Source organism: Cupriavidus sp. GW822-FHT03E04, assembly GCF_058801495.1.
In genome coordinates this window covers 227,406-269,139 of the sequence record NZ_JBXANI010000014.1, presented here as the reverse complement: position 1 = coordinate 269,139, position 41,734 = coordinate 227,406, and the positions used below count along the sequence as shown (strand labels likewise).

Below are 41,734 nucleotides of genomic sequence, written 5' to 3'. Positions count from 1 at the left end.
AAAGTAGGTAATCGCCAGGCTCTCCCTTGAAACCCCCCAGTACGAAAGTACTGGGGGGTTTTGCTTTTGCGGCTGCGGATTCAGAAGGGCTTCAGAACGGTTTCTTCACCGCCACATCGCCCTGGCCGACAAACAGCTTCATCGTCAGGCGCTGCGCCAGATTGCCGTAGGGCGGATAGAACAGCCCGATGGGAAAGAACCGGTGCCGTTTGAACACGGTGCGTGCATGCGAAAGTTCGCGAAACCCCTCTTCGCCGTGATAGTTGCCCATGCCTGAGTTACCCACGCCGCCAAAGGGTGCGTCGTGGTTGACCACGTGCCAGGCCCAGTCGTTGATGGTGACGCCGCCAGAATGCGTGCGTGCAAGCAGCTTCTTGCGCTCGGCCGCATCGTGGCTGAAGCAGTACAGGGCGAGCGGACGCGAGCGTTGCTGCACCATGGCGATGGCCTGCTCGTGCGTGTCGTACGGCAGCACTGGCAGGATGGGGCCAAAGATCTCCTCGCGCATCAGCAGCATGTCGGGCGTGCAGTTCGTCACGACGTGCAATGGCAAGCGGCGGCCGGGGCCGACCTCGCCGCAGGCCATCACCGTCGCGCCCTTGGCGCGCGCGTCGTCCAGCATGGCCTGGATGCGTGCAGCGTGGCGATCGGTGGCCAGCGCCGTGTAATCGGGGTTGTGCCCGGTCCGCTCGCTGAACAGTTCGCCGAAACCTTCGATCACCGCCTTGACGAATTCGTCCACGCGTTCGCGCGGCACCAGCGCGTAATCGGGCGCCACGCAAACCTGCCCGCAGTTGATGCCCTTGCCATGCGCGATGCGCCGGGCGGCCTCGCCAACGGGATAGTCGCGCAACACGATGGCAGGCGACTTGCCGCCAAGCTCGAGCGTGACCGGCGTGAGATTGCGCGCCGCCTGGCCCATGACGATACGGCCTACCGCCGGCGAGCCGGTGAAAACGAGATGGTTGAAGGGCAGGTCGCTAAAGACGCCAGGGTTTTGCAACTCGCCGCCGATCAATGCAACGTGATCTTCGGCGAAGATCTCGCCAAGCATGGCCTTGAGCGTGGCGTTGGTGGCTGGCGTTGTCTCTGGCATCTTGATCATGACGCGGTTGCCGGCGGCCAGTGCGGCCACTAGCGGGCCCAGTGACAGATAGACCGGGAAATTCCAGGTCGCGATGACACCGACGACGCCCTTGGGCTGGTAGGTAACGTGCAGGCTGTTGCTGACGAACAGCAGTTCGGGCCGGCGACGGCTCGCCCGCATCCAGCGGCGCACATGCGAGATGGCATGACGGATCTCCAGCGTGGTCGGCAGCACTTCCAGCATCTTGGTCTCGGCCAGAGAGCGTCCGCCGAAATCCTGGGAAATCGCTTCGGCAAGCACGTCCTGGTAACGCAGCAGTTGGTGCTTGAGAGCGCGCAAGTGTTCACGCCGCTGCCCGGCATCGGGCAAGGTGTGGCGCAGGAAGGCTTGCTGTTGCGCGGCGAACATGGCCTGAACGCGGGCGCTCAGGATGTCTTGCCTGGCCAGTTCTTCTGTCAGAGCGCGAGCATTCATGTGGACCTCTGCTGTTTATCGACCTGCAGTGCTGTATCGGAATGGGTGTCGGTCTCCGCATAAGCCCGTCCGCCAAAGCGCAGCGCGGAGTGTGCCCGGCGCGACTGGAACAGCGGGTAGAACATCTGGGTGAACCAGCGCTCCTGCCCGAACAGCACGTCGTCCTGCAAGCCAATCTTGGCGGGATACTTGCGCGTGATGTGTGCCGAGCCAAACAGGATGTCCCAGAAGAACAGCAAATTGCCGAAGTTGCCCTTGTAGTGGCCGATGCCGTCCTCATTCGTCATTGCGTGGTGCGCCCAGTGGGTGGCGGGCGTGGAGATCGTGCGTTCCAGCATCCACATCAGCGGACGCAGTGCACGGATTCGGTACAAGGGCTCGTCCCACCGCCATGCGCTGTGCGCGCCAAGGATCACAGTCAGCTTGATGACTAGGTACGCACCGTAGACTTTAGCGAAACCCAGATACAGCAGCACACCTGCAATCCACAGGCCCGGCATCATCAGGTAATAGAAAAAATTGTTCCGGTACGTGATGCGGATGCTCATGTACTGCGCGGTGTGGTGCGCGCGATGCAAAGGCCACAACAACGGCGAATGCGACACGCGATGCCACCAGTATTGCGTCATGTCGTCGCAAATCAGCAGGATCGCGGCCATTGCCCACCATGGCAGGTGCGCCCACGCACCTTGTTGTTCCGGCATCAGCCAGGCGCAAAGCTTGCCGGCCCCCAGCAAGGCCAGGGGCTGGGTGATCGCGAGCAGGCTCACGAACATCGCCAGTTCCAGCTTGGTATCGTCCAGGGTAGGGTTGACGCTGTTCTTGTAGCGCCGCGTGACCCACTCCATGCAGGCAAAGCCAAGCATGGCGATCACGATCAAGATGTTCTGAAGGTGCGGACTCATTGGGGCTTGTCTCCGATCTCGCTTTTTGGCCTGAAAGGCTTTAAGTCCGGCTGACTGTAGGCTTGCTCGGTCAATGCGTCCAATGCATACTATGCAATGTTCCAATGCGTACGGAGCAACGCATCATGATGGACCTTCGCCGCCTGAGCCACGTTCTGGCGCTTGCCGATGTCCTGCATTTCGCGCGGGCTGCCGAGCGGGTGCACCTCAGCCAGCCTGCGTTCAGCCGCAGCATCCAGGCCATCGAGGCGGACCTCGGCATCCGCCTGTTCGATCGCGACGTGGGCGACGTGCGGCCGACCCCGGCCGGCGAGTTCGTGATCGGGCGTGCCCGCAGGCTGCTCTTCGATGCGCGGTGCCTGCAGCGCGATGTCGATCTCTTTCGAGACAGCCAGTTGGGCGACACCGCCTTCGGCGCCGGGCCATTCCCGGCAGCGACCCTGATGCCGCGTGCGTTGTCCGAACTGCGGCGCCTCTATCCCAAAGTGGCCTTGCGCGTGGAAGAGAGCAACTGGCAGCAGTTGCTGGAACGCCTGCGCGCCGAAGACATCGAGTTTTTCGTCGCGGACGTGCGCGACCTGCCGCAAGACCCTGCACTGGAAATCCGTCCACTGGGGACGCAACCCGGTTTCTTCTACGTACGCACCGCGCACCCGCTTGCCGGACGTCAATGCACGGTGGCAGATGCCTGGCAGTACGGTGTCGCGGCGACGAAGTTGCCAAGCGTCCTGAGTACCGAGCTGGCCAGGGTGCTCGGCTTGCCGGCGGGCGAGGAAGCTGTGCTTGCGCTCGAGTGCGATGACATTGCTATCCTGCGGGCCGTGGCGCTGTCCACCGACACGGTTCTCGCCGCCACGCAGACATCGGTGCAAGCTGATCTCGATGCCGGCGCGCTGCTGCCGCTGCGCATCAAGGGGCTGCCGTCGCTGTTCTCCGAGATGGGCGTTGTCAGCCTGCGCAACCGGACGCCGTCACCGATGGCGCAAAATGCCATCGCGTGCATCGCGCGGGTCGCTGGCGAGGTGAACGCCAGGCTCTCCTGATCATTACGCCTACGAACGGCGCCAGCGCGGCAATCAACGCGCGGTTGCTGATCGGGATCACCCCCGGGCAGGTCTCGCCGGGCAGCGTGCGATCGCAATGCAGGCGGCAGGGCAAGGGTAGGAAGGCCGCATAATGCGGCATTGCTTGCGCTTATCGATTATTTGTATTCCATGCCTATTCGCCGAAAATCCTCGACGCCAGCCAGCGCGCCCGCTCGCCAGGACGCCCCCGTGCGGCGAGCCGCAAAGGGACCCGTCGCAATCACCGTCACCCCGCCAGCCATGCGCCCCCCACGCCAGCCGCGCAGCGAGCAGAACCTGGTCAACATGATCAAGGCGGGGCGTGCGCTGGCAGAGCAACGCGGCGACCTGGATGACATTTCCCTGAATGACGTCGTGAAGGCCGCCGAGACGTCGATTGGCGCCTTCTATGCCCGCTTCAAGGACAAGGAGGCGTTCCTTCAGTTCATGCTTGAGGCCGCGCTGGACGAGGCCGAAGCACTCACGAAAAAATCGATCGCCAGAGATCCGGTCTGGCAAGCCGGCTCGGCTACGGCCATCGTGGAGCGCATCGTGCGCGTCTACGTAGGCCAGTTTCGCCAGAATCGTGGCCTGTTCAAAGGCTTCCTGCGGCATTACTCCGCGACCGGGGGCGGCGACAATCCCATGCGGCAGGCCAACCGCCGCATCCAGGATTTGCTTGTGCCATTGCTGGCCAGGCAACTCGATTCCCCACGCGCTGGCACCGCGGACTTCGAGGTGCGCGTCGCCATTCAGTTCCTGGTGGGCACGCTGGCCAATCTGTTGCTCAACGATCCGGGCCCGCTGCACCTGGAGCAACGCAAGCTGGAAACCCACCTGATCCGCATGATGTGCCGCTATCTGATGCTGCCAGAGGCGTAGGCAAGACGTCGCCCGCCGCTGGCAAGGCGAGGTAGCGGTGCAGCATCTCGGTGAGCCGTTGCTCCTGCCGTGGATCGTACAGATCCAGGGCGCTGGGCGTATGCAGCACGATGTTGGTCAATGCACTGATGACAAGCTGGACCGCGATGCGGGTCTCATCATCCGGCCCGCTGAAGCGCCCGGCGGCAACGCGGCTGGCCAGGCGCGGCACCATGGCATCCAGGATCTGCCGGTTGGCCTCGCGAATGGGTTGCCACAAGGGGTTCTGCGCGGGGCTATGCCGCATATACGCGGCAAACAGGCCACGGTGCTTGCGGAACAGGCCGATATAGAAGCCGACGATGCGCGTGCAGATCGCGTGGGCCGGCCCTGCGTTCCAGGCGGGGTCCGTGGCCAGCGAATAGTCCAGCTCGGCGCGCAGCTCCGCCAGAGTGTCTTCCAGCACCAGCGCGCAGAAGGTCTCCTTGTCCGGAAAGCGCGCATAGAACGCGCCAACGGACGTGGACGCGGCCCGCACGAGATCGGCGAGCGAGAAGCCGGTCAGGCTGCCGGCCTCGTTGATCAGCGCTCTCCCGGCGGCAAGCAGCGCCTTCAGCGTGGCCTCGCTTCTCTCCTGGCGGGGCTGTTTCAGCCCCGCGCGCAGTGTTGGCGCCGCGGCATCAGCGGGGGCCGTGGTTTCGGGTGTCATACGTCGAAGGTGATGGCGACCGGCCGCTCCTGGCGTGGGCGCGCCTGGCAGGTCAGGATCCAGCCGGCGGCAAGTTCGTCAGCACTGAAAACATCGTTGCGTGCATGGACGACCGCGCCATCCACGCACTTGGCCGCGCACGAGCCGCAATAGCCTTCCTCGCAGGCATAGGGCGCATCCACGCCGCAGGCCAGCGCGGCCTGCAGCAGGGACTGGCCGCTGGCAACCCGCACCACATGCAGGGCGCCGCCGAGGGTTACCGTGGCGTCGCAAGCCGGCGCGGGCACTGGCGCCGCGCTTGCCACCTCGGCCTCCTGCGCAGCCGCGTCAAACCGCTCCAGATGCACGCGCCCCGGCGCCATGCCGGCCACTTCAGCGGCCCCCAGCACGGTCTGCATGAACGGCCCGGGGCCGCACAGATAGAGCTGGCCGTGTGGCACCGCCGAGAGCAAGGCGGCAATCTTGCCACGTTCGGGAAAACCATCAGTATCGTCGTGGTGCAGATGCACGGCCAGCCGATCGGAATTGTCGCGGGACAGCCTGGCGATCTCCGCCGCGAAGATCGTGCTGCCGGCATCCCGATTGGCGTAGTAGAGCGTCATCGCGCAGCTGCTGGATGCCAGCGCCGAACGGATCATCGACAGCACCGGCGTAATGCCGCTGCCCGCCGCGCAGAAGAAGAGCGGGGCGTCCATGTTCTCGCACACGAACCGGCCGGTCGGCGCGCTTACCTCCAGTTGCGTGCCAGCGCCGACATGCGCATGGAACCAGCCCGACGCGCGGCCCCCCGGGATGCGCTTGACGGTGACGACCGGAAGGCCGCCTGCCTCGGGCGAGCTGGAAAGCGAATAGCTGCGTAGCAGTGTTTTCCCGTCCACGTTTACCCGGAAGGTGAGGTGCTGGCCGGCGCGATAGACGAAGGATTGCTGCAGCGCATCGGGGACCAAGAGCGCGTAGGAACGGGCGTCTTCGGTCTCCTGAGTGATCTGCGCGACAGTCAGATTGTGGAACTGCATCAATGTCTCCTGGTTTCTGCGGGCCCTGTGCCGGACCCTTGAAATAACAAGAAAGAGAATTATGATTCTGTTTATAGCCGGAAGCAAAAGCAAATTCAAGACCGATCCCACCACCGGCTAGGGTAAGCAAAACAGGCGGGGAGAACGGTCAAAACCCATGAGCGCCAAAGGAGATTGCATGTCATCCCTTCATCGTTACACGCTGCCGGTGGTCCAGACAGGCTGGTCGATCGGCAGCCAGGTTTCCACCGAGTTCAACTGGGAGTACGACAACGAGAATTCCAAGCTGCTGCAGCTCTACGAGACCAGCAAGAAGCAGCAATGGAACGCCACCGACCGGATCGACTGGTCGCAGGAGCTCGACCCCGAGAACCCGCAGGAGCTCGATGACCGGATGATCCCGATCTACGGCACGCCGCTGTGGGAAAAGATGGGCAAGCACGACCGCATCGACGTGCGCCGCCACCAGCAGGCGCATTCGCTGTCGCAGTTCCTGCATGGCGAACAGGGCGCGCTGATGGTGTCTGCGCGCATCGTGCAGATGGTGCCGGAGATGGACGCCAAGTTCTATGCCGCCACGCAGACCATGGACGAAGCGCGGCACGTGGAAGCCTATTCGCGCCTGCTGCATGAAAAGGTTGGGATCATCTACCCGATCACGTCCGGGTTGAAATCGCTGCTTGAAACCATCCTGACCGACTCGCGCTGGGACTTCTGCTACCTCGGCATGCAGGTGCTGGTGGAAGGCCTGGCGCTGGCCGCGTTCCAGCGCATTCGCGACTTCTCCAAGAATCCACTGGCGGCATCGATCAACGCCTACGTGATGCAGGACGAAGCGCGCCACGTTGCCTTCGGCCGCACTGCGCTGCGCGGCTATTATCCACAGCTGACGGAGGCCGAGCGCAAGGAGCGCGAGGACTTCGTGATCGAGGCCTGCTACCTGATGCGCGATCGCTTCGACCAGAAGGAAGTCTGGGGCCGCCTCGGCTTGCCGGAAGAAGAGTGCGCCAAGGCCGTGCGGGAGTCCGAGACCATGCGGCAGTTCCGCCAGCGGCTGTTCAGCCGGATCGTGCCGACCGTCAAGGATATCGGCCTGTGGAGCCCGCGTGTGCAGGCGGCGTTTGCCGACATGGGCGCGATCGAGTTCGCCAATGTCGACGTTGAGGCGCAGTTTGCGCAGGACCAGAAGATCGCGGAGGAGTTTGACGCGCGCCGCGTGGTGATGGAGTCGATTGAGGCCGCGCAGGCCGAAGCCAGGCACTGAAGCGGTCTTGGTTGCGGGCCCGGCCTGTCTGGCCGGGCCCGCGCGCATTACGCGGCGAGCCGGCGTGCTTTTACGCCTGGAGCGCCTGCAAGCCCTTTGCGAGGCGCTCGCGCATTCGTTGCCTCAGTTCGGTAGACAGGTGGGCGTTCACCGTAGGGAACGTATCGGCAATGCGCGCCAACAATTGATTCAGATGCGTTGCGGCTGCGTTCTTGTCATCAAACCCGAAGTGCACCGCATCCGCCAGCACGGCGTCGCGCGCGATATCGAAGCGGCCCTCGGACAGTTGCATGGTGAGCGTCCTGGGTTGCTCGTCGGGATTGGGAACGACGTCGAACGCCGGCGAGAGTCGCCAGCGCTGCTCCCGCGCGTGGTAAATAGTCGCATGATTGCGTGGATGGTCGTCATCATTGCCGACGATGGCGTTGAACACCATGCGTTCGAACAGCTCGATCCGGTCTTCGAGCGGCGCGCCTATCCGTTTCAGTTCCTGTGCCAGGCGCGGATAGCTCCACGAGGCTGACAGTCCGCCGGGATACTCGACGCTCAGCAAAGAGGCGCCACTGAGTGTCATGGTTCGTTGTTGGCCGTGGCGATCGAAGCGGCAAATGCGCACTACGCTCAGCCCGTCTTTGACCTGGTGATGCACCGATCGCGCGAAATGCATGCCTGCGGTAGCGCCCCACTGCAAGGTGAAGTGTTCCAGGCTGGGAATGTCTGCCGTGTCGCTGGGCAGAATCGGCTTGACCAGCCAGTAGTCCTCGCCGTCTTGCAGCGTGCCCTTGGGCCGGGCGCCGCCCAGGCTGGGCGTGGCCATGAGCATCCTGCGCAGCCTCGCATCGACGGGTGGGCGCCTTTCGTACATGGCAAGCAGTTCTTCGGCCAACCCTTCAAGTTGCAGCAGCTTGGGGCTTGTGATGACATCCACGGAAGGCTTGCGCGAGACGCCGACGGCCAGTGCCCCCCAGCGATCGCCATTCCTGGCCAGTCTCAGATAAGTGCTGTCGTGCGCATCGTCGGCAAGATTATGTTCGCGCTGTAAAAGCATCCGTCCCCACGAATCCGGGCAGGCATCACGCAACACGTCGTGCAGGCCGCGATACCGATGGGCGAGATGGTCGATGCCTGCAATGAGCGGCAGGTTGACCGGATCGATGGACCACGGCATGGCCGCATCCATGTAGCTCGGGGCATATCGGAACAGGCCGGTACGTCCGTCCGCGTGTTGGGCATAACGACCGACGGTTACCCAATCGCCCGTGTCCGGGCGTTGCAGGTAGATGAACAGCGGCTTAGAAGTAGTCATCATCCCTCTCGGAAGCAGGCGGGCGAGCCCTGGCATGCGGGCTGGTGGCCCAATAACGCGGGTCCGGCGGCGGCGCAGCCATATCCAGCAACCCGAGTATCAGCAGAGCGGTGAGATAGGTTGCGGCGCCCGCGCCTGGATCGCCCCGTTCGACTCGGCGCAAGGTCGCATCTGAGATTCCCATGCGCGCGCACAGGTCGGCGGCGGGAAGGTGTTGTGCGACGCGTTGTGTGCGTATGCAGCGGCCCCAGGTTCGCAGGCGTTCCGCTACCAGCGATGGTACGGCTTCGGCATGCAGCAGCTTCTTCGGCACAAGAACCTCCAGTTATAGATATCAGTTTAAGTGAAGTAAAACGATTTCTATGAGGTCGGTTTGCTAACGGAAATCCAGGCGGAGAAGCAATGAGCTGTTGATTTGTTTATAGATATCGTTTTATTTAGTGTAACACGATATCTATGATAGGACTTGTGTAGTCCAGTTCCGTGTGGGCATGGCGTGCTTGGAGAGGGCAACCAGGGGCATTGGCGACTAGCTTCCACCGGTTCGCCGAGCCGATTGCCTTGGGGCCGGGCGCCATGCCGTCAGTCATCACCACTGCGCGCCGAGCGCAGCGCCAGCCGGAAGGCATGCGGCGTCTGCCCATGCCAACGCCGGAACGCATTGATGAAACTAGTCGCCTCGGCATAGCCCAGACGCGCGGCAATCTGTTCAATCGACTGGTGCGGGCCACTCAGGAACGCCTCGGCCAGCGTCTGCCGCACTTCATCGCGTAGTTCCGCGTAGGTCGTGCCTTCGTCCAGCAACCGTCGCCGTAGGGTTCGCGCCGTCATGTGGAGCTTGTCGGCCGCTGCCGTCATACCCGGCATTTCGGCACAGTGGGCTGCCAGCAGGTCGCGCACGCGGCCTGCCAGGCCGAGGCGCGCGCGCCGGGCATCCAGCAACTTGCGGCACTGATCGCGCGCGGCGGACTGCGCCAGCACATTGGCCTGGGGCAGCCGTTCGGCGAGCCGCTTGCTGTCCAGCAGGATGGCGTTGTGTGGCATGCCAAATGCGGGTTCGACGCCGAAGACGCGCCGGTAGGGCTCGGTGCAGTCCGGCCGGGCGAAGCGCAGGTGCACGGTTTCCTGGATCGGCACCGCATCGAACAGATCCCGCAGCACGGTGAGGAAGGCGGCCATGTCGCGCTCCACATTGAACTGCCGCAGGCCTTCCGGCACGTCCGAGTCATCCACGACGAGCCACGTTTGCTGCCCAGCCTCTTCGACTCGAAACGACGTGAAGGCAAAGGTCAGGTCGAAATACTGCAGCGCTACCTCGAGCGCAGCACTCAGCGTCTGGCTGCTGAAGATGGCCAGGCCAAGTACGCCGAATGCGGTGAAGTGATAGCGTTGGCCGACCTCGATGCCAAGCCCCCGTGCATCGCCTAGCGCGTCGACCATATTGCGGATCAAGCGGAGCTCCTGCTCGCCACGCACGAGCAGGTTGGGGTTCGTCAGTTGAGCCTCGGTAACGCCAGTACCCGCCAGCACGGCGGGCACAGTCAGGCCATGCATGACCGCAAAATCGGCCATCAAGCACATGCTGGTCACGTTGCGCTCGAAACTCCATCTTGGCATGGCGGGGCTTTCCACTCTCTGATCTGGTGTCCCCGATTATCGATTTTTTGTCCGGCTTTGTCATTACCGCACTGCCTGGCCGCGCGTACCCTTCGCACACTCAAAACAAAACCGATGCAGGCAGGAGACAGGATGGCGATGTCACAGAAGGAAAGCCCCGATGGGGCCAGCGCCGAGATGGCGAGCGCAAACACGACCATGATCGCGATCATCGGGTCCGGATTTGGCGGCCTGTGCATGGCCATCCAGCTCAAGCAGGCCGGCATCGACGCGTTCGTCATCCTGGAGAAGGCAGGTGGCGTCGGCGGCACCTGGCGCGACAATCACTATCCGGGCGCGGCTTGCGATGTGCAATCGCACCTGTACTCCTATTCCTTTGCGCCCAAGGCCGACTGGTCGCGCAAGTTCGGCCGGCAGCCCGAGATCCTTTCCTACATGCAGGGCTGCGTGGAGCGATACGGCCTGGCCAACCACCTGCGGTTCGGCAAGGAAGTCACCTCGGCGGATTTCGACAAGGAAGCCGGCCACTGGGTCATCACCAGCAGCGACGGCGCCGTGTTGCGCGCGCGCGTGCTTGTGACCGCCTGCGGCCAGCTCAATCGCCCGGCCGTGCCAGCAGTTCCCGGGATTGATGCATTCCAGGGCAAGGTATCTCACTCCGCGCGCTGGGACCACGGCTACGACCTGGCGGGCAAGACCGTCGCGGTGATCGGCACCGGCGCCAGCGCGATCCAGTTCGTGCCGCAGATCGTCCCCAAGGTGAAGGCGCTGAAGCTGTTCCAGCGTTCCGCTGCGTGGGTCGTGCCCAAGCCGGACAGGCCGTTTACCGCACTGGAACAATGGCTGTTCAAGCATGCACCGGTGGCAGAGCGCCTGTATCGCACCATGATCTACTGGAAAAACGAGAGCCGCGCGCTGGGCTTTACGCGCTTTGGCTGGCTGCTGGAAGTGGTCGCGCTGCAGGCACGCCGGGAGGCCAGGCGCCAGGTGCGGAATCCGGAGAAGCGCCGCAAGCTCATTCCCGAGTACAAGATCGGCTGCAAGCGCGTGCTGATCTCGAACGACTGGTACCAGGCCGTGGATCAGGATCATGTGGACCTGATCACGCAAGGCATCTTACGCGTGGAAGCCGACGCCATCCTGACGCGCGATGGGCAGTGCCATCCGGTGGACGCCATCATCTACGGCACGGGCTTCCACGCTACCGACTTCCTGGCGCCGATGCGGGTGACCGGGCTGAGTGGCATCGACCTCAATCAGGCCTGGCGCGATGGCGCGCAAGCCTACAAGGGCATCAGCGTTTCCGGCTTCCCGAACCTGTTCATGCTCTATGGCCCTAACACCAACCTCGCGCACAGCTCGATCGTCTTCATGCTGGAGTCGCAGGTCCGCTACGTCATGCAGTGCGTCGCCAGCCTGCAGGCGCCCGGCCTGCACTTCATGAACGTGAAGGCTTCACGCCAGAAGGCATTCTCCGACATGGTGCAAAGGCAGTTGAAGCACAGCGTCTGGGAAGCGGGCTGCACCTCCTGGTACAAGACCGCCACGGGCAAGAACACCATCAACTGGCCAGGCTTCACGTTTACGTACCGCCGCATGGCTAGCAAGCTGGACCTGCGGGATTACGAACTGCATCCCGCGCCCGGCCGTCCAGCGGCCTGAACCACAGGGCAAGTCATGAAGAGAACCCTGCTTTCCTGGTTTGTGCGCGGGTGCGTCAAGCCGGTGCTCTCGCCAAGCTTCTCCGCGCGAGCCCAGCGGCGCTGGGGCCGCTTTATTGGGCGGTTCCTGCTCGGCACGCGAGGCACGGCGCGGAGCCGGCACAGGATAGCTGGCGTGCCCGCTATCCTGTTTTCGCCTACAGCGCAGCGACCGGCGAGCACCGTGCTGTACCTGCACGGCGGCGGCTATGTGATGGGCGGGGAGGGCAGCCACGGCAAGCTGATGGCGCGCTTTGCCAAAGCCGCGCAGGCGCAGGTGTGGCTGCCGGATTATCGCCTGGCGCCGGAGCACCCCTTTCCGGCCGCGCTGCGCGACGCGCTGGCGGTCTACGCGGCCCTGCTGGAACAGGGGCACGCGCCGTCGCAGATCGCGCTGGCTGGGGATTCCGCCGGCGGTGGCCTGGCAGTGGCCACCGCCGTGGCCATCCGCGACAGCGGCCTGCCGCTGCCGGCATCGCTGGTGCTGCTCTCGCCGTGGGTAGACCTCAGTCTCGCCGGTGCCAGCTTGCAGACCCATGTCGAGCGCGATTGCCTGGTCCATCCGCAATGGCTGCAAGCTTGTGCCACTGCCTATCGCGGCGCCAGGCCTGCGAACGATCCGGGCTGCTCGCCACTATTCGCCGACCTGCGCGGCCTGCCGCCCATGCTGATCCAGGTGGGCTCGGAAGAAGTGCTCCTGTCGGACGCCGAGCGCCTTGCCGATACGGCCACTGCCGCCGGCGTGCAGGTGCAACTCCAGCAATTCGATGGCCTCTGGCACGTATTCCAGCTGCACGCTGGCGTGCTGCGGGAGTCCGATGCCGCGATCGCGCAGATCGGGCATTTCATCAGACAGACCACCGGGCCAACGTCCGGATGGATCGCGCCAGATGCGATGGAGACAGCGGTGCCAGTCTAGTGTGACGTTGCCACGGCCGCATGAACGCTATGGTGCCGCCGGACACGGTATCGGATCTGAAGCCATTGGCGACTTACCGATCGGCCCGACCAGCAGGGCGACATGAATATGCAACCAGTTGCATCGAGTCGGCGTTGCGAAATAGAATGCCCAATCAACGATCACGGGTTACCGAGCGGAGACAAAGAGGCATGACCATAAACAATCGCGTCACGACGATGCTTGGCGTCCAGCATCCTATCGTCCAGGCCCCAATGGGATGGATCGCCCGGGCCCAGCTTGCTGCGGCGGTCTCCAATGCAGGCGGCATGGGCATTATCGAGACCTCATCTGGCGAACTGGACACCATCCGTGGTGAGATCCGCAAGATGCGCGAACTGACCGACAAGCCGTTCGGCGTCAACATTGCCCTGACTTATGTGCGCGACCCAGCCATCGTGCAATTCGTCGTCGATGAGGGAATCCGCTTCGTCACCACATCCGCCGGCGACCCGACGCGCTATTGTGCCGAACTGAAGGCCGCCGGCCTGACGGTTTTCCATGTGGTGCCTACGCTGGCCGGCGCACTCAAGGCGGTCGCCGCCGGCGTGGATGGCCTGATCGTGGAAGGCAGCGAGGGCGGCGGCTTCAAGAATCAGCGTGACGTCGCCTCAATGGTGTTGCTGCCGCTGGTCTGCTCGAAGGTCGATATCCCGGTCATCGCCGCCGGCGGCTTCTGCGACGGTGCCACCATGGCGGCGGCGTTCGCCATGGGTGCCGAGGGGATCCAGATGGGCACGCGCATGTTGTCGTCGGTCGAGTCGCCCGTTCATGACAACTGGAAGAACGCCATTGTCGATGCCCGCGAAACGGACACCGTTTTTCTCAATCGCGGCGGCAATGGCCCGGCGCTACGGGCCCTGCGCACGGCACGCACGTCCAGGATTGAAGAGCAGGTACCGGAGAGCATCAAAAGCGAATTCGCCGGCGTGCAGCAACTCTATTTCGGCGGCGACATGGAGGCGGCCGTTCCGCTGACCGGTCAGGTTTGCGGGCGTATTGATTCCGTAAAAACGGTACGGCAAATCATTGAAGAAACGATTCGGGATTTCAGCCAGGCTGTGGACGGACTGGCTGCGCGTTACGGCTCAATGAAAGCCTGATCGAACGCCCACGATGCGTTACGTCTTCCGCTCACCTGGCAGTTTGAGCGCGCAAATCTGGCGCGTGAGGATTCCTCGAACAATCGCTTCAGTTCGATTGTGAGCGCCTAGCTTATCGCGCGCGAGATCCACATAGTAGTCCACGGTACGCGCTGAAATCCCAAGCTCTTGAGCGATCTCCTTGCTCGACAGTCCGAGTGCTGCATACGCCAGTACATTCTTCTCCCTGTCGTTTAATCGAGCAGGACTGCTCGATGTTTCAGTGATCGTTGAATACGCATTGTCATAGGCAGCGTGGAGTCTCGCGTGAGCAGCGAGGATTGAGCCGACGTCGGGAGGAGGGTCGCTCTGGATGAGAAGCCGCGACGCTGATCCGTCCGGCCCATAGAAGGCGCTCTCAATGAGATCAGCGGAAAGCAACTGTGGCAGGGCGGGGCCGCGCCATCGAAATGGAGATGCTACGGGAGGAAAGTCTATCCCGACGTCTCCAAACTCCTGCACGACCAGCGGGATTGCAATCCCAGGCGCGTAGGACACGCGGCCCGCTGATGCAGAAAGACTTGCGCAGGCCGCATAAAGGAACTGCAAAATCCCAGGCTCAAATGCTGTCACAGCTTCGCCTCTGCAAGGTGGAAGCCTGATGCTGGCATAGTCAGTGCAACGTGCAGTCCGTCCGCCGAATTCCCCTCACGATTCTCGCCTTCAAAAATCAGAATTTCAAAATGAAAGTTAATCGGCAGGTTATTTTTTATTTTCATACCGCGATAATCTTATAAGTTCACTTCGCAAAAACAAATTCCATGAATTCAAAATATTTTTATCATCTCACTCTCGCAGGTGTATTTATAAAAATGTAAAGACATAGGCGAACAATCCCGCCCGCAAGGTAAAGAGAGGAATTCGCACCTCATGGAGCAATGCATCTAACGCTCTCCATGCTCCCTGCAGATCATCCTTGGCACGGAAATCACGACTTGCCGCAAGGTCAAGGTCGGATATGTCTACAAGAGATATCTGAACATACAGGTTCTCCATGCCTGTGTGGTTTGTCTATCCATCACGTTTCCAGGTGGTTTTCGCAGATGGTCCTCAATGGCGAACCTAGCAGAATGATCGAGATGATGGAATCGGACTAGTCCTATTTTTTGTGAGAAAAGTCGGATTTTTATGTTCAGACAACACTTGTAATTTTACGAATAGGCAGGCGGCTACGTTAGCCGCGAGAATTCACGCGCTGTATAGAAGTCGGCCCAAGATCCTACCTGGTTCGTCGTTTTCAAATCGCCGTAGCAACTCACGCGGACACCGCTTCCTACCTGGCGCTCTGTTTTCGGAGGTTGCGAAAATTGGAGGAAGAATGTGAAGAAGAAATGGTTGGTTGGTGTTTGCGCAGCGCTGTTGCTCGCTGGGGCGGCCCAGGCCGGCGAACAGGTGGCCGTCAAGTTCGACGGCGCTTCCAATGCGGAGGCCGTCATCCAGACCTTCCGCAGCGCCACCGGGGCGGACCTCAAAATGGTTCGCCTGATGTCCGGGAACGCCTGGGTGATTTCGCTGCCGGACAACATCAATGACCAGGAGCGCGCTCGCATCCTGGATGCCCTGCGGACGATCCGCGGCGTGGATTGGGTTGAAGCGGAAACCCACCATCGGACGAACACGCTGAACGGCGGCTGGATTCCGAACGATCCAAACCTGGCCCCTAACCAATGGAACCTGCATGACCCGGCGATCCCGGGCAATGCCAAGGGTGCGATCAACGCGGTGAATGCCTGGTCGAGCAGCAAGGGCGATGGCATCGTGATCGCTATTGTCGACAACGGCGTGAGCGCAATCCATCCCGACTTACAGGGCAAGATGCTCCCAGGCTACAGCTTCATCACGCGTACTGGCCGTGGCACCGATACGCAGCCGCCGGTCTTTGGAGCGAAATGCGCCAACGCTGCCCAGCAGAACGGCAGCGCGCCAGCGATGGTCTATCACGGTACCAACATGGCAGGCATTGCTGCGGCAGCAACCAACAACGGATTGGGCATCGCGGGGGTCGCCCCGAATGCGTCGATTCTGCCGGTAAAGGTCATGGATGAATGCCAGGCGAGCAGCTTCGACGTCGCAGACGCTATTCGATGGGCCGCGGGTTCCAGCGTACCTGGTGTTCCTGCCAACCCGAACCCAGCTCGGGTCATCAGCATGAGTCTTGGCGCTGCTGGGGTCTCGAAGTGCGACGCGGTAACGCAGGCGGCCATTGCAGATGCAAGCGCCAAGGGAGCCGTGGTGGTGGTGGCAGCTGGTAACGAAAGTGGCCCGGTAACGACGCCCGCTACTTGTCATGGCGCGATTGCCGTTGCGGGATTGACGTACACCGGCGCTCTCGGTTCGTATAGCAATTTTGGCCCGGCAATTGCGGTTGCTGCACCGGGAGGTGGCGGCTTGGTAGCGCAGCCTGATCCAGTCTATGGCTGGTCGTTGAGGGCCATCGGCGCCACGTCCTATGATAACGATGACTTTCCCGCTTATAACTCGGTTGGGATCGGCACGAGCAACGCCGTTCCACAGGTTGCTGGCGTTGCGGCATTGATGCTTGCGCTGCGGCCGGCACTGACGTCAACCGCAGTACGCCAACTGCTGCGCAAGAGTGCCCAGCCCTTCGTAGACTCAAGCTGCAACACGTGGATTTGCGGTGCCGGCATGCTCGACGCATTCGGGGCCGTTACCCTGGCAGCGCAGGCCATTGTTCCCAACGCGTCGGCGATTGCGCCGAAGTCGGTGAGTACTGGCACGACGGTGGCGCTTGATGGCAGCCAGTCCAGCAGCGCCAACGTCTCGTATGCCTGGACCCAGCTTAGCGGCCCGAGGGTTACGTTGCTGAATGCCAACGCGGCGATCGCCTCGTTCACCCCCACGGTGGCTGGCGACTACCAGTTCGGCCTGACCGTGACTGACAACGCTTCAGGACTGTCGGCCGGCACCAGTGTGCTGCTGTCGGCAGCGGTACCTGCCAACACAAGTAGTGGTAGCAACTCAAGTGGGGAAGGGGGCGGCGGTGGCGCGTTTAGTCTCTTCGAGGCGGCGCTACTCCTTGCTGGCGGCTTGATCGCCCTCGTAGGTCGCCGCCGCATCCACTGATTCAGACCAGACCGGCGGAGGACGCGCAGAGACCCGGTAAGAAATGGAAGACGCCCGGACCCGGTGTTAGCGCACCAGGCCCGTGCTGACCATATCCAATCCCTGCAGGGCATGCCAAGGCGCATCGCCCATGACCGGAGCGGGCGGCGCCAGGGTGTCCTGAGAGGATGACCTATGACGCGGTCTCGAGGGAATGCACCTTGAGTACTTCCAAATTATCCCAATTGTTTCCCCAGCGCGCGAGCTGCACGAGCGAGCGCGGCCTCGTCGTAGCCCGCGTACCCGAACAACCAACCGCGGCGTTTTGCCTCGATGCAATAGCTCGAAATCGGCGCGAGTTGCACGCCGGCTTCTTGCGCTCGTCGGACCAAATCAGTGTCCCGGATTTGTCCGCCTACTTCGAGAGCGAGATGCATGCCTTGTAAGCTAGGTTCAAGCGCAATCACGCCGTTGGTGGCACGCGTGAGGTGGTAAATCATCGCGGCCTGACGCCCCAGGTACAACTCTCGCATGCGCCGTAGGTGGCGTAGCAGATGACCCTCGGCGATGAATCGCGCGAGTACATCCTGCACAGCGCCGGGCGAATGGCGATCACTCAACGCCCGCGCGCGCGTGAACGCATCGACTAGCTCATCGGGCAGTACGATGAACCCTAATCGAAGCCCCGCACCCAGTGACTTCGAAAACGTGCCTACATGCAGTACGCGCGCGTCGTGCGCCATGCTGCAGAGCGCGGGAATCCGCTGGGCGCCGTACTGGAATTCGCCGTCATAGTCATCCTCAACAATCCATGCTCGATTCGCTTGGGCCCACTCGATCAGGGTACTGCGGCGAGCTAGGCTCATGGGTACGCCGAGGGGGAATTGATGCGTTGGCGTTACAACGGCAAGCTTTGCCCTCGGATGAAGCGCGGCGCCCTGCGCGATGCACAGTCCTTGCGCATCGACTGGAACTGGCCGCACCAGCGCCCCATGCGCGATTAAGTTGGCGCGGATACCTGGATAGCCCGGATCTTCGACCAGCACTTCGTCGCCAACGTCGAGCAGCAGTCGCGCAACTAGGTCCAATGCCTGCTGCGAGCCGGCGGTGATCAGCACTTGCCCTGCATCGCAGCGGATGCCGCGGGACACCAATAGCCATTGCGCGATCGCGGCGCGCAATAGTGGATGGCCGCCAGCCTCGGCATAACCGGCGCCAACGACGCGAGTGGCGATCGATGTTTTTCGCTCCAATCGATGCCATAGGGCGAACGGAAACTCTTCTAGCGCTGGGCGACCAAGACGAAAGGGCAATGCCTCGCCCGTGGCGGGGTTCCAGCGCGAACCGGTCTCGGCAATCAAGCGACCGCGCTGCGACAACAACTGGTGCGCGACAACCTTCGGCCCGCGCGACGTGCTACGAACCGGAGGACTATGCTTTGCCACATAGGTGCCATCGCCAACCCGAGCGACCAAGTAGCCCTCCGACTGCAGGCGCTCTACTGCCCAGAGCACCGTGTTGCGTGACACTCCCAATACACGTGCATGCTCGCGCGAGGGTGGCAGGCGGGCGCCAGCCGCGAAGACTCCAGTCTCGATGCCGTCACGCAGGCGTAGATAGACCTGCTGGCGCAATTGACCCTGAACGGCTCCTCGCATCGCCATGAAATGGTTCCTTATTGTGAATGGCGCGATCTTAGAATAGGGAACCATTTTACGAAAGGGCGTCCCATGTACCTACCTGCTCACTTTGAAGAAACCCGCCCCGAGTTGTTGCACGATCTGATCAGCATGCATTCCCTGGGCCTGCTGGTCACGCAGGACCCGGCTGGCGAGATGGTCGCAAATACCATCCCGTTTTTGCTCGAAGCAGACCCGGAGGGCGGCCCGGGCATCCTTCGCGCGCATGTTGCGCGCTCAAATCCGTTGTGGAGAGAATCGCGCACCGATGTGGACTCGCTCGTTGTGTTCCAAGGCCCGCAAACTTATATCTCGCCATCAATGTACCCGAGCAAGGCAGCCACCGGCAAAGTCGTACCGACCTGGAACTACATCATGGTGCAGGGGCGCGGCAGGCTACGCGCTGTCGCGGATGCGCACTGGTTGCGCGCCTTCGTCACACGTCTTAGCGAGCGCCATGAGGCTGCGCGCCCGGTACCATGGGCGGTGAGCGATGCTCCTGGAGATTTCATTGACGCGACCCTGCGCGCGATCGTCGGTATCGAGATCAAGCTGAGTTCACTACGCGGAAAGTGGAAGGTGAGTCAGAATCGCACACAGGCCGATCGAGACGGTGTCGTGTACGGACTTCGGAGCCTGGGCGGCACTGAGGCTGAAGCGATGGCCAATGCGGTCGCTGACCGCATTGGGCCGGCGGTGCAAGGAAGGGCCAGCTGATGTCTTCGATCGATGCCGAACTCGGCAAGCTGGATGCCAACGCATGGCGGTGGTCATAGGCAGAGCCATGGCCTGCCCAGCCATTTTGCCACTTGGCGACTGGGTGCCAGTCAGCGCAACAGAAATCCGGCCAGCAGCAACAGCAGCACATCCAGCCCCAGCAGGCTGCGTGGTCGCATCTTCCCTTGCAGCAGGGCGCCCAGACCGGCCAGACCGGCAATCAGCAACAGTGCCAGCCCCCACAGCAGGCCGCTCCCCAGCTCAGCGCTTTGCCACAGATAGCCGGCACCTGCCATCATCAGCAGCGCGAACTGCAGCAGGGCCACGGGCGCGGCACCGGCCGCCAGCGGCGGATCGAAGCGCTGGCGTGCACGCTGCAGGTCAAAGGGCGCATTATCATCGCTCACGCCGGGTGGCAGCCAGCCCGGCGCCTTGAACCACACCTTGAGCTTGTCCTGCCAGCGTGGCGCACGGCGCGCCAGCTGCCACAGCGGCATATAGCCGGAAGCCACCGCCCATAGCGGACTCCAGCTGTTGAGCGGGTTGCGAGTACCATACACCGGCTTCTCATCCTCCTCGGCAAAAGTGCCGAACAGCCGATCCCAGATGATGAGCATCCCGCCGTAGTTCTTGTCCAGGTACTGGTCGTTTACCGCATGATGCACACGATGGTTGGACGGCGAGGAAAACACCCGGTCAAACCAGCCCAGCTTGCCGATGTGCTCGGTGTGGATCCAGAACTGGTAGAGCAGCACAATGAGGCCGGCCAGCGCAAACTGCTGAGGGGCAACGCCAGCCAGCGCCATCGGCAAGTAAAACGGCCATCCCAAGAAGGCAACGGTACTCTCCTGCCGCAGCGCGGTGGACAGATTGAAATCCTGGCTCTGGTGATGCACGGCATGGGCGGCCCAGAACACCGCACTTTCATGCCCGACCCGATGTAGCCAGTAGTCGCAGAAATCGAACATCACGATCGCCAGCAGCCAGCCCCAGACACTGCCCCACAGGCCGGCATGGGGAAACAGTGCCACCCGGCGCCACGTCAAGATATACAGGCCGATCTGAAAGAGCTGGCTGACACTGGCCACCAGCTGGCTTAACAAGCCCTGACTCAGGTTGCTGAGGGCATCACTTAGGCGATAGGTATTGCGGCCGACGACCAGGCCGTAACCCAGCTCCGCCAGCATCAAGAGCAGGAATACCGGGAACGCGTAGACGGTGATTTGTTCTTCCATGAACCATTCACAAAAAGTGCCTTACGGCTGACAGACAATTGACGGGCTCCTTGCTGGAACTGGTCAGAAACGGTCGTTATTATGGCAAAGAATGCCATTTTTGATGGTGTGTGTTCTGAAAATGTGGCAATTTTCTAGTGCAGTGCAACGCGAGCTTTCCTGCGGCAGAAAAGCAATCAGATCGCCAAGGGCTTGTGCCAGGATATGCCCAGCAGCGACGCGGTCGCTCATACGTAAGTTGCTGATTTTTTGAGGTTTTCTTGGCCGGCCATCGTCAAAGCAAACGTCGATCTCACATCGTTACAGCTTGGGAAAATTGCCCTCCGCATCCGGCACAATTTGGCATCGGCGAAATCCCCACGGTGAACTGTCTAGACACCAGATTCAGCGCGGGAATCTACGGTTTCGCCGACATATGCACTGCTGCGTGAGATATCCGAGCTAGTGTCTCGCCAGACCGAGCGTTCTCGACGGAAACTCCCCGGACCGCTGGCGATGCCTCGCCGCAAACAAGCCGAGATTTGCAAATCCCCATGTTTCGACAATCGACCGGACTGTGGCACGCCTGGCAGCGACCAGCAACTCGGCCCAGACTCCCTGCAAGCGCTGTTCCATCAGTGCCAGCATCGGGGTGCAGTCCCGGTATTCGCGAAATGCAGCGCTATCGGGTCGTCACCACCAAGCCGGCGCACGCCGGCAGCCCCCTCGTAGAAGTTCGCATTGCGGTCGGTGGCCATGGCCACCACGCCGGGAACGCCGCCAGGGCGGCTCACCGTTTGCTGAAGCACGCCAGGTCGTACATTTCATGTGGCCCGTCTCCCCTAAATTGAGGGCGCTTGGATCGCCTCCGCCTGTGCGGATGACCATGCAAGCGATAACCATAATCCAGAGGAGACATCGATGACCGATCCAAAGCTCACAACTGCCCTGAATGGCATCTGCCTGTTCCGAATGCCTTGTCAGACGAACCGGGCACCATGCGGAACGCCACGTTCAGCCGGTTCCGGTTGTTGATCGCGCCCACGAGGAACGTGAGATCCGACAGCGCCTTCTCGGAGTACTGGGTACTCACGGCCTAGAGATCCCGAATACGGAGACCGCGTCAAAGCGGGGGTCGACTAGGGCGCCCGCGGCAGGGCGGCAGGCCGCCCCTGGTCTTCGCCATGCGGAGCCAGCTGATGCTGCACCGGCGTATCGAGGCGGAATCCACCGAGACGCTCGACCGGCTGAAAGCGTGGCTAGGGCGGGGCGCCTGCGTCAGGCACAAAGCGACCCCGATTCCCGTCATAGTTCACTGGCCGCACGCGCCGCTCGCGCTTGCATCGCCCCGAAATCCGCACTAAGTTGGAACGGGCGGCCGGGCTCCCGGCCGCGTGTACCGCGCCAGCATCACAAGCGGATTCGAGGCTGGCGCCGTGAAAATGTGACGCATCGATGGCGGAGCACGATGCTGTGCCATATGTTTTTCTTTCGCTGCTGCTGACGTGGACCTGTGTATTCGCACCGGCACTTCATGCTCAGACGAGGACAGTCATGCCCCTCACCCTGACCTCCACGGCGTTCACCCATGGCGGCGAGATTCCCGGTAAGCTGACCTGCGAAGGCGCCGATATGTCGCCGCCGCTGGCATGGACAGGCATGCCGCCCGGCACGCGCAGCCTGGCCCTAGTCGTCGACGATCCCGACGCGCCTGATCCGGCCGCGCCGAGCATGACGTGGGTGCACTGGGTGCTGTACAACCTTCCGCCCGAGCCGGGGGCGCTGGCCGAAGGCGTGGCGCCGGCCGGCCTGCCGGCGGGCACCCGCGAGGGCCACAACGACTGGCATCGCACTGGCTACGGCGGGCCCTGCCCGCCAATTGGCCGTCATCGCTACTTCCACAAGCTCTATGCGCTCGATGTGGTGCTGCCGGACCTGGGCAAGCCCAGCAAGGCGGCGCTGGAGCGGGCCATGCACGGGCATGTGCTGGCACAGGCGGAACTGGTCGGCACCTACAAGAAGTTGAGGCGCTAGTGAGACCGCCGCCGGATGCACACCCCGGCCAGGGAGACGAAAGTGAAATACGCGCGCAATACGCAACTCGTTGAATCCGCCCGGATGACCGATGTGCCGCCGACGCCATCCCCCAAGCTGGCCCGTGCGCGCGAGATCGCGCTTGCGCAAGGAGGATGCTAAGGGCAGCTGCCCCCGTAAATTGCGGTGAAATCAAAAAGGATCTCTTTTCCCCCACACTTTTCCTCACGCAACGCAACACGACCCTCGGGGCGCTTTGCCGTTCGCGCGTCACCGTCCTACAACTGAGAGGTGGGCCGGAAGGCGCCGGACTGCACTTGTCGAGGAGGAGCATAATGTGCCGCTGGCTGGCCTACTCGGGCAAATCCGTTCCGCTGGAAACCGTGCTGTTCCAGCAGGAACACTCGCTGATCGACCAGAGCTTGAATTCGCGGCTGGGTCATACCACCACCAACGGCGACGGGTTCGGCGTCGGCTGGTATGGACGTCACTCGGAAGTGCCGTTCCGCTACCGCTGCTTGCACCCGGCGTGGAGCGACACGAACCTGCGCGAAACGGCACGGGCGGTGCGGGCGCCGCTGTTCGTCGCCCACGTGCGGGCGGCCACCGGCACGCCGACGCAGGAGACCAACTGCCATCCGTTCCGCTTCGGCCGCTGGCTGTTCGTCCATAACGGCCTGATCCGCGAATACCCCGTCGTGCGGCGCGACCTGATGATGGCCGTGGCGCCGCACCTGTTCCGCTGGATCGAGGGATCGACCGATTCCGAAGTGATGTTCTTCCTGGCCCTGACTTTCGGCCTAGAGCGCGATCCGCGCAGCGCGCTGGAGCAGATGGCGGGGCTGATCGAGGACGTCGGCCACTGCCACAACGTGCAGTTTCCGCTCAACATGACCGTCTGCGTGACCGATGGCCAGCAGATCGTGGCGGCGCGCTATTCGAGCGAGGCGGACTCGCGCTCGCTCTTCCACAGCACCTCGTTCAGGCAGTTACGCGCGCTCTACCCGGACGACCCGCGCATCATCGCCGCCGGCGACGATGCATTCCTGGTGCTGTCCGAGCCACTGATCGACGTGCAAGGAGTGTGGGAGGAGATTCCCGAGGCGACCATCTTGGTTGCCCGGGGAGGCGAAATCAAGCACGACCGCTTCTTGCCGCGGCTCCCGGACCAGTCGACATAATAGGGCCGCTATTTCATATCCACCGGATGTCGGGCGTGCAAGATCTTGCGCAGCGGCGCTATAGGTAAAGCAGCAAGCCGCTGCCTGCAAGCCTGCCTGTCTGCAAATTTAGTAACGACGATGCCGGCCTCCTTGCCGATTTCGTCCGTCGCTGCAGCGGCCTTATCAAAGACGGCTTCCTTGTCAACATCCCCGCTATATGCATACTCTAGGCACTATGCCGCCAACTGGTGCGCAGCCCAGGACTTCACCCACGCTGCGCATCAATCGATGATCGGCTTGGTTTGTGACACAGCAAAATGAAGGAGCTGGCGATCCGGAGAAATGCTCCTCGACCAGATGAATTGACCCGATATGTGTCCCATCTAGAGCCTCTACCCACTCGCTGGAGACATGGTCGGCCGGATGCCACCAGGTGTACTGCTGCGTATTTGGGCGACAGCGGAACCACCATTCAAACATTTCCCCCGTACAGCCGCGTAGTTCCGTGCGGCAGGCCACGTGCAAGACGCCGTTTGCGAGACGTTCATAGCCGGTCTCCAGGGCAAGCGGGGCCGGATCGAGCAAGGCGTGCGCTTCAGATAAATCCATCTATTGCGGTTCAGGCAAATAGGTCTCGAATACGTGGAGTTCCAAGGGGTTGGCGATCGGCAAATAGGCGACACTTCGCTCACGCTCCGTCACTCAATGCAAGACTGCCGCACAAGATCCTCACGCTAATCTCCCCCCCGAGCGCGCCTTGCGCCCCGGCGGCGCTTCCGCCTGCGGCTGCGTATAAGCAATCTCCAGCCGATACGCCAGTGCCATGAATAGCGATTGCGCTAGGCAAAGCGTACTAGTCAGCGACCGGAACCCGAATGTAGCCCCATCCTGCACCGGCAGCAAAACCCGCGCATGATCCGCCAAAGGACTAAGCGGACTATCGCTAATGGCAAGGACACGCGCTCCGCGTCCGGCCGCTTCCTGCACAGCCAGCAACGTCTCCTGCGCATACGGCTCGAACGACACGGCGATCATCACGTCATCCGGTTTGAGCGCCCGTAGTTGCCCCTGCTGCATTTGCCCCAGCCCGTTTAGCCACTGGATCGGTTTGCCCGTGTGTTGCAGGGCGTAAGCGAGGTAGGCCCCCACCGGGAAGGCGCGGCGCGACGCCGCCAGCCAGATCGAGGGGGCTTGCACCAGGAGTTCCACGGCCTCGTCGAACAGGGTGTCGGCTACCCCGCGCTGCAGGGCTTCCAGGCTTTCTATGCTTCCGGCGATGACCTCCTGCGCGATGCCGGTGGCGGAGAGCGGCCCTTCACTGGCCCGTATCAGGTCCCGAACCCGATCCTGATAGTCCCGGTTAGGTGCGAGCTGCCGGGCCGCACTGTCGCGGAACAGCGCCTGCATCTGCGAGAACCCCGAGAAACCGAAATGCTTGGCGAAGCGGATGATCGCCGACGGTTGCACGCCGCAATGGCGGGCTACGTCGTGCACGCCATCGAGGACGAGGCGCTCGCGGTTTTTCTCGACGTATTGGGCGATGGTTTTCAGTTGCTTGCTCAGGCTCGGGAAGCCGGCCTGCATGGAGGCCAGGAACTGGTCGGCGGTGGCGTAGGGGAGGTTCGTGGTCATGCTGGGGCGTGTGGGGTAGCGGGCACGGCGGCGCCCTTCGCGCCGGGGCGAGGGGAGGGATGTATTGGAAAATATTTTCTCATAAATATAAAAAAGGAACAAAAATTCTATTCCTGGGCTATCATTCCATCCAAGCCGAGGGGGTGGCCACGAAACCTTTCCCTCGACGTTCCCTCGATCCCTGTCGCGCAGCGGCAGTCCATGACCAGATGACGGACACGAATGCGTTCTCTTTCCTTTCCCGCCAACCGGGACATCGATGTCGCTTGCCTGGGGCGGCTGGCGGTCGACCTCTATGCCCAACAGATCGGCTGCGGCCTGGAGTCGGCGAGCACCTTCGCCAAATACCTCGGCGGTTCCTCGGCCAATATCGCTTTCGGCACGGCCCGGCTGGGCCTGCGCTCGGCGATGATCTCGCGCGTCGGCAATGAGCAGAACGGACGTTTCCTCCTAGATACGCTTGGCCGGGAAGGCTGCGACGTCAGCCAAGTGCAGATTGACGACGAGCGCCTGACCGGGATGGTACTCCTGGGTATCAAGGATCAGGACACTTTCCCCCTGCTGTTCGCCCGCGAAAACTGCGCCGACATGGCGCTGGATGCCGAGGCGATCGATGCCGGCTTCCTGGCCCGCTGCCGCAGCCTGGTAATCACGGGCACGCACCTGAGCACGCCGGGCGTGCTGGCGGCGTCGCGGCGCGCGCTGGATATCGCCGGGCGCCATGGCGTGGTGCGGGTACTGGATATCGACTACCGGCCGGTGCTGTGGGGCCTGACAGGCAAGGGCGATGGAGAGACGCGCTATATCGGCAACGCTGAGGTCAGCCGGCATTTGCAGGCGCAGTTAGGCGCTTTCGAGCTGATCATTGGCACGGAGGAAGAATGGCTGATCGCTGGCGGCGAAGCCGACCTGATGGCCAGCCTGCACCGCGTGCGCGCGTGCGCGCGTGCACCGATGCCACGTTGGTGGTCAAGCGGGGCCCGTTGGGATGCTCTATCGTGCAGGGCAAGATTCCCGCTGCCATCGACGACGCACTGACCGTGTACGGCGAGCGCGTGGAGGTGCTGAACGTGCTGGGGGCGGGCGATGCCTTTGCGTCCGGCTTGCTGAGCGGCTTGCTGCGCGGCAAGGACTGGAGCGAGGCTGCCGCCATCGCCAACGCCTGTGGCGCTATCGTGGTGTCCCGGCACGGCTGCGCGCCGGCCATGCCAACGCCAGCGGAACTGGCGCACTGGTTCTCGGGCCAGCGGCAACCGCGTCCGGACCAGGATGCGCAGCTTGCGCACCTGCATCGCGTATCGGTCAAGCGGCCGCAATGGCCGGAGCTGTATGTCCTGGCCTACGATCATCGCGCGCAGTTCGAGGATATGGCGCGCGCCGTGGGCGCCGACGCCAGCGCCGTGCCGGCGCTCAAGCGCCTGATTACGGAAGTGGTGGCCGAGGTGGAGACCGAAGCCGGCTGCCGCGGCAAGATTGGCGTGCTGATCGATGGCCGCCTAGGCGAGTCCGCCCTGCACGACGCCACTGGCCGCGGCTGGTGGCTAGGCCGGCCGATCGAGTTGCCGGGCTCCCGCCCACTGCGCTTCGACGGCGCGCGCTCGCTGGCCTCGGATCTCGCGCACTGGCCGCGCGAGCAGGTGGTGAAGTGCCTCGTTTTCTATCATCCGGACGATCCGGTGGCGCTGCGTGCGGAGCAGGACGAGCAATTGCAGGTGGTGTGGGAAGCCACGCGGCACAGCGGCCACGAACTGCTGCTCGAAGTGATTCCGCCCAAGGCCAGCCTGGCGCCCGACGACGAGGGCGAGGCCGCGGTGGGCGCGATCCGGCATTTCTACGACATCGGGTTGAAGCCGGAATGGTGGAAGGTGGGCGCGATGGCCAACCGCCAGTGGCAGGCGCTGGAAGCCCTGGTGAAGGAGCGCGATCCGTGGTGCCGTGGCGCCGTGATCCTTGGCCTGAACCAGCCGCTTGAGCAACTGGTGGAGAGCTTCGCACAAGCGACCTCGCCGCTGGTCAAGGGTTTCATGATCGGCCGCACGGTCTGGGCCGATGCCAGCCTGGCCTGGCTTGGCAAAGAGATTGACGACGCCGCGTTCCGGGCACAGGTGGGTGCCAATTTCCGCCGCCTGATCGCCGGCTGGCGAGCCAGCCGCCAGACGGCGCAGGCAGCGGCGGTTGCCATTGCGCAGGAGGGCAAATGACCCAGACCCACGCCAAAGTACTCCCGAATGGCGCCAGCGGGGCGAACCAGGCGCAAGCGGGCCGCAGCATGCTCGTCAAAGCGCAACCCGGCCGCGTGATCGCGGACATTACGCCCCGGTCGGCGGGCTGGCAGCACGTAGGCTTCAAGGCGCTGCGATTGGACGCGGGCGAGGCCGAGGCGTTTGCCACCGGCGCGCGCGAGTTGTGCATTACGGTGTTGTCCGGCCAGGTCGACGTGCTGGTCGGGAGCCAGCGCTATTCCGCGCTGGGCAGCCGCCAGTCGGTGTTCGAGGATCAGTCTCCCTGTGCGGTCTACGTGCCCCCGGGCCGCGACGTATGCATCGACGCGCGCACCGGGGCCGAGGTGGCGCTCAGCACCGCGCCGGCGCAGGGCCGCTTGCCGGCGCGCGTGATCGAGCCTGGCCAGATGCGGCGCAGTGTACGGGGGGAGGGTGCCAATACGCGCTATGTCTGTGACATCCTGCCCGAGAGCGAACCGGCCGAAGGGCTGCTGGTGGTGGAGGTGATCACGCCTTCCGGCCATTCGTCCAGCTACCCGCCGCACAAGCACGACAGCGCGGGCACGGGCGAGACAGCGCTGGAGGAAACGTACTACCACCATCTCAATCCGCCACAGGGATTTGCCTTCCAGCGCGTGTACACCGACGACCGCAGCCTGGACGAGGCGATGGCCGTGGAGCACCGCGACACCGTGATGGTGCCGCGCGGCTACCACCCTTGCGCCGTGCCTTACGGCTACGACCTTTATTACCTCAACACGATGGCCGGCCCCGAGCGGCGCTGGGCGTTCAAGAACGATCCCGCGCATGAGTGGATGCTCGTGCCACGCTGAACGCCTGCTGCTCACCCGCGGCCAGATTCGAAAAGACAAGGGAACACCGCAGTTCCCGGCACAACTGGAGACATCGACATGAAGAGCAAACTCGCCCGTATTCTGACGAGCGCCGCACTGGCGTTTGGCTGCGCCAGCGGCGCGCACGCGCAGGCCTACCCCACCCAGCCGGTCAAGTGGATCGTGCCCTACGCGCCCGGTGGCACCACGGACGTAATCGCGCGCGGCCTTGCCGTGAAGATGGGACAGGACCTGGGCCAGCCGGTGGTGGTGGAAAACCGCCCAGGCGCCGCCAGCATCATCGGCGCCACCGCGATCGCGCGCGCCGCGCCTGACGGCTACACCATCGGCACCGCGGATTCGGGCACGCTGGCTTTCAACCCGGCCATGTATGCCACCCTGAGCTACGACGCTGACAAGGACTTTACCTTTATCGGCGGGCTGGGGCGCATGCCGCTGGTGCTGGCCGTGCATCCGGCTTTCCCGGCGCGCGACCTGAAGGAATTCCTGGCGCTGGCGCGCAAGACACCCGGCAAGGTTTCCTCCGCATCGTCGGGGCCGGGCTCGCCACTGCATGTTGCGTTGGAACTGTTCAAGCAGCGCACCAAGACCGATATCCTGCATGTCCCCTATAAGGGTTCTTCGCCCGCGCTGCAGGACCTGATGGCGGGGCAGGTACAGTCGATGTTCGTCGACCTGCCGCCCAGCCTGTCCTTGATCCGCAGCGGCAAGATTCGCGTGCTGGCTGTGGCTACGCCGCAGCGGCTGGCCATCCTGCCCGATGTGCCGACCATGGCCGAAGCGGGGCTGCCCGGCTTTGAGGCCTACGCCTGGCAAGGCTTCGTCGGCCCGGCGCGGCTGCCGGCGCCGGTGGTGACGCGCCTGAGCAAAGAACTGGTCGCAGCGCTGCAGCATCCGGAGACTCGCGCCAAGCTGGAGGAACTCGGCATCCAGCCGATGCCGATGTCCCCCCAGGAATTCAATCAGTTCACGCGCAGCGAGCAGAAGCTGTGGTCCGGCGTGATCAAGGCGGCCGGCATCCGGCTGGATTGAGCGTTATTTCCAGCAAAGTTCATCGAAGAGACGCCCATCATGACCTCATCGCTACTTCAACGCCGCGCCGTGCTGCGCGCCATGGCAGCCGTGTCCGCCGTGGCGGCTTGCCCGGTCTTTGCCCAGGGCGGGGCGTATCCCACCCATCCGATCGAACTGATCGTGCCGTTTGCCGCGGGCGGTGGCACCGACGTACTGGCGCGTGCCTTTGCCGAGGCGGCGCGCAGATATTTGCCGCAGAGCTTCGTGGTCCTGAACAAGTCCGGCGCCAGCGGCGCGGTGGGTTGGGCCGACCTGGTCAGCGCCAAGCCGGACGGCTACCGGCTCGCCATCATCACCGTCGAGCTGACGATGATTCCGCATATGGGGCTAGCCAAGTTCACCGCGGACGACATGATCCCGCTGGCTCGCCTGAATGCCGACCCCGCCACCATTGCCGTGCGCGCCGATTCGCCGTACCAGACGATCGAAGAATTCCTAGCCGCCGCCCGCAAGCAGCCGGGCATGCTCCGCGTGGGCAATGCCGGGCCCGGTTCCCTCGGGCACCTGTCAGCGGCCGCACTGGAAGACAAGGCCAGGATTCAGCTCAACCACGTGCCGTTCCGCGGCGCCAATCCCGCGGTGCTGGACTTGCTGGGCGGCCATATTGAGGCCGTGGCGGTCACACCGGTGGAGGTGGCTACCTATGTCGCGACCGGCAAGATCCGCCCGCTCGCGGTGATGTCGGAGCAGCGCATCAAGGCGGGCTGGGAGAAGGTGCCCACGCTCAAGGAGCGCAACGTGGACCTGGTCATCAACGGCTGGCGCGGCATAGCGGCGCCCAAGGGCACGCCGCCGGAAGTGGTGGCCGTGCTGCGCGCCATCATCGAGAAGACCATGCAGGAGTCTGCTTTGCGCGAGACCATGGCCAAGCAGAACATGGGTGAAGGCTATCTCGACGAAGGCGCTTTCAAACACGTGATCGCGCGCGACAACGCCACCTTCAAACAGCTGATCACCAAGCTCGACATCAAAACCTGACTACCAGGATCCGAGGCTGCTTCGGTCAGCCGCCATTGCCCACGGCGTAAAGCGCCGTGGCGCGCCATTTTTTCCTTTACCCGAATCCCATTCACTCAACGCAACACCTCAAGGATTCCGCCGATCTCAGCCAAAGCGCTTCAGGCGCGGATTTATGATATTTTAGATTTAACATAAGAAGCATTATCGGTGAGTTTGACTGTAAAGGCCAAATCAGAATGTCCGCTTCCAGCCACATCAGAATGTCCTCTGGATAGACCTATACTGGTAGCGCCTGGGTTGGACGGGAGCGCGCCGTGAAGGATCGAGGGTTGATCACCATGAGTCTGCGTGAAGTTGACCGCTTCAAGGTGATTCAGGCCGTCGTTGAGCACGGTCTGATGGTTTGGCGCGCGGCCGATGTTGCGCGCCTAGGCCCCGCTCGGCGCGCTACCCGTCCGTTGCGGCGCCGGCCAGGCGCCGATCCTCTGCTATATCGTTCTCAATCCCATCCCACCTCATTTACCACTATCGGCGGGACGGGAAAGGCCGGCACGCCGCTCGTGCTCAGCCCCGCCACCAGCGCCCGGCTGAGCCCGTTCGGGCGGGCGCTGCCCCGCCCGCTCCTGTGCGGGGGCACGGCGCATGGGGTAGTGGCGAGCCATCGCCAGTCGTGAAGCCTTCCTGCGGCTAGAGCGCTAGCGGCAGGCACGGCTTGCCCGCTGGAGTCATGAACTGCCCACCCGGGTCAAGGAGCCGACTTGTCCAGGGCGAGTTTTGAAATCGCGCCGGACTGCACGTCGTTCAAGCAGGCATTGCCCATGCTCAACTGGGGGCCCTTCGATTCCCGCGCGGTTGACCGGGGGGCCGTGATCGGCGATATCCGCCGCCAACTGGCGGAGTTTGTCCGACGCCGGTCACGCAAGAGCGGTCGACAGGGCCCTTGAAGCGTTGCAGTCGCTGCCGCTCCACGCGCCGCAAATCAGCGATCCGATCGCACCGGCTGCGCAACGTCTTGCTTCGGTGCCACGCATGCGCTAAGTTGATCTGTATCAACTTTTCCCGGCTGGGCAAGCGCATCATTGGGCATTGCCGCACGCGCGGCGCCTGGTGTAGGCGGCATGGTGAAAACGGCAGCAAGTCACGGGCGGCTTGAGGATGATCACATGACCGGAGCAAGGACAGCGGCAGTGGCGCATCGCCGGACAGCCATGCGGGTACGGTTAGAGGCCAGGTGCCCGCATGGACCGGTTCCGCGCGCACATGGGGGCTGCCGGTGAGCGCGAGCCCGGGCGTGGTTGCCGCGGTGCGCGGCAGCGTCGTCGACGTGCGCTTCGACGCAGGACTGCCGCCGATTCGCACCTTGCTGCGTACCGGCATGGATGGCCGGATCGCCGTCGAAGTCCTGGCGCAGCGCGATGCGCGGCATGTGCGCTGCATTGCGCTGACGTCCACCCAGGGGCTGGCGCGAGGCATGGCGGTGCAGGACACCGGTGGACCGTTGCAGGCGCCGGTGGGCGCCAGCATCCTGTCGCGCATGTTCGATGTGTTCGGCCAGCCCATCGACCGGTTGCCGGCGCCGCAGCATATCCAGTGGCGTTCGGTGCACCGGGTGCCGCCACCCCTGTCCCAGCGCTCCACGCAGTCGATGGTGTTCGAGACCGGCATCAAGGCGATCGACGTGCTGCTACCGCTCGAAACCGGGGGCAAGGCAGGCCTGTTTGGCGGCGCGGGCGTGGGCAAGACGGTGTTGCTCACCGAGCTGATCCACAACATGGTTGGGCAGCACCGGGGCGTGAGCATTTTCTGCGGCATCGGCGAGCGCTGCCGCGAGGGCGAGGAGCTTTACCACGACATGCGCGAGGCCGGCGTCCTGCAGGACATGGTCATGGTCTTCGGCCAGATGAACGAGCCCCCGGGAGCGCGCTTCCGGGTTGGCCATGCGGCGCTGACGATGGCCGAGTACTTCCGGGACGATGAGCACCGCGACGTCCTGCTGCTGATCGACAATATCTTCCGCTTTATCCAGGCCGGATCGGAGGTGTCTGGCCTGATGGGGCAGATGCCGTCGCGGCTGGGCTACCAGCCGACCATGGGCACCGAACTGTCCGGGCTGGAGGAGCGCATTGCCAACACCGACACCGGCGCCATCACCTCGATCCAGGCGGTCTACGTGCCTGCGGACGATTTCACCGACCCGGCGGCGGTGCATACCTTCTCGCACCTGTCGGCGTCCATCGTGCTGTCGCGCAAGCGCGCGAGCGAGGGCCTCTACCCTGCCGTCGACCCGCTGCAATCGAATTCCAGGATGGCCACGCCCGGCATCGTCGGCGCGCGCCACTATCGCCTGGCGCAGGATATCCGGCGCACGCTGGCGCAGTATGCGGAACTCAAGGACATCATCGCCATGCTGGGGCTGGAACAGCTCTCCCCCGCCGACCGCGGCGTCGTCGCCCGCGCCCGCCGCCTGGAGCGATTCCTGACCCAGCCGTTCTTCACCACGGAGCAGTTCACCGGCATCAAGGGCAGGACAGTCAGCCTGGCGGATTCGCTCGATGGGTGCGAGCGCATCCTGCGCGATGAGTTCAAGGACTACCCCGAAAGCGCGCTCTACATGATCGGGCCGATCGCCGAAGCGAGGGGCAAGCCCGCGCCCGCGGCGCCAGAACCAGCAAAGGAGAGCCATGCCGCCGGATCGCATGCTGCTTGAGATACTGCTGCCCTTCCGGGTCTTCCTGCGCAAGCGCGATGTGTCGCGCATCGTGGCGGAGACCGCCGGGGGGGCGTTCGGCATGCTGCCGCATCGCCTCGATTGCGTCGCGGCGCTCGCACCCGGCATCCTGACCTTCGAAACGCCGGCCGATGGCGAAGTGTTTATCGCGGTCGATGACGGCGTGCTGGTCAAGACCGGACTCGATGTGCGCGTGTCGGTGCGCCGCGCCATGGCGGGCGCCGACCTGGCCACGCTGCGCGACACCGTGGAGCGCGAGTTCCTGGCCCAGGACGAGCAGGCGCGCAGCCTGCGCACGGTCATGGCCAAGCTGGAGACGGGCTTTCTTGCGCGCTTCGCCAAGCTTCACAAGCCGTCGCCATGACCGAGCCACCGCCCGGCGGGCCGCCCAAGCCCGCGCCCACGCTGGCAGGCAAAGTGGGCGCTAAGGCGCAGCGCAAGCTCAGGGCGCGGCGCCAGGGCGTGCCGGGGGTCTGGTTCGGGCTGGGCATGATGGGGTTGGTCGGCTGGTCGGTGGTAGTGCCGACGCTGCTCGGCGCGGCGCTGGGCATCTGGCTGGACAAGCACTATCCCGGCCGGCACGCATGGACGCTGGCGCTGCTGGTGGCTGGCCTGGTGCTCGGCTGCTTCAATGCGTGGCACTGGGTCGCCAAGGAGGACCGCGCCATGCGGCGAGACCAAGGCCAGGACCAGGAGGAGAAAGACGATGCGGATACATGACGTGGCGGCATTGCTGCTTGCGGCCCTCGCGGGTGGCGCACTCGGGGGCTTTTTTTTCGGCGGCCTGTGGTGGACGGTCCGCCGGACGCTTTCATCCGGTCAGTCGGCCCTATGGCTGCTGGGCAGCCTGCTGCTGCGCATGGGCGTCACGCTGCTCGGCTTCTACGCCGTCGGCGCGGGGCAATGGGAGCGGATGGCTGCCTGCCTGGCTGGTTTCGCGGTGGCGCGCGTGGCGGTGACATGGATGACGGGGCGATGGGCGGACCACCGCCGCGCCCCGGCGCCTCGGGAGACGGGCCATGCGCCTCAGCCCTGACCAGTGGATCTTCTGGCAGCACGGCTTCGTCAAGCTCAACGGCACGATCCTTTTCACCTGGGTGCTGATGGGGGTGCTGACCCTGGGCTCCTGGCTGGTCACGCGCCGGCTCTCGTTGGGCCACCGCCGCTCGCGCTGGCAGAACCTGCTTGAAATCATCGTGACCGGGATCGCGCAGCAAATCGCGGAAGTCGGCCTGCGCCAGCCGCGCAAGTATCTCGGTTTCCTGGGCACCCTGTTCCTGTTCGTCGCCGCGGCCAGCCTGTTTACCATCGTTCCCGGCTACGAGCCGCCCACCGGATCGCTGTCGACCACGCTGGCGCTGGCGTTGTGCGTGTTCGTGGCGGTGCCGCTGTACGGCATCCGCGACCAGGGGCTGCGCGGCTACCTGAAGTCCTACCTCGAGCCGACCTTGATGATGCTGCCGTTCAACATCATCAGCGAACTGTCGCGCACGCTGGCGCTGGCTGTTCGCCTGTTCGGCAACATGATGAGCGGAGCCATGATCATCGCCATCCTGGTGACGATCACGCCGTTCCTGTTTCCCATCGTGATGACCGCGCTCGGCCTGCTTACCGGCATGGTGCAGGCTTATATCTTCAGCATCCTGGCCGCGGTCTATCTCGCGGCGGCCACGCATGACGGCAAGGCGGAGCCAGGCCTGCCGATCGAAAAGACACCCTGAACCCGACCAAGGAACCATCCCATGGACAGCCTGACAATCATCGCGGTGGCATCGATCGCCATGGCCGGCCTTTGCACCGGCTTCGGCTGCATGGGGCCCGCGCTCGCGGAAGGCCGGGCGGTAGCGACGGCGCTGACGTCGCTGGCGCAGCAGCCCGATGCATCGGCCACGATCACGCGCACGCTCTTCGTCGGCCTGGCGATGATCGAGTCGACGGCGATCTACTGCTTCGTCGTCTCGATGATCCTGATCTTTGCCAACCCCTTCTGGAACGCCGCCATCGCCCGCGCGGTGGCCAGGTAAGCCATGCTGATCGACTGGTTCACCGTGGGCGCGCAGGCGCTCAACTTCGTCATCCTCGTCTGGCTGCTGAAGCGCTTTCTTTACCAGCCAGTGCTTGACGCCATCGACGCCCGCGAAGGCAGGATCGCCAGGCAGATCGCCGACGCCAGCGCCAGGGAGGCCGAGGCGTGCAAGCAAGGCGAGGCGTTCCAGCAGAAGACCGATGCGTTCGAGCGCGAGCGCGCTGCGCTGCTGGCACAGGCGGCTGGCGATGCCGAGACGCAGCGCCGGCAGTGGCTGGAAGCCGCGCGCCAGGCTGCGGACGCGCTTGCCGCAAAACGGCAGGACGCGCTGCGCAGCGAAGCCGGGCAACTGACGCAGGCGCTTGGCGACCTGGCGCGGCGCGAGGTGTTTGCCATCGCGCGCCGGGCGCTCGCGGACCTGGCCTCGGCGAGCCTGGAAGAACGCGTGGCCGACGTCTTCATCCGCCGTCTGCGTGCGCTCGACGAGCCGGCGAGAGCCAGTCTTGCGGCCGCGTTCGGGCAGCCGGCGGCGCACGCGGTGGTGCGCGGTGCGTTCGCGCTGCCTGCCGCACAGCGCGCCGCCATCCAGGCGGCGGTGGATGACATCCTGGGCACTGCCATCCCCTTGCAGTTCGACACGGCTCCGGAACTGGTGAGCGGCATCGAACTCATCGTCGGCGGCCAGAAGCTGGCGTGGAGCATCGATGGCTATCTCGGCTCGCTGGAGCATGCCGTGAGCGAGCTGCTGAGCCCGGAGAACGCGGCGATGCATGCCGGGCCCGAGCCGGAATCCGTGCCGCAGCCCGCGCCGAAGCCAGTGCCAAAGCCCGAGGCCAGCCAGCCATGACCGTCGCGCTTACCCCGCCGCAAACCGCCATCGAACGGGCGTTCGCCGCCATGGGCGAGGCGCGCAGCCGGTTCGTGCCGGCACTGGCGGCGCAGGAGGTGGGTACGATCGTCAGCGTGGCCACGGGCGTCGCGCAAGTCCGCGGCCTGCCTGGCATCGGCTATGACGAGCTGGTGCGCTTTCCCGGCGACGTGTACGGCATTGCGTTCAATGTCGATGAAGACGAGGTCGGCGTGGTGCTGCTCGACGACTACTGGCGGCTGCGGGCCGGCGACCAGGTCGAGCGCACGGGCCGCGTGATGGACGTGGCCGTGGGCAAGACGCTGCTCGGGCGCGTGATCGATCCGCTCGGCCGCCCGCTCGATGGCCTCGGGCCGCTCGCGGCCAGCGCGCGGTTGCCGATCGAGCGCCCGGCCGCGCCTATCATGGAGCGCGCGGCGGTCACGGTGCCGCTGCAGACCGGCGTGAAAGTCATCGATGCGCTGATTCCCATCGGGCGAGGCCAGCGCGAGCTGATCCTGGGGGACCGCCAGACCGGCAAGACCGCCATTGCCATCGATACCATCCTGAACCAGCGCGGCCAGGACGTCGTGTGCGTGTATTGCGCCATCGGCCAGCGCGCCTCGGCCGTCGCCAAGGCGGTGGCGACCCTGCGCGCCAAGGGAGCGATGGACTATACCGTCGTGGTCGTCACCGAAGGCAACCAGCCACCGGGGCTGGCCTATATCGCACCGTATGCCGCCACCAGCATCGCCGAGCACTTCATGGAGGCCGGGCGGGACGTGCTGATCGTCTACGACGACCTCACCCAGCACGCCCGCGCCTACCGCGAGCTTTCGCTGCTGCTGCGCCGCCCGCCCGGCCGCGAGGCTTTCCCGGGGGACATCTTTTATATCCATTCGCGGCTGCTGGAGCGGGCCACGCACCTCGCCGCCGAGCGCGGTGGCGGCTCCATTACCGCGCTGCCGATCATCGAGACCGAGGCGCAAGACATGTCGGCTTACATCCCGACCAACCTGATCTCGATCACCGACGGCCAGGTCTATCTGTCGCCTACGCTGTTCGCGCTTGGCGTGCTGCCCGCGGTGGATGTCGGCAAGTCGGTGTCGCGCGTGGGCGGCAAGGCGCAGCGGGGCAGCTTTCGCGCGGTGGCCGGCGATCTCAAGCTCGCCTACGCGCAGTTCGAGGAACTCGAGACGTTTTCTCGTTTCGGCGCCAGGCTCGATGATGACAGCCGCCAGTCCATCGCGCACGGCCAGCGCATTCGCGCCTGCCTGATGCAGCCCGAATCGGACCCGGTCCCGGTGCCTACGCAGATCGCCATCCTGAGCGCGCTGACCGCGCGGCTGTTCGATGCCGTGCCGCTGGACCGGATGCAGGACGCGCAGCTAGCAGTGCGCGCCGCGGCGGCGAGCATCCCACCGGCGATAACCGCCCGCTTCGAGGCCGCGGGCAAGCCGGACGAGGCGGATGGCCAGGCAGTGACCGCGCTCGTCCGCGCCGCCCTTGCGCAGTTCCAGGCCGGTGCCGATACCGGTACCAATAGCGGGGCCGGGCTCGAAGCGCAGGCACGCTCTCCGGCAGAGGGGTGGAGGCAATGAGCGACTCGGCCGCCACGCTGCGGCACCAGATCGGCAGCGCCACGGATCTGCAAGCCGTTGTTCGCACCATGCGCGCGCTGGCCGCCTCCAGCATCAGCCAGTACGAACAGTCCGTGCTGGCGCTGGGCGACTACCGCCGCGCGGTGAGCCTTGGTCTTTGGGCATGCCTGCGCACGCTGGCGCCCGCCGGTCTAACGCCGGGGCAAAGCAAGCCTGCCTCAACGGGAGCGGTCGGCGCCATCGTGTTCGGCTCCGACCAGGGGCTGGTGGGCCAGTTCAACGAGGTGATCGTCGACCATGCGCTCAAAACGCTCCTGGCCATGCCCGGAAAGCGAGAGGTCTGGGCCGTCGGCGAGCGGGTGCGGGCTCGCCTGGCCAGCGCCGGCGTGAGCGTGGCCGGCACCTATGCGGTGCCCGGCTCGGTCGAGGCCATTGCCCCGCTGGTCGACCGGCTGCAGCTCGATACGGAAACACACCCGAGCCAGGCCGCGCAGCCTCGGATCTACGTCTTCTACAATCAGCCAAGGCCGGGCGCCCTCTTCCAGCCCGTGGAGCAGCGCCTGTTGCCGCTTGACGCGCAATGGCTGGCCGGGTTGCTGGCACAGCGCTGGCCAACGCCGAATCCGCCGGAAGTGATCGGGGGCGGCACTGCCACGATGCGCGCGCTGATCCGCGAGCACCTTTTTATCTCGCTGTTCAGCGCCTGCGCCGAATCGCTGGCGAGCGAGAACGCCAGCCGCCTGGCTGCGATGGAGCGGGCCGACAAGAACATCGACGAACTGCTCGCCAGCCTTCGCGGCCGGTTTCACAGCGAGCGGCAAAGCGCGATCGACGAGGAACTGTTCGATGTGGTGGCTGGCTACGAGGCGCTGTCGGAGGCTGACATTGGCTGAATGGCGCCATCACGAAACGGTAGTCCTGAGCGCCTGCCCTGCCTGGACACTAGGCGCTGGCGTCCCAGCCCCCGCCCAGCGCCAGGAACAAGGCCACGGTGTCCTGCAGCCGCTGGGTCCTGGCTTGCAGGTAGCCGATATCGGCTTGGTGAAACTGTGCATCCGCCACCAGCACCTGCAAGTAGCCGGCGGTGCCGGCCTGGAAGTTGGCCTGGACCTCCTGCAAGGCCTCATGGGTGAGATCCCGCGCATGCCGCGTGGCCTCGACCAGCTCACCATCGTGGTCCAGGGCGCGCAATGCGTCTGCCACCTGTCCAAATGCAGCCAGCACCACCTGACGGTAGCCGGCCTGCGCCGCGTCCATCTGCGCCAGGGCGGCTTGCTGCCGGTAGTACAGTTCGCCGCCATGGAACAGCGGCGCTGTGAGGCCCGCCCCCAGGCTCCAGACTGCGCTGCCGCCGCCAAACAGCGTCCCGGTCTGCAAGCTCTCGCGGCCATAGCCAGCACTCAGGGTAATGGCGGGAAACATGGCGGCGGTGGCCACGCCCACCTCGGCGCTGGCGACGTGGAGCTGCGCTTCGGCCAGCAGCACATCGGGACGGCGCCGGACCAGTTCCGCCGGCAGCAGCCGGGGAATGTCCGCCGGCAAGCGCAGGGTCTCCAGCGTCACGGCAACCGGTTCGCCCTCGGCAGGGTAATGGCCAGACAGGGTCGCCTCCAGATGATCGGCCTGCTCCAGCTTTTGCCGCAACGGCGGCAGCGTCGCCTCCAGCGCGGCAAGCTGCACCGCCAGGCTCAGTTCGCTGGCGTGTGCTGTCGTGCCGGCCCGCACCTGCGCGCGCGTGATCTCCACCTGCTCGCGCACCAGGGCCGCCAGCTCGGTGGTGGACTGGATCTGTGCTCTCCCCGCTCGATGCCCTTGAGCTTGCCATCTTCCATATCGAGGATGCGGGTGGCCATGTCGAAGATGCGGGCATCGTGGGTGACGATCACGATGCAGCGCTTGTCGTTGAGGATATGCACCTTGACGAACTCCATGATGGCGTGGCCGGTGTCGCCGTCCAGCGAGGCCGTGGGCTCGTCGAGAATCAGGATGTCGGGCTGGCTGACAATGGCACGGGCGATGGCGACGCGCTGCTGCTCGCCGCCGCTGAGCTTGATCGGCGGCAACTGGGCGCGGTTGGCAAGCCCGACGATCTCCAGGTAGCGCTTGGCTTCGTTCAGCGCATCGTTCCAGTCGCGGCCTTTGAGAATCAGCGGGATCGCCACGTTTTCCAGCGTGGTCAGGCGCCCAAACAGGTGGAAGTCCTGGAACACGAAGCCGATCCTGGCGAGGCGGAAAGCCGCCAGCGCATCGTTGTCCATCTGCCAGATACTGGTGCCGTCGATCACCACCTCGCCACCGTCCGGGCGCAGGATGCCGGAGATCACGCTCAGCAGCGTGGTCTTGCCACTGCCGGATGGGCCTACGATAAACAGGATCTCGCCGAAGTACGCCTCGAAGGTGACCTGCCTGAGCGCATTGGTCCGGGCCTCGCCTTCGCCAAACCATTTGTCCAGCGCCTTTGCGGCAATGGCAACGCGCGGCATGCTTACCCCCGGAAGATATCGAAGGGTTCGATGCGCAGCACCTTGCGCACTCCGATATAACCGGACACCGCAGCGATCACGATCACCATCACCAGCGCGAGGCCCAGGTTATAGAACGTGATCATGGCGGCGTAGTCGGGGATACGCAGCCGCGCCAGGCTGATCAGGATGGCGCACAGCCCAATGCCCAGGCCGTACGCGGTGAAAGCCGCCTGGAACACGATCATCGCCACCAGTTCGTGCCCCTTGGCGCCGATGGCCTTGAGTGCGCCGAACTTCTCCAGGTTCTCGAGGATAAAGGTGTAGAACGTCTGCCCGGAGATCGACAGCCCGACGATAAAGCTGATCACGGTCATCAGCAGGATGTGATCCCGACCAGCAATCCGGTGAACTTGGCCCGGTCGTTGACCAGCAGCTTGTACGCGAGTTTGAGGATACCGGGCACCATGTTCTTGCTTTCTTGGCCGTGTGCTGCGCAGGGGCATCAAGGCACGCTGGTGCCGTGTACTCAGTCTAGTGTCGGGCGCCTGGTGGCCTTTGACGCAGATCAATCTCGCCTGCGGCGCGGCCGGTGACACCGGAGTTGCGTGCAATCCAGCACTAGTACTAGTACGCGTCAAAGTTGCCATAGATCAAGGCCACCGGCAGCCATCCGGCTATATTGGGCTCGTGCAGCCGCCGGATCGCGAAACGAACCCGGCAACGCCGCACCTGCATTTAACGGGCTATCGAAAGGAGGACGCTGTGCAAACCAATATCGGTGCGGTTGACCGCACGCTCAGGATCGTTGTCGGCCTGGCCCTGATCGGCCTTGCCGTCACCGGCACGATCGGCGTGTGGGGATGGATCGGCGTGATCCCGGTCCTGACAGGGCTCGTCCGCATCTGTCCCCTCTACAGCCTGCTCGGCGTCAAGACCTGCCCGGCCTCAGGCGGAAACCCCGACTGATCCTGCCGGCCTGCGCCGGTGGCCCCTGTCGGCAGGCTTGGGGCGCCCGGAAGTGGTCGCGGCGCCGGTTACCTTCCTGTGCTCCGATGACGCAGCACTTGTCACCGGCGCCAATATCGCCATCCATGGCGGGCAGCACATGCAATGAACGCACCAATGCCAACCCGTGAACCTGCCGCTGCACCCGAGGCGGAATGCGGCTGCGCTCCCATCGAGGCTGTACCGGACCAGCTCGACGAGCAAGTGCGCTCTACGCTGGCCTGCGCGACGCAAGGCATGTCGCTTGCCTCGTTCTGGCTTGCCGGACTGGACTGGGCGTTGCACCTGGCCATCTCCCCTGGCAAGGTCGATACATCCCTGGGAGCGTGGATGAGCGCAATGATTGC

The 41,734-nt window shown here is 64.1% G+C and carries 40 protein-coding genes and 5 pseudogenes (1 of these 45 running past the window's edge); 26 read left to right on the top strand and 19 right to left on the bottom strand.

Annotation, left to right across the window (positions count from 1 at the left end; genetic code table 11):
- Window positions 1-91: 91 nt before the first annotated feature.
- Entirely contained in the window at window positions 92-1,561 is a 1,470-nt protein-coding gene (locus AC1RQC_RS22165) for a coniferyl aldehyde dehydrogenase (RefSeq protein WP_492884661.1), read from the bottom strand.
- Window positions 1,558-2,466, bottom strand: a complete 909-nt coding sequence (locus AC1RQC_RS22160; protein WP_492376048.1) for a sterol desaturase family protein — start codon at window positions 2,464-2,466, stop codon at window positions 1,558-1,560. Before AC1RQC_RS22160 ends, AC1RQC_RS22165 begins: the two co-directional genes overlap by 4 nt.
- Before the next feature lie 125 nt (window positions 2,467-2,591).
- Between AC1RQC_RS22160 and AC1RQC_RS22155 the strand changes: the two genes are divergently transcribed.
- Together AC1RQC_RS22155 and AC1RQC_RS22150 are read left to right on the top strand one after the other, a co-directional pair.
- Window positions 2,592-3,509, top strand: coding sequence for a LysR family transcriptional regulator (locus tag AC1RQC_RS22155; protein WP_492831402.1), 918 nt, complete (start codon window positions 2,592-2,594; stop codon window positions 3,507-3,509).
- 282 nt (window positions 3,510-3,791) lie between these two features.
- Window positions 3,792-4,412, top strand: coding sequence for a TetR/AcrR family transcriptional regulator (locus AC1RQC_RS22150; RefSeq protein WP_492831401.1), 621 nt, complete (start codon window positions 3,792-3,794; stop codon window positions 4,410-4,412).
- Here the strand turns inward: AC1RQC_RS22150 and AC1RQC_RS22145 are convergent.
- Both AC1RQC_RS22145 and AC1RQC_RS22140 read right to left on the bottom strand, forming a co-directional pair.
- The gene (locus AC1RQC_RS22145) at window positions 4,318-5,100 is read right to left on the bottom strand and encodes a TetR/AcrR family transcriptional regulator (protein WP_492376045.1); all 783 of its coding nucleotides are present in this window, start codon (window positions 5,098-5,100) and stop codon (window positions 4,318-4,320) included. The genes AC1RQC_RS22150 and AC1RQC_RS22145 overlap by 95 nt on opposite strands.
- Complete coding sequence (locus AC1RQC_RS22140; protein WP_492884659.1) at window positions 5,097-6,116, bottom strand: 2Fe-2S iron-sulfur cluster-binding protein; 1,020 nt, start codon at window positions 6,114-6,116, stop codon at window positions 5,097-5,099. Before AC1RQC_RS22140 ends, AC1RQC_RS22145 begins: the two co-directional genes overlap by 4 nt.
- A gap of 178 nt (window positions 6,117-6,294) precedes the next feature.
- Between AC1RQC_RS22140 and AC1RQC_RS22135 the strand changes: the two genes are divergently transcribed.
- Window positions 6,295-7,380 (top strand): ferritin-like domain-containing protein, encoded by a 1,086-nt coding sequence (locus AC1RQC_RS22135; protein ID WP_492376043.1) that lies wholly within the window; start codon window positions 6,295-6,297, stop codon window positions 7,378-7,380.
- Between the two features lie 70 nt (window positions 7,381-7,450).
- Here the strand turns inward: AC1RQC_RS22135 and AC1RQC_RS22130 are convergent, their stop codons facing one another.
- The 3 genes from AC1RQC_RS22130 to AC1RQC_RS22120 form a co-directional block, all read right to left on the bottom strand.
- Entirely contained in the window at window positions 7,451-8,689 is a 1,239-nt protein-coding gene (locus tag AC1RQC_RS22130; RefSeq protein WP_492376042.1) for a type II toxin-antitoxin system HipA family toxin, read from the bottom strand.
- Complete coding sequence (locus AC1RQC_RS22125) at window positions 8,673-8,999, bottom strand: helix-turn-helix domain-containing protein (RefSeq protein ID WP_174427236.1); 327 nt, start codon at window positions 8,997-8,999, stop codon at window positions 8,673-8,675. Before AC1RQC_RS22125 ends, AC1RQC_RS22130 begins: the two co-directional genes overlap by 17 nt.
- Window positions 9,000-9,268: 269 nt before the next feature.
- A complete protein-coding gene (locus AC1RQC_RS22120) occupies window positions 9,269-10,303 on the bottom strand; it encodes an AraC family transcriptional regulator (RefSeq protein ID WP_492884657.1) in 1,035 nt (344 codons plus the stop codon).
- 132 nt (window positions 10,304-10,435) lie between these two features.
- Between AC1RQC_RS22120 and AC1RQC_RS22115 the strand changes: the two genes are divergently transcribed.
- From AC1RQC_RS22115 to AC1RQC_RS22105, 3 genes are all read left to right on the top strand, one after another.
- On the top strand, window positions 10,436-11,965 hold the full coding sequence (locus AC1RQC_RS22115; RefSeq protein ID WP_492884655.1) for a flavin-containing monooxygenase: 1,530 nt from the start codon (window positions 10,436-10,438) through the stop codon (window positions 11,963-11,965).
- Window positions 11,966-12,139: 174 nt separating this feature from the next.
- The gene (locus AC1RQC_RS22110; RefSeq protein WP_492884653.1) at window positions 12,140-12,922 is read left to right on the top strand and encodes an alpha/beta hydrolase; all 783 of its coding nucleotides are present in this window, start codon (window positions 12,140-12,142) and stop codon (window positions 12,920-12,922) included.
- A gap of 191 nt (window positions 12,923-13,113) precedes the next feature.
- Window positions 13,114-14,064 carry an NAD(P)H-dependent flavin oxidoreductase gene (locus AC1RQC_RS22105; protein ID WP_492376038.1) on the top strand — a complete coding sequence of 317 codons (951 nt, stop codon included), beginning with the start codon at window positions 13,114-13,116 and terminating at the stop codon, window positions 14,062-14,064.
- 18 nt (window positions 14,065-14,082) lie between these two features.
- Here the strand turns inward: AC1RQC_RS22105 and AC1RQC_RS22100 are convergent, their stop codons facing one another.
- Together AC1RQC_RS22100 and AC1RQC_RS22095 are read right to left on the bottom strand one after the other, a co-directional pair.
- Entirely contained in the window at window positions 14,083-14,676 is a 594-nt protein-coding gene (locus tag AC1RQC_RS22100; RefSeq protein ID WP_492376037.1) for a helix-turn-helix domain-containing protein, read from the bottom strand.
- On the bottom strand, window positions 14,673-14,822 hold the full coding sequence (locus AC1RQC_RS22095; RefSeq protein WP_492884651.1) for a hypothetical protein: 150 nt from the start codon (window positions 14,820-14,822) through the stop codon (window positions 14,673-14,675). Before AC1RQC_RS22095 ends, AC1RQC_RS22100 begins: the two co-directional genes overlap by 4 nt.
- 601 nt (window positions 14,823-15,423) lie before the next feature.
- On the opposite strand from AC1RQC_RS22095, the gene AC1RQC_RS22090 reads away from it, so the two are divergent.
- Window positions 15,424-17,187, top strand: a complete 1,764-nt coding sequence (locus tag AC1RQC_RS22090; protein WP_492831395.1) for a S8 family serine peptidase — start codon at window positions 15,424-15,426, stop codon at window positions 17,185-17,187.
- 215 nt (window positions 17,188-17,402) lie between these two features.
- On the opposite strand, the gene pdxR is transcribed toward AC1RQC_RS22090, so the two are convergent.
- On the bottom strand, window positions 17,403-18,830 hold the full coding sequence (gene pdxR, locus AC1RQC_RS22085) for a MocR-like pyridoxine biosynthesis transcription factor PdxR (RefSeq protein WP_492376034.1): 1,428 nt from the start codon (window positions 18,828-18,830) through the stop codon (window positions 17,403-17,405).
- A gap of 66 nt (window positions 18,831-18,896) precedes the next feature.
- Between pdxR and AC1RQC_RS22080 the strand changes: the two genes are divergently transcribed.
- On the top strand, window positions 18,897-19,562 hold the full coding sequence (locus tag AC1RQC_RS22080; protein WP_492376033.1) for an FMN-binding negative transcriptional regulator: 666 nt from the start codon (window positions 18,897-18,899) through the stop codon (window positions 19,560-19,562).
- 110 nt (window positions 19,563-19,672) lie between these two features.
- On the opposite strand, the gene AC1RQC_RS22075 is transcribed toward AC1RQC_RS22080, so the two are convergent.
- From AC1RQC_RS22075 to AC1RQC_RS22060, 4 genes and pseudogenes are all read right to left on the bottom strand, one after another.
- Complete coding sequence (locus AC1RQC_RS22075) at window positions 19,673-20,797, bottom strand: sterol desaturase family protein (protein WP_492884650.1); 1,125 nt, start codon at window positions 20,795-20,797, stop codon at window positions 19,673-19,675.
- Window positions 20,798-20,860: 63 nt separating this feature from the next.
- A complete protein-coding gene (locus AC1RQC_RS22070) occupies window positions 20,861-21,028 on the bottom strand; it encodes a hypothetical protein (RefSeq protein WP_492884648.1) in 168 nt (55 codons plus the stop codon).
- A 383-nt stretch (window positions 21,029-21,411) separates the two neighbouring features.
- Complete coding sequence (locus AC1RQC_RS22065; protein WP_492884646.1) at window positions 21,412-21,585, bottom strand: hypothetical protein; 174 nt, start codon at window positions 21,583-21,585, stop codon at window positions 21,412-21,414.
- A 128-nt stretch (window positions 21,586-21,713) separates the two neighbouring features.
- Window positions 21,714-21,869, bottom strand: a pseudogene (locus AC1RQC_RS22060) (carboxymuconolactone decarboxylase family protein); the annotation flags it as partial.
- Window positions 21,870-22,330: 461 nt separating this feature from the next.
- On the opposite strand from AC1RQC_RS22060, the gene AC1RQC_RS22055 reads away from it, so the two are divergent.
- Window positions 22,331-22,810: a YbhB/YbcL family Raf kinase inhibitor-like protein gene (locus AC1RQC_RS22055; protein ID WP_492884644.1), complete on the top strand. Its 480-nt coding sequence runs from the start codon at window positions 22,331-22,333 to the stop codon at window positions 22,808-22,810.
- A 335-nt stretch (window positions 22,811-23,145) separates the two neighbouring features.
- Window positions 23,146-23,991: a class II glutamine amidotransferase gene (locus AC1RQC_RS22050; RefSeq protein WP_492376029.1), complete on the top strand. Its 846-nt coding sequence runs from the start codon at window positions 23,146-23,148 to the stop codon at window positions 23,989-23,991.
- Between the two features lie 195 nt (window positions 23,992-24,186).
- On the opposite strand, the gene AC1RQC_RS22045 is transcribed toward AC1RQC_RS22050, so the two are convergent.
- Both AC1RQC_RS22045 and AC1RQC_RS22040 read right to left on the bottom strand, forming a co-directional pair.
- A complete protein-coding gene (locus AC1RQC_RS22045; protein WP_492831392.1) occupies window positions 24,187-24,582 on the bottom strand; it encodes a DAPG hydrolase family protein in 396 nt (131 codons plus the stop codon).
- Window positions 24,583-24,702: 120 nt separating this feature from the next.
- The gene (locus tag AC1RQC_RS22040) at window positions 24,703-25,605 is read right to left on the bottom strand and encodes a MurR/RpiR family transcriptional regulator (protein WP_492376027.1); all 903 of its coding nucleotides are present in this window, start codon (window positions 25,603-25,605) and stop codon (window positions 24,703-24,705) included.
- A gap of 222 nt (window positions 25,606-25,827) precedes the next feature.
- Between AC1RQC_RS22040 and AC1RQC_RS22035 the strand changes: the two are divergent.
- The 13 genes and pseudogenes from AC1RQC_RS22035 to AC1RQC_RS21975 all read left to right on the top strand — a co-directional run bounded on the left by AC1RQC_RS22035 (window position 25,828) and on the right by AC1RQC_RS21975 (window position 38,810).
- A pseudogene (locus AC1RQC_RS22035) lies at window positions 25,828-27,806 on the top strand (bifunctional 5-dehydro-2-deoxygluconokinase/5-dehydro-2-deoxyphosphogluconate aldolase).
- Between the two features lie 68 nt (window positions 27,807-27,874).
- Entirely contained in the window at window positions 27,875-28,660 is a 786-nt protein-coding gene (gene iolB / locus AC1RQC_RS22030; RefSeq protein ID WP_492831405.1) for a 5-deoxy-glucuronate isomerase, read from the top strand.
- Between the two features lie 78 nt (window positions 28,661-28,738).
- Entirely contained in the window at window positions 28,739-29,713 is a 975-nt protein-coding gene (locus tag AC1RQC_RS22025; RefSeq protein WP_492884642.1) for a Bug family tripartite tricarboxylate transporter substrate binding protein, read from the top strand.
- A gap of 39 nt (window positions 29,714-29,752) precedes the next feature.
- Complete coding sequence (locus tag AC1RQC_RS22020; RefSeq protein ID WP_492884640.1) at window positions 29,753-30,733, top strand: tripartite tricarboxylate transporter substrate binding protein; 981 nt, start codon at window positions 29,753-29,755, stop codon at window positions 30,731-30,733.
- Between the two features lie 1,213 nt (window positions 30,734-31,946).
- Window positions 31,947-33,422, top strand: coding sequence for a F0F1 ATP synthase subunit beta (gene atpD / locus AC1RQC_RS22015; RefSeq protein ID WP_492884638.1), 1,476 nt, complete (start codon window positions 31,947-31,949; stop codon window positions 33,420-33,422).
- Window positions 33,397-33,807, top strand: coding sequence for a F0F1 ATP synthase subunit epsilon (locus AC1RQC_RS22010; protein ID WP_492810320.1), 411 nt, complete (start codon window positions 33,397-33,399; stop codon window positions 33,805-33,807). Before atpD ends, AC1RQC_RS22010 begins: the two co-directional genes overlap by 26 nt.
- Entirely contained in the window at window positions 33,804-34,163 is a 360-nt protein-coding gene (locus AC1RQC_RS22005; protein WP_492884636.1) for an AtpZ/AtpI family protein, read from the top strand. The genes AC1RQC_RS22010 and AC1RQC_RS22005 overlap by 4 nt, the downstream gene beginning before the upstream one ends.
- On the top strand, window positions 34,150-34,479 hold the full coding sequence (locus AC1RQC_RS22000) for an N-ATPase subunit AtpR (protein WP_492884634.1): 330 nt from the start codon (window positions 34,150-34,152) through the stop codon (window positions 34,477-34,479). The genes AC1RQC_RS22005 and AC1RQC_RS22000 overlap by 14 nt, the downstream gene beginning before the upstream one ends.
- The gene (locus AC1RQC_RS21995; RefSeq protein WP_492884632.1) at window positions 34,463-35,164 is read left to right on the top strand and encodes a F0F1 ATP synthase subunit A; all 702 of its coding nucleotides are present in this window, start codon (window positions 34,463-34,465) and stop codon (window positions 35,162-35,164) included. Before AC1RQC_RS22000 ends, AC1RQC_RS21995 begins: the two co-directional genes overlap by 17 nt.
- 21 nt (window positions 35,165-35,185) lie before the next feature.
- Complete coding sequence (locus AC1RQC_RS21990; protein ID WP_150990106.1) at window positions 35,186-35,467, top strand: F0F1 ATP synthase subunit C; 282 nt, start codon at window positions 35,186-35,188, stop codon at window positions 35,465-35,467.
- Window positions 35,468-35,470: 3 nt separating this feature from the next.
- A complete protein-coding gene (locus AC1RQC_RS21985; protein WP_492884630.1) occupies window positions 35,471-36,316 on the top strand; it encodes a F0F1 ATP synthase subunit B family protein in 846 nt (281 codons plus the stop codon).
- The gene (locus AC1RQC_RS21980) at window positions 36,313-37,917 is read left to right on the top strand and encodes an alternate F1F0 ATPase, F1 subunit alpha (RefSeq protein WP_492884628.1); all 1,605 of its coding nucleotides are present in this window, start codon (window positions 36,313-36,315) and stop codon (window positions 37,915-37,917) included. Before AC1RQC_RS21985 ends, AC1RQC_RS21980 begins: the two co-directional genes overlap by 4 nt.
- Entirely contained in the window at window positions 37,914-38,810 is an 897-nt protein-coding gene (locus tag AC1RQC_RS21975; protein ID WP_492884626.1) for a F0F1 ATP synthase subunit gamma, read from the top strand. The genes AC1RQC_RS21980 and AC1RQC_RS21975 overlap by 4 nt, the downstream gene beginning before the upstream one ends.
- Window positions 38,811-38,859: 49 nt before the next feature.
- On the opposite strand, the gene AC1RQC_RS21970 is transcribed toward AC1RQC_RS21975, so the two are convergent.
- The 3 genes and pseudogenes from AC1RQC_RS21970 to AC1RQC_RS21960 all read right to left on the bottom strand — a co-directional run.
- Window positions 38,860-39,675 carry an efflux transporter outer membrane subunit gene (locus tag AC1RQC_RS21970; RefSeq protein ID WP_492884624.1) on the bottom strand — a complete coding sequence of 272 codons (816 nt, stop codon included), beginning with the start codon at window positions 39,673-39,675 and terminating at the stop codon, window positions 38,860-38,862.
- A gap of 38 nt (window positions 39,676-39,713) precedes the next feature.
- Window positions 39,714-40,400 (bottom strand): annotated as a pseudogene (locus tag AC1RQC_RS21965) (ABC transporter ATP-binding protein); the annotation flags it as partial.
- Window positions 40,401-40,402: 2 nt separating this feature from the next.
- A pseudogene (locus AC1RQC_RS21960) lies at window positions 40,403-40,768 on the bottom strand (FtsX-like permease family protein); the annotation flags it as partial.
- Between the two features lie 376 nt (window positions 40,769-41,144).
- On the opposite strand from AC1RQC_RS21960, the gene AC1RQC_RS21955 reads away from it, so the two are divergent.
- The 3 genes and pseudogenes from AC1RQC_RS21955 to AC1RQC_RS21945 all read left to right on the top strand — a co-directional run.
- Window positions 41,145-41,348, top strand: coding sequence for a YgaP family membrane protein (locus tag AC1RQC_RS21955; RefSeq protein ID WP_492376567.1), 204 nt, complete (start codon window positions 41,145-41,147; stop codon window positions 41,346-41,348).
- 15 nt (window positions 41,349-41,363) lie between these two features.
- A pseudogene (locus AC1RQC_RS21950) lies at window positions 41,364-41,496 on the top strand (SDR family oxidoreductase); the annotation flags it as partial.
- An 8-nt stretch (window positions 41,497-41,504) separates the two neighbouring features.
- Window positions 41,505-41,734, top strand: partial view of a PHA/PHB synthase family protein gene (locus AC1RQC_RS21945; protein WP_492884622.1) — the 5' end (the start) only. The gene runs 1,546 nt beyond the window's last position; 230 of the gene's 1,776 nt are visible here — the first part of the coding sequence; the start codon lies at window positions 41,505-41,507; the stop codon falls past the right edge of the window.

Coding starts and splice junctions, on each gene's coding strand:
- AC1RQC_RS22140 (WP_492884659.1), bottom strand. CDS start 6,116: ATGCAGTTCCACAATCTGACTGTCGCGCAGATCACTCAGGAGACCGAA.
- AC1RQC_RS21975 (WP_492884626.1), top strand. CDS start 37,914: ATGAGCGACTCGGCCGCCACGCTGCGGCACCAGATCGGCAGCGCCACG.
- AC1RQC_RS22020 (WP_492884640.1), top strand. CDS start 29,753: ATGACCTCATCGCTACTTCAACGCCGCGCCGTGCTGCGCGCCATGGCA.
- AC1RQC_RS22040 (WP_492376027.1), bottom strand. CDS start 25,605: ATGACCACGAACCTCCCCTACGCCACCGCCGACCAGTTCCTGGCCTCC.
- iolB (WP_492831405.1), top strand. CDS start 27,875: ATGCTCGTCAAAGCGCAACCCGGCCGCGTGATCGCGGACATTACGCCC.
- AC1RQC_RS22145 (WP_492376045.1), bottom strand. CDS start 5,100: ATGACACCCGAAACCACGGCCCCCGCTGATGCCGCGGCGCCAACACTG.
- AC1RQC_RS22120 (WP_492884657.1), bottom strand. CDS start 10,303: ATGCCAAGATGGAGTTTCGAGCGCAACGTGACCAGCATGTGCTTGATG.
- AC1RQC_RS21995 (WP_492884632.1), top strand. CDS start 34,463: ATGCGCCTCAGCCCTGACCAGTGGATCTTCTGGCAGCACGGCTTCGTC.
- AC1RQC_RS22115 (WP_492884655.1), top strand. CDS start 10,436: ATGGCGATGTCACAGAAGGAAAGCCCCGATGGGGCCAGCGCCGAGATG.
- AC1RQC_RS22045 (WP_492831392.1), bottom strand. CDS start 24,582: ATGGATTTATCTGAAGCGCACGCCTTGCTCGATCCGGCCCCGCTTGCC.
- AC1RQC_RS22075 (WP_492884650.1), bottom strand. CDS start 20,797: ATGGAAGAACAAATCACCGTCTACGCGTTCCCGGTATTCCTGCTCTTG.
- AC1RQC_RS22160 (WP_492376048.1), bottom strand. CDS start 2,466: ATGAGTCCGCACCTTCAGAACATCTTGATCGTGATCGCCATGCTTGGC.
- AC1RQC_RS21985 (WP_492884630.1), top strand. CDS start 35,471: ATGCTGATCGACTGGTTCACCGTGGGCGCGCAGGCGCTCAACTTCGTC.
- AC1RQC_RS22010 (WP_492810320.1), top strand. CDS start 33,397: ATGCCGCCGGATCGCATGCTGCTTGAGATACTGCTGCCCTTCCGGGTC.
- AC1RQC_RS22135 (WP_492376043.1), top strand. CDS start 6,295: ATGTCATCCCTTCATCGTTACACGCTGCCGGTGGTCCAGACAGGCTGG.
- AC1RQC_RS22155 (WP_492831402.1), top strand. CDS start 2,592: ATGATGGACCTTCGCCGCCTGAGCCACGTTCTGGCGCTTGCCGATGTC.
- AC1RQC_RS22000 (WP_492884634.1), top strand. CDS start 34,150: ATGCGGATACATGACGTGGCGGCATTGCTGCTTGCGGCCCTCGCGGGT.
- AC1RQC_RS22150 (WP_492831401.1), top strand. CDS start 3,792: ATGCGCCCCCCACGCCAGCCGCGCAGCGAGCAGAACCTGGTCAACATG.
- AC1RQC_RS22005 (WP_492884636.1), top strand. CDS start 33,804: ATGACCGAGCCACCGCCCGGCGGGCCGCCCAAGCCCGCGCCCACGCTG.
- AC1RQC_RS21980 (WP_492884628.1), top strand. CDS start 36,313: ATGACCGTCGCGCTTACCCCGCCGCAAACCGCCATCGAACGGGCGTTC.
- AC1RQC_RS22095 (WP_492884651.1), bottom strand. CDS start 14,822: ATGAAAATAAAAAATAACCTGCCGATTAACTTTCATTTTGAAATTCTG.
- pdxR (WP_492376034.1), bottom strand. CDS start 18,830: ATGGCGATGCGAGGAGCCGTTCAGGGTCAATTGCGCCAGCAGGTCTAT.
- AC1RQC_RS22070 (WP_492884648.1), bottom strand. CDS start 21,028: ATGAGCGACCGCGTCGCTGCTGGGCATATCCTGGCACAAGCCCTTGGC.
- AC1RQC_RS22105 (WP_492376038.1), top strand. CDS start 13,114: ATGACCATAAACAATCGCGTCACGACGATGCTTGGCGTCCAGCATCCT.
- AC1RQC_RS22025 (WP_492884642.1), top strand. CDS start 28,739: ATGAAGAGCAAACTCGCCCGTATTCTGACGAGCGCCGCACTGGCGTTT.
- AC1RQC_RS21990 (WP_150990106.1), top strand. CDS start 35,186: ATGGACAGCCTGACAATCATCGCGGTGGCATCGATCGCCATGGCCGGC.
- AC1RQC_RS22130 (WP_492376042.1), bottom strand. CDS start 8,689: ATGATGACTACTTCTAAGCCGCTGTTCATCTACCTGCAACGCCCGGAC.
- AC1RQC_RS22050 (WP_492376029.1), top strand. CDS start 23,146: ATGTGCCGCTGGCTGGCCTACTCGGGCAAATCCGTTCCGCTGGAAACC.
- AC1RQC_RS22055 (WP_492884644.1), top strand. CDS start 22,331: ATGCCCCTCACCCTGACCTCCACGGCGTTCACCCATGGCGGCGAGATT.
- AC1RQC_RS22165 (WP_492884661.1), bottom strand. CDS start 1,561: ATGAATGCTCGCGCTCTGACAGAAGAACTGGCCAGGCAAGACATCCTG.
- AC1RQC_RS22080 (WP_492376033.1), top strand. CDS start 18,897: ATGTACCTACCTGCTCACTTTGAAGAAACCCGCCCCGAGTTGTTGCAC.